The organism is Pseudomonas sp. WT-JTC, assembly GCF_056711565.1.
The window spans coordinates 5,800,725-5,856,853 of sequence record NZ_CM160042.1 but is presented as its reverse complement, the minus strand read 5'-3'; the positions used below and the strand labels follow the sequence as shown (position 1 = coordinate 5,856,853).

Here is a 56,129-nt window from a genome sequence, read left to right as displayed (position 1 = left end):
CAACGGCGTGCCGCCGACGCTCTTGAACGCGCGAACCGGCGAGTTCACGCCACCGGGAATGTGTTTCTGGGCATTGGCAAACAGCGTTTCGGAACGAGACATGATAGGGCTCTCAGACTTTTAGTAATTCATTGAATGCGCGGGCGCGGCGGGTTACTTCAGCCGTGCTCTCGGCGCCAAACAGGCCATGCACCACCGCCAGCAGATCGACGCCGTGGGCCACCAGCGGCGCGGCGTTTTCCAGGGTGATGCCGCCGATCGCGCAGATCGGCAGGTGCAATGTGCGGCGAGCCTGGTCCAGCAGGTCGAGGCTGCAGGTCGGGGCGCCGGGTTTGGTGTTGGAATTGAAGAAGCGGCCGAACGCGACGTAGCTGGCGCCTTCTTTGACGGCCTGTTCGGCGAGGTCGAGTTGCGCATGGCAGGTCGAACCGATGATTGCATCGCGACCCAGCAGGGCGCGGGTCGGAGACAATGGACCATCAGTTTGACCCAAGTGCACGCCGACATTCAGGCGTGCGGCCAGCTCAGCGTCATCATTGATGATCAACCGGGTGTTGTAGCGTTCGCACAAATCACGCAAGGCTTCGGCTTCACGCAGACGTCTGGCCTCGTCGCTGCTCTTGTCGCGGTATTGCAGCAAGGTGACGCCGCCTTCCAGCGCCGCCTCCACGTACTTGAGCAACTTGCCGTCCAGCAAATGGCTGTCGGTAATGGCGTACAGGCCACGTAGTTTCATCGGTCAAGCCTCACCGCATTACAAATGGAAGTTACGAACAGAAATCCAGTGGCAAACGGCGCGGCACGAACTGGCCTTTGCCCAACTGCTCGGCGTCGCGCAGGGTGCGCCACGTGTAGTTAAGCGCGGTCTGCACGGCGCTGGCGAGGTTTTCACCCTGGGCCAGACGACCGGCCAGGGCACTGGCCAGGGTGCAACCGGAACCGTGATAACTGCCGGGCAAGCGCTGGCAGGTGTAGGTTTCGCGCAAGCCATCGCGGCTGTACAGGCGATTGTGGATTTCGGTTTCGTCACCATGGCCGCCGGTGATCAGCAGGTGTTTGACGAACGGCAGGAGTTTTTCGGCGCACTCGTCCGCGGTGCCTTCGGGCAGTTCGGCGAGGATTCGGGCTTCGGGAAGGTTAGGGGTCGCAATGATCGACAAGGGCAGCAGGCGTTCGCGCATGGCGTAGCCGACTTCGTCCTTGCCCAGGCGTCCGCCGCCGCCGGCGCGCAGCACCGGGTCGCAGACCACCGGCAAGTGTGGGTGCGCCGAAAGCAGTTCGACCACGGTGTCGACCATTTCCAGGGAACCGAGCATGCCCAGTTTGACGGCCGCGACTTCGGAGTCGTTGAGCACGGCATTGGCCTGGGCCAGTACCCACTCACGGTCGAGGACGCGGAAATCAGTGACATTGACGGTGTCTTGCACGGTCAGGGCGGTGACGGCCGGAGCCGCATGGCAACCCTGAGCGAGCAGGGCTTCGATATCTGCCTGCAAGCCGGCGCCACCACTTGGGTCGTGGCCGGAGAGACAGAGGACAACGGGGCGAGAGCTGTAGATATTCATGGTGCGCGAGCTTACCACCAAACAACGTTTTTCGGGTGTAGCGACAGCCAGTCCGGCTGTTCCCTCGCCACGGTGACTCATCAGCCACAAAATGTCTTCTGGTAGCTGCTCTGGAACGCCCGTTCTAGAGCCTTTGTAGGAAAAATTTCAATGGTGTTTAGTGGCCATCAACGGCTATGCTAGAGTGGATCCAAACCAATAACAGGTGATACCGGTTTTACGTCTGCTCAAAAGGAATGGGGGGCTTCCTGACAGAACCGGACAGGCCACGCTGGGGCTTCAATGCACTATTTGCTGATGTTGCTGTTGTGTTTGCCCCTCCTGGCAAACGCCGTCGAGTTCGATGAGTTCACTCAAAGCCTCCCCTTGGGCCGAACCCTGCAGGTCTACGAGGACGCAGGTGGTCAGGCGACCATCGCCGATATCCGTGCGCAAGCGGCGGCCGGCAACTTCAAACCGCACCACAAGGACACGCTCAACGCCGGGTATTCGCGTTCGGTGTTCTGGCTGAAAATCGACCTGCATTACCGTCCGGCCAATCCGGCGGCGCAACGGACCTGGCTGCTGGAGCTGGCCTATCCGCCCCTCGATCATCTCGATCTCTATTTGCCTGATGCGGCTGGCAACTATCAGTTGCTCAGGCAGACCGGCGATGCCTTGCCGTTCGCCAGCCGCGAGGTTCGTCAGAACAACTATTTGTTCGATCTGACGTTCAAGCCTGACCAGGCCGAAACCCTGTTCTTGCGACTGCAAAGCGAAGGCTCGATCCAGGCACCGGTAACCTTGTGGTCGAGCACGGCCTACCTCGAAGAGCAGCCCGTGCGCCTCTACGTACTGGGGTTGATCTACGGCGTGCTGTTGGGGATGCTGGTCTACAACCTGTTCATCTACCTCAGCGTGCGCGACACGAGTTACCTCTACTACATCTTCTATATCGCCTCGTTCGGCTTGTATCAGCTGTCGGTAAACGGGGCGGCCGTGCAGTATTTCTGGCCGGACAACCCCTGGTGGGCCAACGCCGCGACGCCGTTTTTCATCGGCTGCGCAGGGCTGTTCGGCAGTCAATTCGCCCGCCGTTTCCTGCAAATGGCGACCCACAGTCGCTGGCTCGACCGTTTGTTGCTGGCGTTGGTTGTCTTTAGTGCGCTGGTCGTAGGCTTGTCGTTGATGACCAGTTACGCCCTGGCCTTGCGCCTGGCCACGGCGCTGGCGCTGACGTTCACCGTGGTGATTTTTGCCGCCGGGATCTTCGCCTGGCTGCGGGGCCTGCGCGTCGCGCGGTATTTCATAATTGCCTGGTCGGCGTTTTTGCTCGGCGGCATCGTCAATACACTGATGGTGCTGGGGTACCTGCCGAACGTGTTCCTGACCATGTATTCCAGCCAGATCGGCTCGGCCATCGAAGTGGCGTTGCTGTCCCTGGCGCTGGCCGACCGCATCAACGACATGCGCGAGCAGCAGGCGCAAACCCTGTTCGACGCCAGCCAGAAGCTTGAGGTTCTCAACCAGCAACTGGCTCGCAGTAACAAGCTCAAGGACGAATTCCTTGCCACCCTGACCCATGAACTGCGCACACCGATGAACGGTGTGATCGGTTCGCTGGAACTGATGCAGACGGTCGAAATGGACCCTGAGCTGGAGCAGTATCAGCAGACGGCTTCGGGCTCGGCGCGGGACATGATGCGCATGGTCAACGGCATCCTCACCCTCACCGAATTGCAGGCCGGCAAACTCAAGGCCTCGGCCGAAACCTTCAGCTTGCGCGGCATGGTCGAGGCACTGCACACCCAGTTCGAAGGCAATGCATCGGGCAAGTCGCTGGACTTCAAGGTCGATGTCGCGCCAGGTGTGCCGGATCGCTTGTACGGCGACAACGTCAAGATCGCCCAGTGCCTGGAATGTCTGCTGGATAACGCCATCAAGTTCACCCGGGTCGGCGGTCTGGCCTTGCGGGTGACCGGCAAGGCCGTTGAGCCCGACCGGCTGGCATTGACCTTTGCGGTGATCGACACGGGCATTGGCTTCACCGATTTGGGGGAGGCCACGATGTATCAGCGGTTCTTCCAGCTTGATGGCTCGATGACCCGTGAATACGGTGGCCTGGGTGTTGGTCTGGCGATTTGCCGACAGTTGGTCGAATTGCTGGGTGGACGCCTGACTCATCGCACCGAGCCTGGGCGCGGCAGCCGGTTTCAGCTTGATGTGGAAGTCGGGCTGCCGGTGGTCGAGCGCCCGGTGACGCCGTTGATGACCCGCGACTTTTCGCGCCTGCGCTTGCCTCAGGATTGTGCCGTGCTGTTGGTGGATGACAACGGCGTCAGCCAGTTGGTGATGCGCGGCATGTTGCTCAAGCTGGGGTTTCGCGTGCGTACGGCCGACAGTGCCGATGTTGCGCTCGATCTCTTGCAGCGCGAAGTGTTTGACGCGGTGCTGCTCGATTGTCAGGTGCCGCTTCAGGACGGTGGGTCGGTGTGCTGCCAGATCCGTGCGTTGCCGGGTTATGCCGAACTGCCGCTGTTCATGATCGCCCTGGGCGGTGACCGTGAGCGCTGCCCGACCGGCGCAGTGATTGATCACTTGAGCAAGCCGGTAAAATTCGAGGACTTGCAGGCCGCGCTCTACCGCCGTGTGCTTTGCCCGCAACAGGGCGAAAGTGCCGACAGTTAGGCGGATATGACACTTTGAACGGTCGAGGGGCGGTGCTTAACTGAAGTCCCTTGGCCGACCAAAGGAGCCCAGTCATGAACCTGCATCAGTTCGCCGAAACCCACGAAGTCACCAATCAGCCACCGTCCCTGGACGGCGCCAACCTGTACCGCATCGACTTGCCGTTGCAGGAATGGTCGCGGCGCTTCGGGGCCGGTTGGGCCGAAGCGCAGATCGACGCCTACGGCGCGCTGGCCGGTGGCCCGTTGATGGAAGCCGGGTTCCTGGCCAATCAGAACAAGCCGGTATTCAACAGCCATGACCGCTTCGGTCATCGCATCGATCTGGTGGAGTTTCATCCGGCCTATCACCAATTGATGCGCACGGCGGTCGAGCACGGCCTGACCTCGCGGCCCTGGGCGCACCCGCAGGACGGAGCCCATGTCGCCCGCGCTTGCATGTCGTATCTGCACAGCCAGGCAGAAGCCGGCAGTGGTTGCCCGTTGACCATGACCTTCGCCAGCGTTCCGGCCATGCGTCTGCAACCGGACCTGGCCGAGAAGTGGCTACCGAAAATCCTCGCCACCGAATACGACCCGCGCAACGTCGGCGTGGCCCACAAGGCCGGGGTCACCATCGGCATGGCCATGACCGAGAAGCAGGGCGGCACCGATGTGCGGGCCAATACCACCAAGGCGTATCCGGTCGGTGCCAGTGGTCCGGGCCAGGCTTATGAGTTGGTGGGGCACAAGTGGTTTTGCTCGGCGCCAATGTGCGACGCCTTCCTGACCCTGGCGCAGACCGACAAGGGCCTGACCTGTTTCCTGTTGCCGCGCCATCGTCCGGACGACACGCGCAATCAGTTCTATATCCAGCGCCTGAAGAACAAGCTCGGCAATTGCTCCAACGCTTCCAGCGAAGTGGAGTTCCGTGGCGCACTGGCGTGGATGATCGGTGAAGAGGGCCGTGGCGTTCCGACGATCATCGAGATGGTCGCCATGACCCGCTTCGATTGCATGGTCGGTTCCAGTGCGCTGATGCGTCAGGCGCTGACTCAGGCCAGCCATCACTGCGCTCACCGTTCGGTTGGCGGCAAACTGCTCAGCGAGCAGCCATTGATGCAGAACGTGCTGGCGGATCTGGCGCTGGAAAGCGAAGCCGCCCTGGCCTTGAGCCTGCGCATGGGGCGGGCGCTGGATCATCTGGACGATTCGCAGGAAGCCAGATTCGCCCGACTGGTGACGGCCGTGGGCAAGTACTGGATCTGCAAGCGGGCGCCGGCCATGATCAACGAAGCGGCCGAATGCATGGGCGGCGCGGGTTATGTCGAAGACAGCATCCTGCCGCGGCTGTACCGCGAGGCGCCGGTGAATTCGACGTGGGAGGGTTCTGGCAACGTGCAGTGCCTTGACGTGCTGCGTGCCCTGTCGAAAGAACCGGGTGTGCTCGACGCGCTGTTCAGCGAGTTGGGCGATGGCCATGGCGACAAGCGCCTGGCGGCGCACATCCATCAGTTGCAGGCGGCGTTCAAGGACACCAGTGACATTCAGTACCGCGCCCGGCAGTTGACCGAGGACATTGCGCTGGGGTTGCAGGCCAAATTGTTGCTGGAAGCCGGGAACGAGGTGGTCAGTGATGCCTTCATTGCCAGTCGTCTGGATGGCGGCGGCAGAGTGTACGGCGCGTTACCACGAGGCCTGGACGTGGAAGCGATTGTCGCCCGTTCGACTCCGCAGGGCTTCTGATCACCATCGGGCCTCATGTGGGAGCGGGCTTGCTCGCGAATGCGGTTTCACATTCAACATTGATGCGGCTGACAGACCGCTTTCGCGAGCAAGCCCGCTCCCACAGATGTTCTCTATGCACATCGCCAACATGCCACTGTTCCCGTGAAGCGACGATGCAGGCAAGATGAAGGTCTGCAAGTCAGAACACAGGATGCTGATCGTGACCGAAGCTTTTATTGTCGTTCAAACCGCCGAGCAAGCCGTGGATCGGCTTGCACTCTTGCACAATCGTGCAACCACCGCGCTGAGTCAGGCGCTCAAGCGTTACCTCAAGGACCGTGTCGAACCGGACGCCGAGCAGCGGGCGCTGTTCCGTTATCCCGAGCTGCGCCTGACCTACCATTGCCAGGGCGAAGTCCCGCAGACCACCCGTGCCTATGCCAAGGTCCAGCTGCCAGGCACCTACAGCGTCACCGTCACCCATCCATCGGCTTTCCGTAAATACCTGCTGGAACAGCTGGTGCCGCTGATGCACGACTTCACCGTGACCGTGGAAGTCGGGGTCAGCGAGCAGAACATCCCGTATCCGTATGTGGTCGAGCAGGGCGATGAGCTGGCGGGTTCCGGCGTCACCGCTGCCGTGCTGGCGCGGGTGTTCCCGAGTACCGACCTGTCGGCCGCGACCGATGGCATTGCCGACGGTTTGTACGACTGGGAAAACACCGATCCGCTGCCACTGGCCCTGTTCGATGCCGCACGGGTGGATTTCTCCCTGCGTCGACTGGTGCATTACACCGGCAGTGACTGGCGGCATGTGCAGCCGTGGATTCTGCTGACCAACTATCACCGCTATGTCGACCAGTTCATCGTCCATGGCCTGGAACAACTGCGTAAAGACCCGCGCTTCGTGCGCATGGTACTGCCGGGTAACGTGATCATCGAAAAGAGCATGGATCACGGCGAAGCCTCGGCGATTGCCGCCGGCGTGGTCTGGCACCGTTATCAGATGCCGGCCTATCACCTGATCGCCAGTGACGGCCACGGTGTGACCCTGGTCAACATTGGCGTCGGCCCATCCAACGCCAAGAACATCACCGACCACCTGGCCGTTCTGCGCCCGCATTGCTGGCTGATGATCGGTCACTGCGGCGGCCTGCGTCAGTCGCAAACCATCGGCGACTACGTGCTGGCTCACGCCTACATGCGCCGCGACGGGATTCTCGACCGGGTGGTGCCGCCGAACATTCCGATTCCGGCCCTGGCCGAAGTGCAGCTGGCGCTTCAGCAAGCGGCAGCGAACATTACCGGCGAGAAGGGCGACGAACTGAAGAAGCGCCTGCGCACCGGAACGGTGCTGACCTACGACGACCGTAACTGGGAGCTGCGCTGGGCGCAGGAACGACCGCTGATCAACCTGTCCCGCGCCGTGGCGGTGGACATGGAAAGCGGCACCATCGCCGCCCAGGGTTATCGTTTGCGGGTGCCGTACGGCACGTTGTTGTGCGTATCGGACAAACCGCTGCACAGCGAAATCAAGTTACCGGGCTCGGCGAACGCCTTCTATGAGCGCGCGGTCAGCCAGCACTTGAAGATCGGTATCGAGGCGGTGGATCTGTTGCGTACCGAACTCAACTCACTGCACTCGCGCAAACTGCGCAGCTTCGACGAGCCGCCGTTCCGCTGATTTGTCGATGGTCATTTAGCGGTCGGGGCACTAGCATTGTCAGCCCTGACCGTTAGATGTTCACATTCACCATGTCCCGTCCGCCACGCCCCGTTTCTCGCCGCCCTGGCGCGAAGCCATCCCCATCGGCCCAGCGCCGTGTCGCCAAGGCGCCACCGGCCGAGCCAAAACTGATCCTGTTCAACAAGCCGTTCGATGTGCTGACGCAATTCAGTGACGGCGAAGGGCGCGCGACCCTCAAGGATTACATCGATGTACCGGGCATCTATCCGGCCGGCCGGCTGGACCGCGACAGCGAAGGCTTGTTGCTGCTGACCAATGACGGCCAGCTTCAGGCGCGGATCGCCGACCCGAAACACAAACTGGCCAAGACCTATTGGGTACAGGTCGAGGGAGAGCCGGACGCCGGGCAATTGCAGCGCTTGCGTGACGGGGTTCAATTGAATGACGGCATGACCTTGCCCGCCGAGGCGCGACAACTGGACGAGCCCGATCTGTGGCCGCGCAATCCGCCGGTGCGTTTTCGTAAAAGCGTGCCGACCAGTTGGCTGGAGTTGGTGATTCGCGAAGGGCGCAACCGGCAGGTTCGGCGCATGACGGCTGCGGTCGGATTGCCGACGTTGCGCCTGGTACGGGTCAGAATCGGTGACTGGACGATCGAAGGGCTCGATCAGGGGCAGTGGAAAGAAGTGCCGGCGCGCTTATAAAGTGCCGGACTCGATCAGGCCGATCACCACACTTTTGATCACGAAGGCAGCAACACCCAGGCCCAGCACGAAGAACAGGATGAACGAGCCAAAGCGCCCGGCCTTGGACTTCTTCGCCAGATCCCAGACGATGAAACCCATGAAAATGATCAGGATCGTGACCAGTCCGGTCATCATCCACTCTTCGAATACTGCAGGATCCATCGAACATCTCCGGCACAGGCGAGGCTAAAAGGGCGCGGCGAGTATACGCCGCACTGGCTTCGCGCAGTATTGACCTGCGTCGGTGTGTCGCAGTCATTCGTCGCCTGTGCCGGCCTCTTCGCGAGCAAGCCCGCTCCCACAGGGGATTGCATTCCAATGTGGGAACGAGCTTGCTCGCGATGGCGTCCTCAGCTACGCAGATGAGTCAAAGGCAGTTCGGTGCTATTCAAAACCTGATTCAGCACAAAACTCGAGCGCACGCTGGTCACCCCTTCAATCCGGGTCAGATGCCCCAGCAGCAGTTTCTGGTAGTGATCCATGTCCGGCACCACGACCTTGAGTTGATAGTCGGCATCCATCCCGGTCACCAGGCTGCATTCGAGCACCTGGGGCAAGGTGCGGATGGCTGCTTCGAAGTTTTCGAAACGCTCCGGCGTGTGACGGTCCATGCCGATCAGTACATAGGCCGTCAGGCTCAGGCCGAGCATTTTGCGGTCGAGCAGGGCGACCTGACGGGAAATGTAGCCGTCGTCTTCCAGTTGCTTGACCCGCCGCGAGCACGGCGAAGGCGACAGGCCGATGCGCTCGGCCAGCTCTTGGTTGGAGATGCGTGCGTCGCGTTGCAATTCCGCCAGAATACTCAGGTCGTATCGGTCGAGCTTGCTCATCAAACGGTCCTTTGTCGTAACTATTGCTGAGGATTATGTATCTTGGGTTAAAAATTGCGCAAGTGATGTTTAATCAAGCAATCTTCGCAATCCTCTGCTGACGCTCCCGGCCTATTCTTATCACCAGAATCACTGCTCGGACAAACAGTCCAGTGCGGCTCGCCCAATCAGGCCCGCCGCGGTCGCCACCCCCACCGGGGATGTGCCGGCCCCCGAGCTGCACACTGTCCAGAAGACGGCGTGAGGTGAGCCGACGCCAAAAGCGTCGAGCCAGGACGAAGTTCTCCAAGGGGAGGCCGACGGGTCTCCCCTTTTTCTTGCGCACAATTTACTGCCGTGAATTGACGCCCGGCCCTCAATAAATAAGTTGCGTGACTGATAACCTCTAGCAGAACCGGCCCGTGCTTTCCCAGTCTTATGTACAGGCCCTAACCCGCAATGAGGAAAAGCATGAAAGCGCGCATCTGGCGTTTGGCCGGTGTTGGTTTGCTGTGTGTCAGTGTCACTGCGCAAACGATGGCCGATGAGCCGCAAAACCATGGCCGTGATGGCGGGCAGCACGGCCAGGAAGGGCATCAGGGTGGTAATCAGGGCCATGGTGGCAACGACCAGCCGCGTCCGCAAAACAGCCAGCCGCAGAACCAGCCCCGTGCGCAGAACAACGACAATCGTCAGTCCGAGCGCAACGGCCAGAATCAACATCAGGACAATGCCCAGTGGCAGAAACATCCGGCACCGGATTTCAACAGCCCGGTTCGCTCGCCGCCGCCACCACCGCAGTTGCCGGCCAATGACTTTCCGATCCAGCCCCGCCCCGACACCGTGCGCCAGACCCAGCAGCCGCAGCGTGGTTACTACCAGGACCAGCCGCACCGCAACGATTACAACCAGCGCTGGGGCGGCTACATGGGTGCACCGACCAATTACAATACCTGGCAGGGTCGCCCTGACGGGCGCAGTAACGGCTGGGGACCCGGGCCAAGGTATCGCCCTGGCCAGGTGATCGACCGCTTCCCCGAGCGTAATTACCGCGTGCCTTACCGTGGCATGGATTATTACTATTCCGGCGGTTACTGGTATCGCCCGCTTGGCCCGCGCTATGAGGTGGTGCAGCCACCGCGCGGGATTCGTGTTCGCTACCTGCCCGATTATGCCCAGCAGGTGTGGATCGCCGGGACGCTGTTTTTCCTTGCGGCCGGTTCATATTACGCCTACCAGGAAAGCACTCAGGATTACGAGGTGGTCGAGCCGCCGATTGGCCAGGCGCAATCGCAACCAACAGCCGCCAGCAATAGTTATGACGTGGAGGCGTATCCGGCCAACGGCCAGTCGCCGGAGCAGGTCAGCCGGGATGGCTACGAGTGTTATCAATACGCGGTACAGCAGAGTGGTTTCGATCCACGAACCGCCACCTACCAGCCAGACCCGTCGGTGGTGCAAGCCTACCGACAGGCCCAGGGCAGTTGCCTGAGCAGTCGCGGTTATCAGGTCAATTACTGAGCCCGGGCGGCTTTCACCACTTCCTTCGGGTCGGCGTGCACCAGCACCTCGGCTCGCGGGTAAGCGCTGTGAATGGCCGCGGCCGCCTGATCGCTGATGCCGTGGGCGACTGACAGCGTCAGCTCCCCCGGCAACTCCAGATGCAACTGTACAAACCACTGGTTGCCGGAGATCCGTGTACGCAGGTCATGCGCACCCAACACGCCGGGTACGCTGCACGCCAGCTCCAGCATGTGCTGGCTGACATCCGGTGGCAGCTCTTCATCCATCAACACCGCAAAGCTCTCCCGGGCGATCTGCACCGCGCTCCACAAGATATAAACGGCGATTCCCAGGCCAAACCAGGCGTCGACCTGATGCCAGCCAAACCCGGCCAGTATCAGCGCCAGCAGAATGCTGCCGTTGAGCAACAGGTCCGAACGGTAATGCAGCGAGTCGGCCCGCACGGCGTTGGAGCCCGTGGCCTTGATCACCCGATGTTGCAGCATCAGCAAGGCCAGGGTCAGGGCGAGCGAGAACACAATTACACCGATACTGATCCAAGGCGCGCCGACCGGTTCGGGATGTATCAGCCGATCGTAGGCCTGTAGCGCAATCAGTATCGCACTGCCGCCAATGAACAGTGCCTGGGCCATGCCCGCCAATGACTCGGCCTTGCCGTGCCCGTAGCGATGATCATCGTCGGCGGGGCGCAGGGCGTAATGCACCGCCAGCAGGTTGAGCAACGACGTGACGCCGTCGAGTGCCGAGTCGGTGAGCCCGGCGAGCATGCTCACCGAGCCGCTCAACCACCAGGCGATGGCTTTGGCGACGATCAATGTGCATGCCACCGCCACCGAGGCACGGGTCGCCAGCCGCAGCAGGTTGGCGTGTTCGGAGCTGGAGGTCATAGGGGCAATCGTTCCTTGAAGAGTCCTTTTGTGCGCAGGGATTACGCGGCCGGTTGCAGGCCGAACATCGCCAGTTGCTGGGCGCTGCCTTTGCTCTGGATCAGGCGTGGATCGTCCAGCGGGAAGCTGCGGCCCAGCTCGCTTTCCAGAATAGTCTGCAACTTGCGGTTATCGACTTTGCCGTCGGGGCCGATGGCGTCCTTGAGTTTTTGCGGGTCGACCTGCGCGGTCTTGCCCGGTTCGAAATAAATCGCGCCGGTGGCGAAGTCCACGGCAAACGCGATCAGGCCGGGGATGATGTAGAACAGCAGGCCAACGGCGTCGAGCGCGGCAATGGCCGGGTCGATCTTGCCTTCGATCTGGCCACGGCGATCGGGATAGAAGATCGAACCGCAGGCTGTCACTTGAGTCAGCAAGGTTGCGACCAGAACACCGCCAATCAGGCGAAAGGGAGCACGCATATGAAATCTCCTGGGTAATCTCGAAACGAAACGTCGTCTGTATGAATTAAGACCCTGACGAACGCCTTGCAGTTCGCCGTTATACTCGCGCTGGCAGGGCGTGCCCACAGTAAATTGCGGCCGCGTCTCACCCCTACAGAGATAGTTGAGGATGGACGTTGTTTTTTTCAGTTCAACAACGCGTAACGGCTGACAGTTGTAATCGGGGTTCGGCCCTCCGGGCTGAAGCTGTGGACGCGCCATGCTGCGTTGCGGAACTTGGTAAGGAAACGACCCTTACCTGCGTCCCGCGCCTTGCCTGGCACGCCCACAGCTTCAACGCGACTCGCAATTTACTGTGGGCACGCCCTGGGGAGCCAGCATGATTTCTTTGCCGATCGATGAAGTTTTACCCGCCCTGCGTGAAGCCCTCGCTACACGTCACGAAGCCGTGCTCGAAGCACCGCCCGGCGCCGGTAAGACCACCCGCGTGCCTTTGGCCTTGCTCAACGAGCCGTGGCTGGCCGGGCAGACCATCCTGATGCTCGAACCCCGCCGGTTGGCCGCGCGGGCAGCGGCGGAGCGACTGGCCAGTGAGCTGGGGGAGAAGGTCGGCGAAACCGTGGGTTATCGCATTCGGCTCGACAGCAAGGTCGGCCCCAATACCCGTATCGAAGTGGTCACCGAGGGTATCCTCACCCGGCGCCTGCAGGACGACCCGGCGCTGGAAGGCGTGGGCCTGCTGATCTTCGATGAGTTTCACGAGCGTAGTCTCGATGCCGATCTGGCTCTGGCCCTGAGCCTCAATGGCCGTGAACTGTTTCGTGATGACCAACCACTGAAAGTCCTGCTGATGTCCGCGACTCTGGAAGGCGAGCGCCTCGCCGGGTTGCTCGACGATGCGCCAATCCTGCGCAGCGAAGGGCGCATGTTCCCGGTGGCAATGCGTTGGGGGCGGCCGTTCCAGGCCGGTGAATTCATCGAGCCGCGTCTGGTGCAGACCATCCTTGAAGCCTTGAACGACGAGACCGGCAGTGTGTTGGTGTTCCTGCCGGGGCAGGCGGAAATCCGGCGCGTGCATCAGCAACTGGCCGATGCGCTGGGCGATAACCCACAGGTTCTGTTGTGTCCGTTGCACGGTGAACTGGACCTGACGGCGCAACGGGCGGCAATCGATCCGGCACCGGCGGGCAAACGCAAAGTGGTACTGGCCACCAACATCGCCGAGACCAGCCTGACCATCAATGGCGTACGAGTGGTGATCGATGCCGGGCTGGCGCGGGTGCCGCGTTTCGACCCCGGCAGCGGCATGACCCGCCTCGACACCCAGCGCATTTCCAAGGCCAGTGCCACCCAGCGCGCGGGCCGGGCCGGGCGCCTGGAGCCCGGCGTGTGTTATCGCTTGTGGTCCCAGGATCAGCACGAGCAACTGGCGGCCTATGGCACCGCGGAAATCCTTTCGGCGGACCTCGCCGGGCTGGCCTTGCAACTGGGGCGCTGGGGCGTGACGCCCGGGCAACTGGTGTGGCTCGACGTACCGCCGGCCGCCGCTTATGCACAGGCCCAGGATCTGCTCGAACGCCTGGGCGCACTGGAGGGCGAAGCGCTGACCCGTCACGGTCAAGCCATGGCTGAACTGCCGGCGCATCCGCGCATCGCGCATTTGCTGTTGCGCGGCCAGGCGCTGGGGCTGGCGGACATGGCCTGCGACGTCGCGGCGCTGCTCGGTGAGCGCGATATCCTGCGCGGCGCCGGGGCGGACCTGCACAGCCGACTGGTGCTGCTGTCTGGCGAAGAACGTGCTGCACGCGGTGCCCAGGGCGGCGTGCAGCGCGCACGGCAACTGGCGCGGCAGTACCGTGGTTATCTGCGGGGTAAAGCATCGGAACCGGTCAGCGATCCCGAGCATCCGCGCTGGTTGGGTGCGCTACTGGCGCTGGCCTATCCCGACCGGGTCGCCCAACAACGCCGTGCCGGTGGTGCAGAGTATCGCCTGGCCAACGGTCGCGCAGCCTTGTTCGCCGAGGCGGACAGCCTGATGAAGCAAGCGTGGCTGGTGATCGCCGATCTGGGCAGTCGTCAGGGCCAGCGCGAAGAGCGGATTTATCTGGCGACGGACTTCGATCCGGCGTTGTTCGATTCGGTACTGGCCGAGCAGGTGCGCTGCGTCGATCAACTGGATTGGGATGAGCGTGAAGGCGTGCTGCGGGCCGAGCGTCAGCGTAAGGTTGGCGAGTTGATCCTCAGTCGTGAACCGCTCACCGGCCTCGACGAAAGCGCGCGCAGCCAGGCGCTGGTGAATCTGGTGCGGCGCAAGGGGCTGGAGCTGTTGCCGTGGACGCCGGAGCTGCGTCAGTGGCAGGCGCGGGTCGCGTTGTTGCGGCAACTGGACCTTGCCGGCAAGGGCGAGAGCGAGTGGCCGGATGTCAGCGACGGCGCGTTGCTCAAAAGCCTGGAGCACTGGCTGATGCCATATCTGGGCAAGGTTTCCCGGCTCAGTCACTTCGCCAATCTGGACCTGTCGAGCATCGTCCACAACTTGCTGCCATGGCCGCTGCCGCAGCGGCTGGACGAGCTGGCGCCGCATCATTTGAGCGTGCCGTCGGGGTCGTCGATTCGTCTGGACTACAGCGAACAGCCGCCGATTCTCGCGGTGCGTTTGCAGGAGCTGTTCGGCCTGGCCGAGACCCCGCGCATTGCCGGGGGCCGGCAAGTGGTCAAGCTGCATCTGTTGTCCCCGGCGCGGCGGCCAGTGCAGGTGACCCAGGATCTGGCCAACTTCTGGCGCAGCACCTACGCCGAGGTGAAGAAGGATCTGAAGGGGCGGTATCCGAAGCATTACTGGCCGGATGATCCGCTGGTGGCCGAAGCGACTGCGCGGATCAAACCGCGTAAATAATCGCTAAGGCAATTAATGCGGTTTTTCGGATTTGGCGGTCAGTTGTTCGCGGCAGTAATCCGCAAACAACTGCGCCGGCTTGGTCAGTTGCCCGCGTTTGAGCCACGCCGCCACCAGTCCCGAACCGGTGACGTCTTCGGCGATGTCCACGCACACCACTTTCTGTCCGTCGTAGGTGCATTCCGAATGCGGTTTGGTCACCAGGATCGAGAAACCGAAGCCTTGTCCGACCATGCCGCGCACCATCTCGATCGATGGAGAGCTGAAGGCGATGCGTGGGGTCAGTCCCAGCTCTTCGAACAGGCTGACGAAGTAGGTCCGGCTCGGCTGCACGTCCAGAAGAATCATCGGCTCCAGGCACAGGTCCCGCAGCGACACTTGCGCCTGCTGGGCGAAGCGGTGATCTGCCGGCAGCAATGCGTAAGGCCGTTGCGCGGGCATCAGCGGTTCGGTCTCGATGGTGCCGTCGAGGTCGTGCTCGTAGAGGATCGCCAGATCGAAGGCGCCGGAGGTCAGGCCCTGCACCAGCTCTTGCTGCTCGCCGTCGCGGATGCGGATTTCCACCCCCGGGTACAACGCCGAAAACCCGGCGATCAATTGCGGCAGGTACAGCGGTGCGACGGTTTCGAAACAGCCGATATCGATCTGTCCGGACACCACATCGTTGTCGGCCAAGGCGTTCTGTTCGAACTCCCTGGCCATGCGCAGCAGTTCCTGGGCCTTGCGGTAAAAACGTGCACCGCTGGGGGTCAACGACACGCCCTGGGCGTGATGGCGGATCAGCAGTTGCACGCCGAAACTGTCTTCCAGCCCTTTGATGGCCGTGGAGATCGACGGCTGGGCGATGTACAGCTTGCGCGAGGCCTCGGCGACGCTGCCACACTCGACGGTGGTGATGAAGTATTTCAGTTGACGCAGATTGTAGGCAGCCACAGCAAACCTCGGGGGAGAACGGATCAGGCATCCTGGCAATTTGCGCGCCACCCCTATCCGCTCGGGCAGCGATTTGTTGTGATTGAACAATAACCACATGCTGCGCCAGAAGGGAGATTGGCTACGTAGTTTTTTCTTGGCCTGCGAACACATTTTTACTGGTTTTCCACCGCTTGGGCCTGAGCGACTATCCAATACACAAGAATGTCCTCTGGAGCATCCGAACGTGTTCGAGCTTGAGTATTGGCAACGCAAAGCCGCTTCCCTGCGGTTTCCCGACCAGGCCGTGATCGATGGCCAGCGCCGTGCGGCGCAGTCGGGGCAGACTTTCGCCGCGATCAACCCCGCCACCGGCCAGTGCCTGGCCAATGTTGCCGCCTGTGGCGAAGACGACGTAAACGCGGCGGTGCGCAATGCACGACAGGTCTTCGAGGCGGGCACCTGGGCTGCGCGCTCACCGACCGAACGCAAGCAAGTGCTGTTGCGCCTGGCTGATTTGATCCTCGATCACCGTGAAGAACTGGCGCTGCTTGACTCGCTGAACATGGGCAAGCCCGTTACGGACGCCTACAACATCGATGTGCCGGGCGCCGCGGGCGTGTTCCGCTGGTACGCCGAGAGCCTCGACAAACTCTACGATCAGGTCGCGCCGAGTGCGCAGAACGTGCTGGCGACCATCACCCGCGAAGCCCTCGGTGTGGTGGCGGCCGTGGTGCCGTGGAATTTCCCCCTGGACATGGCCGCGTGGAAACTCGCCCCGGCTCTGGCTTCGGGCAATTCGGTGATTCTCAAGCCGGCCGAGCAGTCGCCGTTTTCGGCCTTGCGTCTGGCTGAGCTGGCGCTGGAAGCGGGTATTCCTCCTGGTGTACTCAACGTGCTGCCGGGCCTCGGAGAGCAGACTGGCAAGGCCCTGGGCCTGCACCCGGACGTTGATTGCCTGGTGTTCACCGGCTCCACCGAAGTCGGCAAATATTTCATGCAGTACTCGGCCCGGTCGAACCTCAAGCAGGTGTGGCTGGAGTGCGGCGGCAAGAGCGCCAACCTGGTGTTCGCCGATTGTCAGGATCTGGATCTGGCGGCCGAGAAAGCCGCATTCGGCATCTTCTTCAATCAGGGCGAAGTCTGCTCGGCCAACTCGCGGTTACTGGTGCAGCGTTCGATTCATGACGAGTTCGTCGAGCGCCTCAAGGCCCAGGCCGAACGCTGGCAGCCAGGCGATCCGCTGGACCCGTCGAGCGCCGCCGGGGCTATCGTTGACAGCCGGCAGACCGCACGCATCATGAAGTTCATCCAGCAGGCCGAACTGCAAGGTGCGACAAAAGTCTGTGGTGGTCGGCAGTCGATCTTCAATGGCAGCGACAACTTCATTCAGCCGACGATTTTTACCGGCGTGACGCCGGACATGCCGCTGTTTCGCGATGAAGTGTTCGGCCCGGTGCTGGCCGTCACGGCGTTCGATGACGAGGCCCACGCCTTGAAGTTGGCCAACGACAGCGTCTACGGTCTGGCGGCCTCGCTGTGGACCGACGACCTCAACCGCGCTCACCGTGTGGCGCGACAGTTGCGGGCCGGTACGGTGTCGGTCAACAGCGTCGATGCACTGGACGTGACCGTGCCTTTTGGCGGCGGCAAGCAGTCGGGTTTCGGCCGCGACCTGTCCCTGCATTCATTCGATAAATACACCCAGTTGAAGACCACCTGGTTTCAATTGCGCTGATAACAAAACGGAGAACTGGCGATGACCACACCACGTGAAACCCGCGACTACCAGGCCGCCGACGCTGCGCACCACATCCATGCGTTCGTCGATCAGAAAGCCCTCAATGACGAGGGGCCACGGGTGATGGTCCGTGGCGAGCGCCTGCACCTGTGGGACAACGATGGTCGGCGTTACCTCGACGGCATGTCCGGGTTGTGGTGCACCAACCTCGGTTACGGGCGCAAGGACCTGGCGGCCGCGGCGAGCCGGCAGCTGGAACAGCTGCCGTACTACAACATGTTTTTCCACACCACCCACCCGCAGGTGATCGAGCTGTCCGAACTGTTGTTCAGTCTGCTGCCGGGTCACTACAGCCACGCGATCTACACCAACTCCGGCTCTGAAGCCAACGAGGTGTTGATCCGCACGGTGCGTCGTTACTGGCAGGTGCTCGGCAAGCCACAGAAGAAAATCATGATCGGCCGCTGGAACGGTTACCACGGTTCGACCCTGGCCGCGACGGCGCTCGGCGGCATGAAATTCATGCACGAAATGGGCGGCATGATTCCGGACATCGAGCACATCGACGAGCCGTACTTCTTCGCTCACGAGGGCAACCTGACGCCAGCTGAGTTCGGTCTGCGCGCGGCACAGCAACTGGAAGCGAAGATTCTCGAACTGGGCGCGGACAAGGTCGCAGGCTTCATCGCCGAACCGTTCCAGGGTGCCGGCGGCATGATCTTCCCGCCAGAAAGCTACTGGCCGGAAATCCAGCGCATCTGCCGCAAGTACGATGTGCTGCTGTGCGCCGATGAAGTGATCGGTGGCTTCGGTCGTACCGGCGAATGGTTCGCCCACGAGTACTTCGGTTTCGAGCCGGACACCCTGTCCATCGCCAAGGGCCTGACCTCGGGCTACATCCCCATGGGTGGCTTGATCCTGTCGAAAAAAATGGCCTCGGTGCTGGTGGAGCAGGGCGGCGTGTTTGCCCACGGCCTGACCTATTCCGGGCACCCGGTGGCGGCGGCGGTGGCGATTGCCAACCTCAAGGCCCTGCGCGATGAAGGCGTGGTGACGCGGGTCAAGGATGACATCGGCCCGTACCTGCAACAGTGCCTGCGCGAAGTGTTCGGCAAGCACCCGCTGGTGGGCGACATCCAGGGCACGGGCATGGTTGCGGCGCTGCAACTGGCCGAAGACAAAACCAGCCGCAAGCGTTTTGCCAACGAGAACGACATTGCCTGGCGCTGCCGTACGATTGGTTTTGAAGAGGGCGTGATCATTCGCTCGACCCTTGGCCGGATGATCATGGCACCGGCGTTGATTGCCAGCCGTGAAGAGATTGACGAACTGATCGCCAAGACCTTGAAAGCGGTGGATCGTACGGCGCAGGAATACGGCCGGATTTGATCTTGTAGCGTTCTCTTGGGCCTCTTCGCGAGCAAGCCCGCTCCCACACTGGATCTGTGTCGATCACAAATCCCCTGTGGGAGCGGGCTTGCTCGCGAATGCGATGCCCCATTCAATACATTCCTAACCTCTTGCACCCACCTCGGGCATCCCCGCCCGCAGCGCCCGTTGGCAATGCGCGCTAACGAGTTTTTTCATCGTTCGCATCCACATATTTCCTCATTTTCCTAATCCCGCCCTTGGGCCAACATCGATCTCGCCAGCCAGCCCAGTGCTGCATGCCGAAAGGTCCACCAGAGACCACAGGCCGGGCCGCTGGCCGTACTGCCCATGACAAAACTAAATCAACAGCTTTGGGAGTGCTCCATGATCAAGTCCTTGCTTACGCGCGTTGCCCATCCACTGGCGGTCACCGCCATCGCCGCGACGGTCGCCACCAGCGCCCAGGCCGGCACCCTGTCCATCGGTCATACCACCTGGGTCGGCTACGGCACCCTGTACCTGGCCCAGGACCTTGGCTACTTCAAGGAAAACGGTTTGACCGTCGAGTTGCCGGTGGTCGAAGAAGCGGCGATGTACATGGCCGCACAAGCTTCCGGCGAGTTGTCCGGCTCGGCGTCGACCATCGACGAGGTGCTCAAGTACCGTCCGCAATTCTGCTTCAAGGCCGTGGCCGCACTGGACGACAGCCATGGTGGCGACGGCGTGCTGGTGGGCAAGGACGTCAAGAGCCTGCAGGAGCTCAAAGGCCAGGCCGTGGCGGTGAACGAAGGCTCGACCTCGCAGTTCTGGTTGTCGTATCTGCTGAAAAAGAACGGCATGAAAATGAGCGACATCACCGTGCAGAACATGACCGCCGACGATGCCGCCACCGCGTTCATCGCCGGTCGCGTACCCGCCGCCGTGACCTGGGAGCCGCACCTGTCGATGGTTCGCGACAAGCAGCAGGGCAGGGTGCTGATCGACAGCAGCAGCACACCGGGAGTGATCGTCGACGTGGTCGCACTGAACTGCACCGTCATCGAAAAACAGCCGGAAGACGTCAAGGCACTGGTGGCCGGTTTGTACAAAGCCGTGCAGTACACCAAGGATCATCCGAAGGAAGCCTACAAGATCATGGCCAAGGGCGTTGGTGGTTACCTGGCCGATCCGAAGGAGCTCGAAGCGGCTGCCCAGGGCGTGCGTTTCTATGACCAGGCCATGAGCGAAAAACTGCTGGGGGCGCCGGGCAAACCGGGTGACAGCGCACCGCTGATCAAACTGGCCAACGAGACCGCCAGTGAGCTGCAAGGCAAACCCTACAACGTCAGCAATGACGACCTGATCGACAACCGTTTCGTTACCCCGCTCTAGGAGGCTGCATGTTCAAGCGCAATTCATGGCTGAGCCGCTGCATCACGCCCAAGACCGGTTTGCCGGTCTCGGTGATCTGGAGCGCGAGCGGGTTGGCCTGGGTGCTGTTGGTCGGCCTGTGGGCCGGGTTGTCCTACGGCGGCGTGGTGCCGGGCATGTTCCTGCCGACGCCGGGCGCGGTGGTCGAGGCCGCCGTGCGCCTGAGCCGCGACGGCACCCTCGGTCAGCACGTGTGGGCCAGCGTCGAAGTGGTGATGGTCGGGTTCATTGTGTCGTCCCTGGTGGCGGTGCCGCTGGGTTTGCTGATGGGCAGCTTTCGCATCGTCCAGGCCTTCCTTGAGCCGTTGGTGAATTTCATTCGTTACCTGCCGGTAACTTCGTTCGTGCCGCTGTTCATCCTGTGGATCGGTATCGGTCTGGAGCAGCGGGTGTCGGTGATCATTTTCGGCGTGTTCTTCCAGCAACTGGTGATGATCGCGGACGTGTCCAAAGGTATCTCCAAGGACCTGGTCAATGCCTCCTACACCCTCGGTTCGAACCGGCGTGACGCGGTGCTGCATGTGATCGCTCCTGCGTCGCTGCCGGGCGTGCTCGACACCTTGCGGGTGACGATGGGCTGGGCCTGGACTTACCTGGTGGTGGCTGAACTGGTCGCCGCGTCCAGTGGCCTGGGTTACCTGAGCCTCAAGGCCATGCGTGGCTTTCAGGTGGATGTGATTTTCCTGGCCATCGCGATCATCGGCCTGCTGGGCCTGGTCACCGATCAACTGTTCCGTTTCCTACGTCTGAGGATCACCGCATGGGCTCAGTAACCGCCGCCACTCATCGTTTTGTCGCCCCTCAAACCGCCCCGGTGAACGCGCCACGGCTGCAAGTGGACAAGGTCAGCCTGAGTTACAGGAAACCTGATGGCGGAACCTTTACCGCGTTACAGGAGGTGTCGTTCGAGGTGCCGGACCAGCAATTCGCTGTGCTGGTCGGGCCTTCGGGCTGCGGCAAGTCGAGCCTGCTGTACCTCACCGCCGGCCTGGCCGAACCGACCTCGGGCGAGATTTACGTCGGCGGCCAACAGGTGGAAGGCCCCGGTGCGGATCGCGGCATGGTGTTCCAGAGCTACACGCTGTTCCCGTGGCTGACAGTGCGCCAGAACGTCGAGTTCGGCCTCAAGCGGCGCGGCATGCCGGCGGCGCAACGCAAGGACATCGTCGACTACTACGTCAATGAAGTGGGCCTGAGCGGCTTTGCCGACAACTACGCCAAGCAGTTGTCTGGAGGGATGATGCAGCGTGTCGCCATTGCCCGGGCGCTGGCCAATGACCCGCAGATCCTGCTGATGGACGAACCCTTCGGCGCCCTCGACAGCCAGACGCGCCTGCAAATGCAGCAGCTGTTGCTGCGGGTCTGGGGCAACAGCAAGAAGACCGTATTGTTCGTGACCCACGACATCGACGAAGCGATCCTGCTGGGCGACCGGGTGTACGTCATGGGCGCCAGGCCAGGGCGGATCAAGCAGATTCTGGATGTGCCAATTGAACGTCCACGGAACCTGGACATGGTCATGGAGCGTTCATTCATCGAGATGAAGCGCGAGATCTTCGGGTTGCTGCATGATGATCTGGAGGAAGTGCATTAGGGCTGATTGCGGGTCTGACACCCTCCCTGTGGGAGCGGGCTTGCTCGCGAAAGCGGTATAGCAAACAACATTGATGTTGGGTGTACTGGCCTCTTCGCGAGCAAGCCCGCTCCCACAGATATTGCGTTTATCTGGAGCCGGCGCTACGGCGCAACCGGCAACAGAAACCGGGCAATCACCGGCAGGTGATCGGAGATGCGCAACGTATCGTCCTGCCGCACCATCGCCTCCATCCGTTTGATCCGCGGGCTGTAGAACAGGTAGTCAACGGTCCGGTCCGGGCCGCTCAGCCCGGTGTCGTTCGGGTAATGCGTCAGCCAGCGTTCGCGATCGATACCACTGGCTTCGTTGTTGGTCGGGATCATCGGGTACTTGTCCCACAGGATGTGCAACGGGCTGTCGGCGGAGAAGGGCGTGCGTTGCGCATCGGGCAGGCGTCGATATTGGCCGATTGGCAACAGGTTGAAATCTCCGCCGATAAGCCACGGCGTGCCACGGCTTTCGAATTTATCGAGGGCCCTGGTCACGGCGTTGACCTGGTTTTGCAAGGTATTGTCGGCCTGGGTCGCACGGTCCAGATGGGTATTGAGCACCACCATCTGTCCACCGTCACTCAAGGGCAAGTAGCTCACCAGCAAGGCGTTCCTGGGTTTGAATTGGCGGCTGACCGTGTTGCCCGAGGCGACGGGCAGTTGCAGACGTTCGGCATGTTCGATCTGGTAACGGCTCAGGGTCGCCAGTTGCCGACCGACACTGCCGAAGATATGCGGGTTAGGTACGAAGTCTGCCTTCCAGTCGAAGGCGCTGGCGCTGCATGGGTACAGATCGGCGAGCCGTTCTTGCAGCAGTTTGAACTGGTGCTGGTAACTGCTGGCCTTGGCGCCGTCGTCCAGCTCCTGCAACAGCACGATGTCCGGTTGCTCGTCGCGAATCACCCGCGCCACTTCGTCGAGGCTGAAGGCCATGTCTTCCGGTGTGGGGCGTTCGTCGGTACCGGAGGCCAGGTCATTCCAGAACACGTAACGCTTGCCGGCCAGGTACTGGACGTTCCAGGTCATCACCTTCAGCACCTGCCCGGGGACCAGGGTGGGCGCCTGTGCACTGCAACTGACGGGCAACACTTCTTTGGCATCGGGGCGCCAGGTCAGGCTATAGATCATCACGCCGATCAGGCCGATCGCGATCAGCAGGCCCAGCAGGGTGTAGCGCAGTAGACGGGTCATGGCTCGGCTTAATAGCGTTACAAAATTGCTCCCGAGCATACCCGAGAGCGATGGTCGCGCCCAAGGTCAGAGCGAGTTGTCATTGCTCTCGGGCAGCGGGCTGATCAGCATGAACAGACGGAACAGCACCACGCTGGTAAACAGCTGCAGGAAACTGTGGGCGCTGTCGATCAGCAGCGAGATCACCGGGTTCTGCGGTTCGGGGTACGCCGCCAGGGTGACCCCCTTGAGCAGCCACAGCGGCCCCATCACACTCAGAATGCACAGCAGGATGCGCATGAAATGACCGCGGGTCTGGCGCAGGCTTTCCTTCATGGCCGCCAGCGGCGCCAGGCCGCGCAACACCAGCAGGTATTCGCCAAAGGCCAGGGTCACCATCAGGTAGATACCCGGCAGGAAATACAGTGACAGGCCCAGCAGGATCAGCACGGTATTGAGCGCCGTCAGCAGGGCGAAGCGTGGCCACAGGCTCGCCGCCGTTGCCAGCAGGTCGCGGTTGCGCGGCGACTCGCCGCGGCTGCGGGCGTCGAGAAACAGAATCAGCGCGGCGGTGTAGAGCGGATACACCAGCAAGCCGACAATCACGCTGATACCGGGGAAACTGTCCGGCTCCGTGGAGTGGTCGACCACTTGTTGCAGCAGCGCCTCGAGAATCACCAGCGGCAGGCACAACTGCACGATCTGGCCCAGATTGCGCTTGAAGAAATACAGCGAGTCACGCAGGACGTCTAACGGATTCATCGGTTGGTATCGCAGGTTGGAAGCAGTGGCTCACTTTAACCGATGAAACGCTCGAGGACGCAAACGTAAACGATTGGTAAAGGTCATTGAAACATCTTGTTTCAGCCTCCATTAAGGTCGAGCACCTTATCCTCAGTGGAAAAGGACAACGATTTCCCCCGGCAATCTACGAGGTCGCCATGAATAGCGAAGAACAAACCCTGATCGATGGACTGTTTTCCCGGCTGCAACAGGCCGAAACGGACTCAGCCCCGCGCGACGCCCAGGCCGAGGCGCGGATCAAGGAACACCTGACGCGCCAGCCCGCGGCAGGTTATTTCATGACCCAGGCGATTCTGGTGCAAGAGGCGGCGATCAAGAGCCTCGATGAACAGAACAGGCAGCTGACTCAGCAAGTCCAGCAGTTGCAGGCCGAGCTGCAACAGGCCAAGGCTCAGTCGACCCCTGCTCCGGCTCCGGCACCGAGCAGTGGTGGCTTTTTGTCGAGTATTTTTGGTGGCGCTTCCCGTGAACCACAACCGGCACCCACCCAGAGCGCGCCGCCATCGAGCGGTGGCTGGCGTGAGCCGGGGCGCTCGTCGTTCGGCTCGCAAGCCCCGCAGCAGAACTTCGGTGCCCCGCCGCAAAACTTTCCACAACAGGGCTATGCCCCGCAACCGCAGGCTCCGGCAGCGGCTGGCAGCAGTTTCCTCGGTGGTGCGCTGAAAACCGCCGCCGGCGTGGCGGGTGGAGTGATGCTGGCACAAGGCATCAGCAGCCTGTTCCATCACAACCAGCAACCTGAAGTCGTCGAAGTCATCAAGGAAGAGCCGGCCCAGGTCAACGACCAGGGCAACAATGGCTGGGGCGATGACCAGCGCATGGCCGGTAACGACTCCTGGAGCAACGGTCAGGGCGGGTTCAGCGACGCTGACTACAGCGATGACTCGCTCTTCGGTGGCGACGACGATTCCTTCGTCTGACCTGCCATTCGTCCGGAGCGCAACGGCGCTCCGGGGTGATTATTCGCGGAACAATCCTCCGGGCTGGCATACTGGGCGACTTTTCGGGCCTGGTGCCTGATTCAGCCTTTGAGGAATACCGGTGAAAAAAATCGCAGTGTTCGCCGATGTCCAGAACCTCTACTACACCGTGCGTCAGGCTTATGGTTGCCACTTCAACTATGCCGCGCTGTGGGCTGACGTCAGCAAACAGGGCGAGATCGTCGAAGCCTACGCCTACGCCATCGACCGTGGCGACAGCAAACAGCAGCAGTTCCAGCAGATCCTGCGTAACCTCGGTTTCACCGTGAAGCTCAAGCCGTACATCCAGCGCAGCGATGGTTCGGCCAAGGGTGACTGGGACGTGGGCATCACCCTCGACATCATGGATGCCGCCGACCATGTCGATGAAATCGTCCTGGCTTCCGGCGATGGTGATTTCGACATGCTGCTGGAACGCATCATCAGCAAACACGGGGTACAAGCGGTGGCCTACGGCGTGCCGGGCCTGACCGCCAACTCGCTGATCCGCGCCGCCAGCCGCTATGTGCCGATCGAAGGCACGTTGCTGCTCAAGAATTGATTTTTACGGAGTTGAACCAGGTTTGGAACGCATCGCAGTCATCGACTTTGAAACCACCGGGATCTCCCCGAGCAGCAGCTGCCGGGCCACGGAAATTGCCGTGGTGATCCTTGAACGGGGGCGCATCGTCGAGCGTTACCAAAGCCTGATGAACGCCGGCGTGCGCGTCCCGGCCTTCATCGAGCAACTCACCGGCATCAGCAACGCCATGCTGCGCACCGCGCCGTCGGCGGAGCAGGTGATGAACGAGGTCAATGAATTCGTCGGCACCACGCCACTGCTGGCGCACAACGCCGCGTTCGACCAGAAGTTCTGGGACTTTGAACTCGGGCGAATCAAACGCACCCGCTTACAGAACTTTGCCTGCTCGCTGCTCCTGGCCCGCCGCCTGATGCCCGCCGCGCCGAACCACAAACTCGGCACCCTCACCACCTTCGCCAACCTGCCCAACACCGGCAAGGCCCACCGGGCCATGGCCGATGCCGAGATGGCGGCCAACCTGACCACACATCTGGCCGAAGAGCTGCGGCACAAGCACGGCTTGCGCGAGCTGTCCCATGACTTGCTGTGCAAGTTGCAGAAGGTCCCTGCGGCGAAAGTGGGCGAACACCTCAAGCGCTATCGCGGGTTCTAGGAACATCGCAAATCTCCTGTAGGAGCGAGCCTGCTCGCGATGAACCCGAGAACAACACGGGGTGTCAGGTTTCCCGCGTTATCGTTGGCGACCATCGCGAGCAAGCTCGCTCCTACAGGGGGTTACTTGCCATTCCCTTCGATGTGCCCCAACGGCACCCGCTTCTCTATCGCACTCGACAACACAATCGACGTCTTGCTGAACCCGAACGTGGCGATCCGGTTGATCAGCTCTTCCAGCTCCGGCATCGAGCCCACGGCTGCCTGCATGATCACGCAGGGATCGCCGGTCACCCGATGGCATTCGGTCAATTGCGGGATTTTGATAAGGTCGTCATAGGCTTTCTGGTTGCCGTGCTGGTTCAGGCGCAGTTCGATCACACACTGGATCGGCAGGCCGAGTTTGGCCATGTCGACCTTCGCCTGATAGCCGGTGATCACGCCGCTGGCTTCGAGCTTGGCCACGCGCTCGGCCACGGCCGGGGCCGACAGGTTGACCTTGCGCGCGAGATCCGCGTAGGACGCGCGACCGTTTTCCAGCAGGGCGCTGAGCAGCATGCGGTCGTACTTATCCATCGTGGCACTCCTGAAAAATGACGGACTTTCGAAAACACGGTTTATAGCCATGAACTCCGTGTTTTGAAAAGTGTACTGGCGGTTTAAAAAGGTTTTGTAACTTATTTTCCGGCTCCAGCCTTTCTAGAATAGCCGTTCACCTGTTCTGCCTGTGAGTTGCCCCCATGTCCGGCCTACGTCGCTTCCCCTTACCGTTGATCGCTGCCTTTTTCGCCTTGTACGTGATTTGGGGCTCGACTTACCTGGTGATCCGCATCGGCGTGGAATATTGGCCGCCCTTGTTGCTCGCCGGGGTCCGCTTCGTCATTGCCGGGACCTTGATGTACGCCTTCCTGCGCTGGCGCGGGGCGCCGGCGCCGACCTGGGCGCAGTGGAAAGCCGCCGGGATCATCGGCGTATTGTTGCTGGCGTGTGGTAACGGGGCGGTCAGCGTAGCCGAACACACGGGCGTGGCTTCGGGTGTGGCCGCGTTGGCGGTGGCGACGGTGCCGCTGTTTACCTTGCTCTGTGGCTATTTCTGGGGCGCGCGCAATACCCGTCTCGAATGGGCTGGCGTTGCGCTCGGAATGATCGGCATTGTCATGCTCAACCTCGGCTCCAACCTGCAATCGAGCCCGCTGGGCGCAGCCCTGTTGATTTTTGCGGCGGCCACCTGGGCCTTCGGTTCGGTGTGGAGCAAACACTTGCCGTTGCCTCAGGGCGCCATGGCCAGTGCCGTGGAAATGATGGTGGGTGGCGTGGTGTTGCTGATCGGCAGTGCGGTCAGCGGTGAACATATGGACAAGGTTCCGCCAATTGAAGGCTGGGCCGCGCTGGCGTACCTGACCGTGTTCGGTTCGATCATCGCCTTCAACGCCTACATGTACCTGTTGAAACACGTGCGTCCGGCGGCGGCTACCAGTTATGCCTACGTCAACCCGGCGGTGGCGGTGTTGCTGGGGATCGTGTTTGTCGGCGAGACCATTGGCATCGAGGAAGCACTGGCCATGCTGGTGATCATCAGCGCCGTGGTGCTGATTGGCCTGCCGCAGTGGCGTCGTGTACCGGAGCAGCCGGTGACAAAGGTAGTGCCGACGGTAGTGCCGACAGAATCCCGTGTGAATTAGGGTAAACTGCGCGCCATTGCACTCTTGTTTCGCACAACCGCGCTGAATTTTCCTACGGTACTCCCATGACTTTCGCCACCCTTGGCCTGATCGAACCCTTGCTGCGCTCTCTCGAGAAGCTCGGCTACCAGACTCCGACGCCGGTTCAGGCGCAAGCCATTCCGGCGGTGCTGGCCGGTCGCGACCTGATGGCCGCCGCCCAGACCGGCACCGGCAAGACTGCCGGTTTCGCCCTGCCGCTGTTGCAACTGCTGGCCATGGAAGGGCCGAAAGTCACCGCCAATTCGGTCCGCGCGCTGATCCTGGTGCCGACCCGCGAGCTGGCCGAACAGGTTCACGAAGCCGTGCGCCAGTACGCTGAAAACCTGCCGCTGCGTACTTACGCAGTGTACGGCGGTGTCAGCATCAACCCGCAAATGATGAAGCTGCGCAGCGGTGTCGATCTGCTGGTGGCGACCCCGGGCCGCTTGCTCGACCTGTTCCGCCAGAACGCGCTGAAGTTCAACCAGTTGCAAACCCTGGTGCTGGACGAGGCCGACCGCATGCTCGACCTGGGCTTTTCCGAGGAACTGGCGAACATTTACAAGGCGCTGCCGAAGAAACGTCAGACGTTGCTGTTCTCCGCAACCTTCTCCGATGACATCCGCCTGCTGGCCGGTCAGATGCTCAACGATCCGCTGAGCATCGAAGTCAGCCCGCGCAACGTGGCGGCCAACACCGTCAAGCAATGGATCGTGACGGTAGACAAGAAGCGCAAGCCGGAACTGTTCGTGCACCTGATGCGCAAGGGCAAGTGGAAGCAGGTGCTGGTGTTCGCCAAGACCCGCAATGGCGTAGACGCGCTGGTGGAAAAACTCCAGGGGCTGGGCATCAACGCCGACGGCATCCATGGCGACAAACCCCAGGCGACCCGTCAGCGCGCACTCGACCGTTTCAAGGCCAGCGAAGTACAGATTCTGGTCGCCACCGACGTGGCGGCCCGTGGTCTGGACATCGAAGATTTGCCGTTGGTGGTCAACTTCGACTTGCCAATCGTTGCTGAAGACTACATCCACCGCATCGGTCGTACTGGCCGCGCCGGGTCGACGGGCGAGGCGATTTCCCTGGTCTGCGCCGATGAAGTGAATCTGCTGTCGGCCATCGAGATGCTGACCCGTCAGACGCTGAAGCGGCAGAACGAACCGGATTTCGAGCCGGAGCACCGCGTGCCGGACACCGATGCCAGCGGCCAGGTGATCAAGAAGCCGAAAAAACCGAAGAAGCCCAAGGCTTCCGGTGGTGGCGGCGGTAAACGCAATCTCGGTAAGTGGGTGGATAGCGGGGAAGTTGCGCCGGCTGAGCCTTCGATCAAGCCAGTGCGCAAGGTGCCGGTGTTCAATACAGGGCCGCGTAAACGCAAGCCTTGATTAGTTGCGGCGACTGTTAAGCCGCCTTCGCGAGCAAGCCCGCTCCCACACTGGATCTGTGTCGTTCACAAATCCCCTGTGGGAGCGGGCTTGCTCGCGAAGGGCGTGCCTCGGTCGTCAGCCCTTGCGCCGCAACCACTCCACCATCCCCAAGCCCGCCGATCGCCCACTGGCGAAACACGCGGTCAGCAGATAGCCTCCGGTCGGCGCTTCCCAATCGAGCATTTCCCCGGCGCAGAACACGCCAGGCATTTGCTTGAGCATCAATCGCTCATCCATTGCCTCGAACACCACGCCACCCGCGCTGCTGATCGCCTCGTCCAGTGGACGGGTTTTCACCAGTGTCAGTGGCAAAGCCTTGATCGCGTTGGCCAGCAAGGCCATATCGGCAAAGCAGTCGGCGCTGGTCAGTTCACGCAATAGCGCCGCTTTCACCCCGTCGATGCCCAACTGACTGTGCAGATGCTTGGCCATCGAGCGCGATCCCCGGGGCTTGCTCAACGCCGCCTGAACTTTATCCACAGGCCGGCCCGGCAGCAGGTCCAGATGAATCGTTGCCGAACCGTGCTGGTTGATTGCTTCGCGGATGGGGGCCGACAGGGCGTAGATCAAACTGCCTTCGATCCCGGTGGCGGTAATCACACATTCACCGAGTCGCGGAACGTCGTCGTTAAGGCCGATGGCGATGTTTTTCAGCGGCGCGCCAGCGAATTTGCTGACCATCAATTCGCTCCAGGCATGCACCTCGAAGCCGCAATTGCTCGGTTGCAACGGCGCCAGTCCTACGCCGTGTTGCTCCAGTGGCAGCATCCATGCGCCATCCGAACCCAGGCGCGCCCAACTGCCGCCGCCGAGGGCGAGCAGGGTGGCATCGGCTTGAACGGTTTTTTCGCCTTCCGGGCTGTCGATGCGCAATCCGCCATGCTCGTCCCAGCCGAGCCAGCGGTGGCGGGTGTGGATAACTACGCCACTGTCGCGCAGGCGTTTGAGCCAGGCGCGCAGCAGCGGCGCGGCTTTCATGTCGGTGGGGAATACCCGGCCGGAACTGCCGACGAAGGTATCGATGCCCAGTTCGTGAATCCACTGGCACAGCGCTTCGGCACCGAAGCCGCGCAGCAGCGGGGCGATTTGCGGGGCACGTTCGGCGTAGCGCGAGAGAAACGCAGGGTAGGCTTCGGAGTGAGTGATGTTCATGCCGCCGACACCGGCCAAGAGGAATTTTCGTCCGACCGAAGGCATGCCGTCGTACAGGTCGACCTTGATCCCGGCCTGGCTCAACACTTCGGCTGCCATCAGACCAGCAGGGCCGCCGCCGATGATGGCGACGCGGGAAGGGGAGGAGGTCGAAGATCGGGTCATGGAGTGCGCTGCGGTTTTGGCGAATGAAGCCGGGCATTCTACCAGCCCAGACCTCTGTAGGAGCGAGCCTGCTCGCGATGGTCTTGAACGATTACGCGGGAAACCAGATGCCCAGCGGCGACGTTTCGTTTTTCGCGAGCAGGCTCGCTCCTGCAGGGATCGTTGGTGAATTCGACGGTTGGTTAAAAAATAATCACCGCTCTGTAGCCCAAGCCCCGCATGGCCTGTAGTCCCTTTCACTCAGGTTATCCACAGGCAGCTCCACAGGCATTGTGGGTAAAGCATCCACAGCTCAGTGACAACCTGATGACTGCCAGACGCGTTGCGCGCTGTGATGGAGGATGCCGTGACGGCGGGCCAGGGCCTGGCGGTCCTTGCTGTAGCCGCCTCCGATTACCCCGACCACCGGAATGTCGCGGCCCAGGCAATGGCGCATCACGCTTTCATCGCGGGCGGCGACGCCTTCGTCTGTCAGCTTCAGATAACCCAGGGCGTCGTCCTTGTGCACATCGACCCCGGCGTCATACAGCACCAGATCCGGCTGGTAGAGCGGCAGCAGGTAGTTGAGTGCATCGTCCACCACCTTCAGGTAATCGGCATCGCCCATGCCGTTGGGTAGCGGGATGTCCCAATCACTTTCGGCCTTGCGTGCGGGAAAGTTCTTCTCGCAGTGCAGGGAAACGGTCACCGCCTCTGGGGTGTTGTGCAGTATTCGGGCAGTCCCGTCGCCCTGATGCACGTCGCAATCGAAGATCAGCACCCGATTTACCCGACCACTTTCCAGCAGGTAATGGCTGATTACCGCCAGGTCGTTGAAGATGCAGAACCCGGCGGGGTAGTCGTAGTGCGCATGGTGGGTGCCGCCGGCCAAGTGACAGGCCAGGCCATGTTCCAGCGCCTGCTCGGCCGCGAGCAACGAGCCACCGACCGCCCGCACCGTACGCCGGGCCAGGGCCTCGCTCCAGGGCAGGCCGAGGCGACGCTGGTCTTCGCGGGACAATTCGCCACTCATGTAGCGTTCGATATACGAAGGGTCATGGGCGAGGGCGAGAATGTCCGCGGGACACAGCTCCGGGCGCAGCAGGTCGGCGTCGCGGGTCAGGCCGCTGTCCACCAGGTGATCGCGCAACAGGCGGAACTTGTCCATGGGGAAGCGGTGATCCGCCGGAAACTCGGGGCTGTAGTCTTCGTGGTAGATCAGGGGCAGGGGCATGACTGATTTATCTGGAAAGCGTACGGGAATGAGAGAAGGATCCTACCAGCGTTGTAGACTTGCGACATTGAAATGGAGGGGCGGGGCACGATGGAGCCAATACTGGAGCTTGAAAGCGCTCGGCTGCTGTTACGCCAGTGGCGCGATGAAGATTTGGCGGACTTTGCGGCGATGTGTGCCGATCCGCAGGTGATGCGCTATTTCCCGGAAACCTTGAGCCGGTTGGAAAGCGCGTCATTGATCGGGCGAATCCGTGGTCATTTCGCTGAGCATGGTTATGGTCTCTGGGCCTTGCAGCGAAAGGACTCTGGCCAGTTCATCGGGTTTACCGGGCTCAACGTGGTCGGGTTCGACGCACCTTTCACCCCCGCCACGGAGATCGGTTGGCGGCTGGCCCGCGAGCACTGGGGTCTCGGTTACGCCAGTGAAGCAGCATGGACCGCTCTGCGCTGCGGGTTCGACCGCTTGCCGCTGAAAGAGGTCGTGGCTTTCACGACGCAAGCCAATCTGCAGTCAGAGAAAGTCATGCAGGCCATTGGCATGCAGCATGATCCGGCGGATGACTTCGATCACCCGCGACTTGCAGCCGATCATCCGTTGCGTCGCCATGTGCTGTATCGCATCAGCCGCGAACAATGGCTGCAAACCTTGCATGGATAACCTGGCACGGACGTTTACAATGGCCCCATGTTGGCATTGGCCAGAATCTGAATCGACCGGCGCAGCCAAGACTGCGCGGCAATGTTTTGCGTGAGGAGAGTCTGAATGAGCCAAGTGTTGGAAGATCTGGTCGACCTGCTGACCCTGGAACCGATCGAAGAAAACCTGTTCCGTGGCCGCAGCCAGGACCTGGGTTTTCGTCAGCTGTTCGGCGGTCAGGTGCTCGGTCAGTCGTTGTCGGCAGCCAGTCAGACCGTTGAAGAGACGCGCCATGTGCATTCGATGCACGGCTATTTCCTGCGTCCGGGCGATGCCGGATTGCCAGTGGTGTATCAGGTTGACCGGGTGCGCGACGGTGGCAGTTTCAGCACGCGCCGGGTGACGGCGATCCAGAAGGGACACCCGATTTTCACGTGCAGTGCGTCGTTCCAGTACGACGAAGAAGGCTTCCGGCACCAGAGCGAAATGCCGCAAGTGGTCGGTCCGGAAAACCTGCCGTCGGAGCTGGAAATCACCCAGCAGCGTGCGCACCTGATCCCCGAGAAAATGCGCGAAAAGCTGTTGTGCCCAAAGCCGATCGAATTCCGCCCGGTAACCGAAAAAGATCCCTACAACCCGCTGCCGTCCGACCCGGTCAAGTACGTCTGGTTCCGTGCCGACGGCGCCTTGGCCGATTCGCCGGCGCTGCATAAATACCTGCTGGCCTATGCATCGGACTTCGGTCTGCTGGTCACCTCGATGCAGCCCCACGGCAAATCGGTCTGGCACAAGGACATGCAAGTCGCCAGCCTCGATCACGCCTTGTGGTTCCACCAGAATCTGCGTGCCGATGACTGGCTGCTCTATGCGATGGACAGTCCGTGGGCCGGCAACTCGCGCGGGTTTTCCCGTGGCAGCGTGTTCAATCGCGCCGGGCAACTGGTGGCCTCGGTCACCCAGGAAGGCTTGATCCGTCACCGCAAGGATTGGGCGTGAGCCTGGCCGACGTGCGTCACTGGGTGTTCGACATGGACGGCACCCTGACCGTTGCCGTGCACGATTTCGCGGCGATTCGCGTCGCATTGGCGATTCCTGCCGAAGCCGACATCCTGACCCACCTCGCCGCCCTGCCGGCCGATGAAGCCGCGGCCAAGCATGCATGGCTGCTGGAGCACGAACGGGACCTGGCCCTCGGTTCGCAACCGGCGCCGGGCGCGGTGGAGTTGGTGCGCGAGCTGGCCGGGCGCGGTTATCGCCTGGGCATTCTCACGCGCAATGCCCGGGAGCTGGCGCATGTCACGCTGGAGGCCATTGGCCTGGCCGACTGCTTTGCGCTGGAGGATGTGCTGGGCCGCGATGATGCACCGCCCAAACCGCATCCGGGCGGACTGCTCAAACTGGCCGAAGCGTGGAAGGTGCCGGCGAGCGAGTTGGTGATGGTCGGTGATTACCGCTTCGACCTCGATTGTGGTCGAGCCGCCGGAGCGCGGACGGTGCTGGTGAATCTGCCGGATAATCCGTGGCCGGAATTGACCGATTGGCATGCGGCGGATTGTGTCGAGTTGCGGCAGATGCTTTCGGCTTGAGGGCCCCATCGCTGGCAAGCCAGCTCCTACAGTAATCTTCAGTGAGCACAAACATTGTGTTCTGCCGAGAACCCTGTGGGAGCGGGCTTGCCCGCGATGGCGTCAGATCAGGCAGTGCAAATTTACTGCCCAAACAAAGCCCTTTGTCCCTCTGGCGAGGTAAACATTTCATCCCCTTTATGCCCGACCCCGGGCACTTCGATCAGTTGCTGGTTCAACCCTTTGGGTGCCAGCCGCTTCAGGTAGTCAAAGTAAAAATGCCCGCGCGCCAATCGATAGGGTCCCTGCGCCCGCGCCTCACAGCTCTTGTCCAGTGCCGGATGATTCGGGTCGATGTCCTGCTGTCCCAGCAGGTAAACGACTTCACGCTTGAGGTAATTTTCCTGCAACTGCGCGGCGGTTTGTCCTGCGGCGTAAGCCGGTAAATCCGCCAACCCGTACTTCCAGCGATTGAAATCCGGGCAACCGGCGTGGCTGAACGCTACGGGCCGGCGCTCATCGAAGTAAGCGTAGGACGACGGGTTGGCGATCACGTAGCGCACCTGCACGCCAGCCGCATCAAGGCCGGACTGCGCATGACCGAGCAATGCGTAACGCTGAACCACCTGCGCGCCGCCGGAGTGCCCGGCGATGACGATTTGCTTCACATCCGGAAACTGCTGGCGGTCACCCAGGCGAGTGATGATTTCGTCGAGCGCCGCGTAGGAACTCAGCCGAAACGGTGCCGTGGATTCGCCGCCGGCCATCCATTCATTGCCTTGCCAGCGCAAAACCGTGTCGGCCACCGGGTGAATTGCAACGTCGGTTTCATTGAGAAACTGCGGGGCGATCACCAGGGTCGTTGCGCTTTGCCCAGCCAGTTCGGCCGCGTGCTCACCGCTCTGCAGATAGGTTTGCGCGTTGCGCAAGCGACCGTGGAGGATGATCAGCACCCGTTCGATTTTAGCCGGGGCGGGGCTGATGCTCACCGCGATTTCACCTGATTTCAACAGCAGGCGCCCTGAGCTGAGTTCCTTGACCCCATGCTCGGCGGCCTGGGACGTTGCGCAAGTAAACAGAACAACCAACAACCACTTCTTCATTTACAGATTTTTCGTCGCAAAGGTATCGCACTGGCTTACCTGGCCTTGGGCGAAACCGGTTTTGAACCAGCGCACCCGTTGCGCCGACGTACCGTGGGTGAACGAGTCCGGGACCACGCGGCCCTGACCCTGCTGCTGCAAACGATCGTCACCGATGGCGTTCGCAGCGTTCAGTGCTTCTTCGATGTCGCCCGGCTCCAGCCAGTTCAGGCGCTTCTGCGCATTGTTGGCCCAGACGCCGGCCAGGCAATCGGCTTGCAGTTCCTGACGAACCAGCAAACCGCCGTCGCCTTCCATTTGCCGGCCTTGTTGGCGTGCTGCCTGAATTTTTGCGGACACCCCAAGCAGGGTCTGCACATGGTGTCCGACTTCATGAGCGATCACATAGGCCTGGGCGAAGTCGCCCGCGGCGGAAAAGCGTTGGGACATTTCCTGGAAGAATGCCATGTCCAGGTAGACTTTCTGGTCCGCCGGGCAATAGAACGGGCCGGTCGCCGAGGTGGCCAGACCGCAGGCCGAATTCACGCGGTTGCTGAACAGCACCAGGGTCGGGTCTTTGTATTGGCGGCCGGCCTGCTGGAATATCGCACCCCAGGTGTCTTCGGTGTCGCCGAGGATCGAACGCACGAATTCCGCGCCTTCATCATTGGCCGGCGGTGCCTTGCGGCTCTGGTTGGTGGCGGGTGCCGATTGCTGGCCCATTTGCCCGGTCAGTTGTCCGAGGATTTGCAGCGGATCCTGGCCGGTGATCCAGCCGATGCCGACGATCAGGAGGATCGCCGTCAGGCTCAGGCCCTTGCCACCGCCGAAGCGCATCCCGCCACCGCCGCCGCCATCATCGCCACGGGCATCGACCACGTTGTCGCTGCGTCGGCCTTTTTTCCATAGCATGTGGGAATCCTCAGGTTGTCGGTGCGATGAGTGTTGCTGCTGTGTGGGAGCGGCGCCAGTCCGGTCGTCAGACAGCCTTGAGCGGCAACGGTTCGATCCACGTTCACATTGGCGGCTTCACAGGCGGGTGCGCTCACAGGTTCGCGGCGGCGAAGGTGTCGCATGCTTGCGGCAGGCCTGTGGCGAAGCCGGTCTTGAACCAGCTTGCGCGCTGCTGCGACGTGCCGTGGCTGAACGTCTCTGGCCGAACGGGAGCGTTTCGGGAGCGCTGCAAGTAGTCGTCACCAAACACGGTTGCGGCATGCAGGGCGGCTTCAATATCACCAGGTTCCAGCCAGTCCAGACGCTGTTGTGCATGGTGGGCCCAGACACCGGCCAGGCAATCTGCCTGCAATTCCGCACGGACTTCCAGGCCACCATCGCCAGTGACGGGTTGCTGGTCCAGCAAGGCCTGTTCGAAGGGGCTGGAAAGACCCAGTTCCAGTTGCACGTGATGGCCTATTTCGTGACCGATGATGTAGGCCCGTGCGAAGTCGCCGACCACCGAAAACTGTTGTTCCAGCTTCGCGAAGAATTGCAGATCGAGATACACCTGCTGGTCGTCCGGGCAATAGAAAGGGCCGCTGGCGGAACTGGCGAAGCCACACGCTGAGGTCACGTCGTTGTCGAACAGCGTCAGCGTGGGAGGCGGATAGTGCCGTCCCGTTTGCGCAAAGAGTTGTTTCCAGGTGTCTTCGGTATCGCCCAACACTGACTGGACGAACATGAGTTGCCGATCTTCGTCGGGCTCTATCGCGAGGGCGGCGGGTGGGTCAAGCATGTCGAAGGGTGTCAGTGAGAGCTCATCCGGTGTCGTACCGAGCGTCGAGTAAAGCCCTGCACTTGCCAGTGCTACGGTTGCCAGTGCGGCGGCAAGGTTTTTCCCTGTGAGTGTGCGGGCATCCTTGCCCTCCCGGGTGTCGTTCACGTTTTCGCTGCGTCTTGCCTTGTTCCATAACATGTTTGCGGTCTCTCATGGATTGATGGGGCGGGTATCGCCGTATCCATGAATAACCGCAGAGGGAAAAGTGGTGTGGGACAAATGTGTAAGTCTTGGTAAGGCCGCGGTCGTTGCCGGTCGACCGTGGCCATCTACGGTTATTCGTCGAATGCATCCCACACCGGCGCAAACTCAGGGCTGACCAGACGCTCGCGTTTGGACAGGCTGGCGATCAAGGCACGGTCTTCGTCATCCAGTTGCACATCCAGCGCCGAAAGATTGGCCAGTTGATTGGCCTCGCTGCTGGCCTTGGGGATCGCGGCCACATTGGGTTGATCGAGCAGCCATTTGAGCGCGACCTGGGTCGGCAGTACGTCGTGTTTCGCGGCGATCTGCTGGATGGCGGGAATCTGCGACACCTTGTTGCGTGCCAGTGGCGTGTAGGCCGTCAGTGCAAGATCGTGTTGACGGGCGTAGTTGAGCAGAGCGTTTTGTCCGAGCAGCACGTGGTACTCGACCTGTAACGCCGACAGGGGCGCTCCCAGTTCTTCGACGACTTTGCGCAACAAGGGCAGCGGAAAGTTCGCCACGCCAATGTTGCGCGCCAGGCCTTGTTCCTTGAACGACACCAGGGTGTCGATGGTGCGCGGCAAATCCCAGTCGGTGGCTGGCCAATGGAGCATGAACAGGTCGACGTATTCGCTGCGCAGGGCTTTGAGGCTACGGTCCATGGAGTGGCGCATGGCGTCGGGTTGCAGCTGGTCCCACCAGACTTTGGTCGTGACATGGATTTGCTCGCGGGGTGTCGGACTGTTCGCCAGCGCCTGACCGACTGCGTCTTCGTTATTGTAGGCCGCTGCCGTGTCGATGTGCCGGTAACCCAAGGCCAGAGCCTGCTCCACGGCACGGGTGCATTCCTCGCCGAGCATTGGCCAGGTGCCGAGGCCGAGTTTCGGCATGTTCAAACCCTGTGTGTTAACGATGTGCTGCATGGTCGATCTCCTTTTCATAAGCAGTGACGCCTGCGATATGGCGCGCGGCGATGTAGCCGAAGGTCAGCGCCGGGCCAAGATTGATGCCGCCAGCGGGGTAATGACCGCCCATGATGCTCGCCATGTCGCCGCCCGCCGCATACAGCCCGGCGATGGGCTGCGCCGCGTCGTCCAGGACCTGGGCATGTGGGTTGACCTTGAGCCCGGCGAAGGTGCCGAAGCAGCCCGGCTGGACCTTCACGGCATAGAACGGGCCTTGTTCGATTGGCGCGACACATGGGTTGGGTTGTTGTAATGCGTCACCCTGCTTGCGGTTGTAGGGCGTGGAGCCACGACCAAACTGCGGGTCCTCGCCGTTGCGCGCATGGCGGTTGTAGTCCGACACGGTGGTGCGCAAGCCGTTCGGGTCGATACCGCAGGCTGTGGCCAATTGCTCGAGCGTGTTGCCGGTTTTCAGATAGCCGCTGCGGATGAAGGGCGACAGCGGCACCGGAAATGGCCGAGAGATGCCCAGACCATAACGACGCTGAAAGCCATGGGTGCAGATCAGCCACGAGGCCACTTCCTCACCCTGTGGGGCAGCGGCGACCATGGCCGTTACGTAGTCGTAGTAGCCGTTGGCTTCATTGACGAAGCGCTGGCCGTTGCTCAGCACACCGATGATGCCTGGTTTGCCGCGCTCGATGATATGCGGGAAGTGTCCCGTGCTGCCGTCGCTGTGCGGCACTTGAGAAACCGGCGCCCAGGCGACGGCAGATGCCATGTCGGTATTCACCCGCGCACCGGCGCTTTCGCCCAGGCGCAGGCCATCGCCGCAAACACCGAGGGGCGGCAAGGCCAGATGCTCATGTCCGGTCGGTGTGCGGGGGAACAGTGCCTTGCGGCGCTCGATGTCATTGGCGAAACCACCCGCTGCGAGCACTACGGCCTTGCGTGCATGGATGCGTACCGAGCCTTTGGCGGTGCTGACCACAGCACCTCGTACCTGATTGTTCTCGCGCAGCAATCGGGTCACGGGCGCGGACTCCCAGAGCAGCACGCCGAGGTCGTCCGCGGATTTTGCCAGGCGCGCCACCAGTGCCACGCCGTTGACCAGTTGCATCGCCCGGCCATGGACGACGAGGTCGAACAGGTGTCGGCTGAAGCGCCGCGTAACGTGCCAGGCCGCCGACAGTGAACGAGTCAGGTTGAGGAATGCCGTGAGATCCGCCCCCGCCATGATCGGCATGCCCATGAACGAAGTTTCCCGCATGGTTTTGCGAAGACGCCTGAGCAGCTTGCCGACTTTTCGTGCGTCGTAAGGGGCAGCGATTACCGAGCGTCCACCGGTGCCTGCTCCGGGTGTGTCGCCATGAATGTCGGCAATGGCGTTGCCGTCGGCGAATTGCAGCGTGGTGTGCTGCTCGAAGAACGACACCATTCGCGGGCCGGCCTCCAGGAAAGCGTCGATCATCGCCGGATCAAAGCGCTCGCCCAGTTCGTGCTTCAGATAAGTGCGAGGCCGTTCAACGTCTTCGACGATGCCCGCGCGCCGGGCCAACGGGTTGCAAGGCACCCAGGCCCAGCCGCCGGACCAGGCCGTGGCACCGCCGAACACGGGGTCCTTTTCTGCCACTATGACTTTCAGCCCATGCCACGCGGCGGTCACTGCCGCCGACAGTCCCGCCGCACCGGAACCAACGATCAGCACATCGCAGTCGATGTCGGGAAGGAAGTGCGCTTGGGCAGGCATTGTTTGAACTCCGGTGTTTATTTTTTTGGAATCGGATTCCATAAAATATAAGAATCAGAGGAGGCTGGAAAAGTCTTGAGGGCATAAAACGGGCGGTTATCGAACAGTCAGTTCCAGATTTCGCATTCGATCGGATGTCTTCTAGAATCGAGCAAATTTTGTGTGGAAGTGACCATGGCCGGCAGTCAGATCGAACGTGTTTTCAGTGTGCTCGAAAGCCTCACCAGCGATCCCCGTGGCCTGCCGATGCAGACGCTGGCGGAGCAGCTGGATATCCCCAAGAGCGCGACCCATCGCCTGTTGGCCGAGCTGATCCGCCTCGGTTATGTGCGACAGAACCCGGAGAGTTTGCGCTATCACCTCTCCACCAAACTGGTGGCGATGGGCTTCCGTTACCTGTCGAGCAGCGGTGCCGATATCGTGCAGCCGGTGCTTGACCGACTGGCTCAGGAAACCGGCGAGCTGGTACGCCTCGGTGTGATCGACGGCGAGCGTCAGACCTGGATCGCCAAATCCCAGGGCGCTCGCTCGGGTCTGCGTTACGACCCGGACATGGGCCGTGATGCGCCATTGTTTTACACCGCCTCGGGACATGCGTGGCTGGCGTGCATGAGCGATGCCGAAGCCTTGTCGCTGGTGGAGCGGCAGGACGCGCAGGTGCCGGACCATGTGGGGCCGAACGCGCCGCGCTCCAACATCGAATTGCTCGAACGCCTGCGTCTGGCGCGGGAGCAGGGCTACGCCTGCGTCGAGGAAAGCTCGGCGGTGGGGACTTCGGCCATTGCGGCGGTGGTGCGCCATCCCGCGGATGGGCGGGTGATCGGCGTGCTCAGCGTTGCCGGGCCGAGCGCGCGGATGCCGGGGGCGCGGCTGCATGAGCTGGCGCCGTTGTTGCTGGCGTACACCGAGGAGTTGTCGGCGGCGAGCCTGGCGTCGGAGTTGTTCAACTAAGGCCGCCGAAATCCCTTGTGGGAGCGGGCTTGCTCGCGAAAGCGGTGTGTCAGCTGAAATCAATGGTGCCTGACACAGTGCATTCGCGAGCAAGCCCGCTCCCACATGTTGAGCAGCGTTCAAGTTGAGAAGCTGTGCGCTGTTCGAACACTTTCAGGGTTGGTCTGTGTAAGAATCTGGAACTCGGTTCTAAATTATTGGAATTCATCGCTCCAATAACACTGACAAGAGGACCGCATCTTGAATTCACCCCTTCGCATCGCCTTGATCGGTGCAGGCAACATGGGCCAGCAGCATTACCAGCATCTGCAATCCATGACCGAAGCGACCTTGTGCGCCGTAGCCGATCCCGGAACGCAGGCGGCAAGTCTTGCGGCTGAATGGGACGTGGCTTATTTCGCCGATTATCGTCAGATGCTGGAGCAGGCGAAGCCGGACGCCGTCATCGTCGCCAACCCGAACACGCTGCACGTCAGCACGGCCCTCGATTGCCTCGCGGCCGGTGTGCCGGTACTGCTGGAAAAGCCGGTGGGTGTGCACCTGGATGAAGCCCGGGAGTTGGTGGCTGCCTCGAAGGCGAGTGGGGTTCCGGTGTTGGTCGGCCATCACCGTCGCCACAATCCGCTGATCGTCCGCGCCCACGAACTTATCCACAGCGGCGCATTGGGCCGGTTGACCACGGTCACGGCGCTCTGGCAGCTACGCAAGCCCGACAGCTATTTCGAAACACCCTGGCGTCGCGAGGCCGGTGCGGGGATGTTGTTGACCAACCTGATCCACGACCTCGATCTGCTGCGGCACTTGTGCGGCGAGGTGCGTCAGGTTCAAGCCATTACCAGCAACGCCATACGCGGGTTTGCCAACGAAGACTGCGCGGCGGTGTTGCTGCAATTCGACAACGGTGCGCTGGGCAGCCTGACCGGCTCGGATGCGGTGGCCGCACCCTGGAGTTGGGAACTGGATTCAGGAGAGAACCCGGTTTATCCGCGTCACGCCGATCAACCCTGTTACTTGTTGGCCGGAACGGGCGGGGCGCTGAGCATTCCGCAACTCAAGCACTGGCACTACACGCAAGCCGATGGCGGATGGCATCAACCGTTGCTGGCGACCCAGGAAAGCTTCAGTGCCGAAGAGGCCTTGCGTCTGCAGTTGCAGCATTTTGTGCGTGTTGCGCGTGGGGAAGTCGAGCCGTTGGTGAGTGCCGCCGATGCCGCACGTACTTTGGCGCTGATCGAAGCCATCCGCGAAGCCGCCGAAACCGGTCGTGCCTGCACGCCATCCCTGGTCGAGGGCTGACCATGAGCGAACGAGTCTTCTCCCTGGCCAGCCTGACTGTGCTGGAGCTGTCACCGCCCGACATGGTCGAGGTCGCCGCGCGGGCCGGCTACAGCCATGTCGGTTTGCGCCTGGTACCGGCGACCCCTGAGGAACACCATTTTGCCTTGGTGGCCGACAGCGAATTGCGGCGCCAAACCCTGGCGCGTCTGCGCGATACCGGTATCGGGGTGCTGGACGTCGAAATCCTGCGTCTAAAGCCGGAGACCGTTGTTGCCGACTTTGAGAAAATCCTGGAGGTGGGTGCCCAAATGGGGGCCAGTGAATTGCTGGTGGCCGGCAACGATCCTGATGAACAACGGCTGACGGAGCATTTTTCCGAACTCTGTGATCTGGCGGCACTCTATGGGCTGCACCCGCATCTGGAGTTCATGCCCTGGACCGATGCGCGCAATCTTCAACAAGCCGTGCGAATTGTAGAAAACGCCGGGCGGGAAAACGGCGGCGTGTTGGTGGACGCCTTCCACTTCGATCGTTCGGGATCGCGGCTGGAAGATCTGGCCAAAGTTGCTCCCTCACGGTTACGGTATGCACAGTTGTGTGACGTCGCAGGACTGCGGCCGAACGATATGGCGGAGATCTTGCGCCAGGCGCGTAACGAACGGCGTTTTCCCGGCGATGGCGATTGTGATCTGCAGGGGTTGTTGGGGATTTTGCCGACTAACATTCCATTGAGCCTGGAGATTCCCACCGTGCAGTTGCTGGAGCGGGGCGTGAGTGGTTTGGAGCGGGCGCAGATGGCGCTGGATAAAACCCGGGAATTGTTGGCGCGGCTGTAATCGGTGCTGCACACCTATCGCCTGTAGGAGCGAGCACGCTCGCGATGGTCGTCAACGATGATGATGGCTGCCTGGATAAACACGGCGCCCTCACGTCCATCGCGAGCAAGCTCGCTCCTACAAATTAAGGATGTAAAAAAGGAAACCCAATGACCGTCAGCACCCCGCTTTCCGGCGTCAATCAGCCCTTCAAAGGGATCTTGCTGATCGTTGTCGCAACCTTCCTGTTTTCCACCCACGACGCCTTTTCCAAATACCTCTCCGGTTTCTATCCCATTGTCATGGTGGTCTGGGCGCGCTACGTGGTTCACACCTTGTTGATGGCCGGGATTTTCCTGCCGCAATCCGGGCTGCGGGTCCTGCGTACCAAACGGCCATTGCTTCAGGTGATCCGGGCGCTGTGCCTGCTGGGCACCAGTCTGTTTTTCACCACGGGGTTGATGTACATCCCGCTGGCCGAGGCCACGTCGGTCAACTTCCTGGCACCGGTACTGGTCACCGCTTTGTCGGTGCCGCTGCTGAAGGAGCGAGTGACGCGTGGGCAATGGCTGGCGGTGATTTGCGGTTTTATCGGGGTGCTGATCATCGTTCACCCGGGGGGAGATCTGTTCACCCCGGCGGTGCTGCTGCCGTTCTGCTCGGCGCTGTTTTTCTGTTTCTATCAACTGTTGACGCGCAAGCTCAGCGAGATCGACAGCCCGACCACCAGCAATTTTTTCGCGGGCTTGTGCAACACGCTGGTGATGAGTGCGCTGGTGCCATTCTTCTGGCAGACGCCGAACCTGATGCATGGCGCGATGATGGTGGCGCTGGGGACCTGCGGGATGACGGCACACCTGTTTTTGACCCAGGCGTTCCGTCTTGCTGCACCGGCACTGCTGGCGCCGTTCAGCTATTGCCAGATCATCTTTGCCGGCCTGCTGGGCTGGCTGCTGTTTTCCCATACGCCGACACTGACCACCGTGATCGGTATTGCCGTGATCTGCTGCAGCGGGCTGGCGGCGGCCTGGCAGCAAAGCCGTCGCTAAGCTCCGGCAAATCGCAGACAAAAAAAGCGCAGGCCCGAGATCGGGCCTGCGCCGAGGGAACGTCAGCCTTCTACTTGCGGAATCTTGCGCGGTGCCATGAAGTACATCCAGGTCAGCGCGATGAAGTACATCGCCGGGATCAGGGTGAACAGCACGGTGTAATTGTTGTTGGTGACGGTCAGGATATGGCCGACCAACTGGGTCATGAACATCCCGCCAATCGCCGCACACATGCCGCCGAAGCCGAATACCGTGCTCATCATGTGCTTGGGCGTGTAGTCCATCACCAGGCTCCAGATGTTTGCGGTCCAGGCCTGGTGTGCGCCGATGGCCAGGGAGATGGCGAATACGGCGACCCACAGATTGCTGGAGCCGGCGGCCATGATCACGCCAATGATGCAGCAGGCGAACAGCAGCATCGACATCAGCCGCGCCTTGATCGGGTTGACCCCGCGACCGATCAGGAACGAGGAGAGGATGCCGCCGCCAACGCTGCCGAAGTCGGCAGTGAGGTAGATGATGATCAGCGGAATGCCCATCTGGGTCACGTTGATGCCCAGGTTGTATTGCTGATTGAGGAACGGCGGCAGCCAGTACAGGTAGAACCAGAACACTGGCGCGGTGATCGAGTAGGCGAGGGCGAAGGCCCAGGTGCCGCGCATGCGCAGGATTTTCGAGAACGGCACGCGGGCTTGTTCCGGCTCGACTTCTTTCTGGATGTAGTCCAGCTCCGATTGTTTGACGCTCGGATGCTCTTCCGGGTTGAAGTACTTCAAGCCCCAGAACAGCAGCCAGATCCCGCCCAGTGCCGACATGCACAGGAACGCGGCCTGCCAGCCCCAGGCGTGGAGGATCAGCGGCAGCAGCATCGGAGTGAACATCGCACCGACGTTGGTCCCGGCGTTGAAAATCCCGGTGGCCACGGCGCGCTCGCCGGCCGGGAACCACAGGCGGGTGGTTTTCACGCAGGCCGGGTAGTTGGCGGCTTCGGTCAGGCCGAGGATGAAGCGGCAGACCATAAAGCCGGCCGCCGAAGTGGCCAGGCCATGAGCCCCGGTCGCCAGGCTCCAGAGCAGCACGGCGCAGAAGAACACGCGTTTCACACCGACCCGGTCGATCAACCGGCCCTGTAGCACGAAGCCGATGGCGTAACCCACCTGGAACCAGAAGTTGATGTTGGCGTAATCCATCGCCGTCCAGCTCATTTCCTTGGCCAGGATGGGCTGCATCACGCCCAGTGCGGCGCGGTCGATGTAGTTCAGGGTGGTGGCGAAAAACACCAGCGCCAGCATGCCCCAGCGGGTTTTGCCGACCGCCATGGCGCCGCGGATTTTGTCGCCGATGCCACCGGCAGTGACGTTCATGGCCGGAGCCATGCGTGAGCTTTGGGAAGGAATCATGTGTACCACCCGTTTTTTGAATTTGTTATTTGGTGTTCTGGACATCGCGGCCGGTGCTGCGTGTCCGGACTTAATGTGAGGACGATGTTGGGCATTGGACAAAAAATCGTCAATTCGCCAACTACCATTTTGTTCGATAATCGAACACAAAACTAACCGGATAGTACACTTTGCATTGCTCAATACATGGGCCAGCTCAATAATTCCCTCACTCTTTTAAAAGCGGCGCAAATTCCCTGTAGCCGAAGCCTCCACCGGGAGCCGAAATATGCAGCGTTCCATTGCCACCGTATCCTTGAGCGGTACCCTGCCGGAAAAACTCGAAGCCATTGCCGCCGCCGGGTTCGACGGTGTCGAGATTTTCGAGAACGACCTTCTCTACTACGACGGCAGTCCACGGGAAATTAAACAGATGTGTGCCGATCTCGGGATCGCCATCACCCTGTTTCAACCGTTCCGTGATTTCGAAGGCTGTCGGCGTGATCGGTTGTCGCGCAACCTGGAACGCGCCGAGCGCAAGTTCGACCTGATGCAGGAGCTGGGCACCGACCTGGTACTTGTGTGCAGTAACGCCTCGGCCGAGTCCATCGGTGATGAACAGATTCTGGTCGACGATTTGCGGCTGCTGGCCGAGCGTGCCGGGGCACGCGGCCTGCGCATCGGTTATGAAGCGCTGGCCTGGGGTCGACATGTGAACACGTATCAACAGGTGTGGAATATCGTGCGTCAGGCCGATCACCCAAGCCTCGGCGTGTTGCTGGACAGCTTTCACACGTTATCGCTCAAGGGCGATCCCAGTGCTATCGCCGAGATTCCCGGCGACAAGATCTTCTTCGTGCAAATGGCCGACGCGCCGATCCTGGCCATGGACGTACTGGAGTGGAGCCGGCATTTTCGCTGCTTCCCGGGCCAGGGTGAGTTCGACTTGCCGGGGTTCCTCGCGCCAATCATCAAGAGCGGGTACACCGGGCCATTGTCGCTGGAAATCTTCAACGATGGCTTCCGCGCCGCACCGCCACGAGCCAACGCCGCCGACGGTTTGCGCTCGTTGTTGTACCTGGAAGAGAAAACCCGCGAGCGTCTGGCGCAGCAAGCCACGCCTGCGGCCAACCCCGGGATTCTGTTCGAAACCCCCAAGGCCAGCGAGTACAACGGCATCGAGTTTCTCGAATTCGCCGTGGACGAAAGCCTCGGCGCCAAGCTCTCCCATTGGCTGGAGCGACTGGGGTTCGTCAAGGCCGGGCAGCATCGTTCCAAGAGCGTCAGCCTGTTGCGCCAGGGTGATATCAACCTGATCCTGAACTCGGAGCCTTACTCCTTCGGCCACAGCTTTTTCGAAGCCCACGGCCCTTCGTTGTGCGCGACCGCGGTGCGGGTCAAGGACAGCGCGAGCGCATTGGCCCGTGCCGTGGCCTACAAGGGCCAGCCCTATCGCGGGCTGGTCGGCCCCAACGAATTGGAGCTGGCGGCGGTGCGTGCGCCGGATGGCAGCCTGATCTATCTGGTGGATCAGCACGCCGATGTCTATGGCACTGACTTCAATCTTTATCCGCAAGCGCCGGTCAACGGCGGTCTGAAACGCATCGACCACATGGCGATGGCGCTGCCGGCCGACAGCCTCGACAGCTGGGTGCTGTTCTACAAGAGCCTGCTGGATTTCGAGGCGGACGATGAAGTCGTGCTGCCGGATCCTTATGGTCTGGTGAAGAGCCGTGCCTTGCGCAGCCGCGACAGCTCGATCCGCCTGCCGCTGAACATTTCCGAAAACCGCAACACCGCGATCTCACACGCGCTGTCGAGTTATCGCGGCTCCGGTGTGCATCACATCGCGTTTGATTGTGATGACATCTTTGCCCAGGTCAGCCGTGCAAAAGAGGCGGGCGTGCCGCTGCTGGATATCCCGCTCAACTACTACGATGACCTGGCGGCGCGGTTCGACTTCGACGACGAGTTCCTCAGCGAACTGGCCTACTACAACGTGTTGTACGACCGCGACGCCCAGGGCGGTGAACTGTTTCATGTGTACACCGAGCCGTTCGAGGGACGATTCTTCTTCGAAATCATCCAGCGTAAAAACGGTTATGCCGGCTACGGCGCGGCCAACGTCGCGGTGCGGCTGGCGGCCATGGCCAAATCCCGTAGCGGCGCATTACGTCAGGCGAAGTTGTAGGAATTTCGTAAACGCGGGATTAAACGTGGGCTGTGCGGCTTCCTTCACCGTGTCGCGCGGCCCATAATCGCCAGCCTGTGCAGTGATGGCCGTGAGCCCGCAATGACAATGAATTCAGAACTCCCCGCAGCCTCCGTAGAACCAGGTGCCGAGCCGCGCAAGAGTCGCAAGAACAACCCGGAAAAGACCCGCGAAAACATCCTGCAGGAGGCGATAGTCGAATTCGTCCAGCAGGGGCTTTCCGGTGCTCGCGTCGATGCCATCGCCGAGCGCATCCACACCTCCAAGCGCATGATCTATTACTACTTCGGCAGTAAGGAACAGCTCTACGTCGAGGTGCTGGAGAAACTCTACGGCGATATCCGCAGCACCGAAAATCGCCTGCATCTGGCGGAGCTGGCGCCGGTCGAGGCGATTCGGCGGCTGGTGGAGTTCACCTTCGATCACCATGACCGCAACGTCGATTTCGTGCGCATCGTCAGCATCGAGAACATTCACAACGCCGAGTATGTGAAGCGCTCCGATGCGATCAAGGCGATGAACAACACTATCCTCGATTCACTGGGGGAGATTCTGCGTCGCGGCGCCGAGCAAGGGCTGTTCCGTGCCGGTCTTGACCCACTGGATGTGCACCTGCTGATCAGTTCGTTCTGCTTCTATCGCGTCTCGAACCGCCACACCTTTGGTGAGATTTTTCAGATCGACCTGCCGGACGAACGCATCAAGCAGCGTCATCGGGAGATGATTTGCGAGTCGGTTCTGCGCTACCTGCAGGCGTGATTGAGCTGTGTGAATCGGCTTTGCAGGAGCCGGCAAGCTGACTCCTGCAAGTCGCGTCAAACATTCATACTTTGAAAATGCGTCAGCATTCGCTGGGCATCCGGCACCACGCCGCTGAACAACTCGAACGCCTTCACCGCCTGAAACACTGCCATGTTGCCGCCATCCAGCGTTCGGCAACCGAGGGCGCGGGCGTTGCGCAGCAGTTCGGTTTCCAGCGGGAAGTAAACGATTTCCGCCACCCATAATTCGGCTCGAAGCAACTCGACCGGCACCGGCATGCCCGGCAGTTTTTTCATGCCCATCGGCGTGGTGTTGACCAGGCCGTCAGCCTCGGCCAAGGCGCTCGGCAGGTCATACCCGGCTATCGCCCGGCCGACGCCGAAATGCTGATTGAGGTTGTCGGCCAGATCCTGGGCGCGGCGGATGTCCACGTCAAAAATGCTCAGCTGTTGTACACCTTCGCTCAACAAGGCGTGGGCCACCGCTGCCCCTGCGCCGCCGGCGCCCATCTGGACGACACGTTCAACGGCAACGTCCTTCAAGCCTCGGCGAAACCCTTCGGCGAACCCCAGGCAATCGGTGTTGTGGCCGATGCGTTTGCCGCCCTTCAGCACCACGGTGTTCACCGCACCGATGCTGCGGGCTTCCGGCGACAATTCATCGAGCAGCGGGATGATTGCCTGCTTGCACGGAAACGTGATGTTCAGACCGGTGAAGTTCATGCGCTCGGCAGCCATCAGCAAGTCGGGCAGGGCATTGCTGTCGAGTTTCAATGAGTCGAGGTCAATCAAGCGATAGAGGTAACGCATTCCCTGGGCATCGCCTTCGTGCTCGTGCAAGGCCGGTGTGCGGGAAGCCTGGATGCCGGCGCCGATCAGCCCGGCCAGTACCACGTTGTTCTGAGTCACGGCGATCACCCCTTCAAACGATGACTGAAGTGTTCCAGCGCCAGGCGATAGCCGTGACTGCCAAAACCGGCCATCACCGCAGTCGCAATGGCGGATACGAACGAGTGGTGGCGAAAGGCCTCGCGGGCGTGCACGTTCGACAGATGGACTTCGATGACGGGCAGTTCGCTGGCGACCAGGGCATCGCGGATGGCGACTGAGGTGTGGGTCCACGCGGCAGGATTGATGACGATCCCGGCGCAGCGACCGCGGGCAGCGTGAATCCAGTCGAGCAGTTCGCCTTCATGGTTGGTCTGGCGGAACTCCACTGCCAGGCCGAACTCCTCGGCGGCGCGCCCGCACAGGGCCGAAATGTCTGCCAGGGTTTCGTGGCCGTAAGTCGCCGGTTCACGGGTGCCGAGCAGGTTCAGGTTCGGGCCGTTGAGCACCAGAACGATAGGGGACATCGGAATCTCTCCACTTATTATTTTTGGAATCGACCGAGGTTTTCGGCCTGTGGAGATAAATTGTACTAACTAGTTAATTCGGTCAATTGCAGAGAAGGCACGCTGACGGTTTGTGGGCGATGATCGGACACTTTCGCTGTTCAGCGTGGCAGATGCTCCACCAGAAAATCAATGAACGCCCTCAAGCGCAGCGGTACATGACGACTTTGCGGGTAAAGCAAAGTGAATGGCCGCGAGCGTCCGCCATACGGCTTGAGCACTTCCACCAGCGAGCCGTCGGCCAGTTCCTTTTCAACGATAAAACGATAGGTCTGAAACAACCCCGCCCCGTGTTTGGCCAGGGTCACACCGCCCAGCACATCGTCGGAGCAACTGAGGTTGCCCTCGGCCAGAATCTCCCGGGGCACGCCTTCATCGTTGAACAGCCAGGCAATGCGTCGGCCGCTGCTGGGCAGTTCGTACTGGATGCATTCGTGGTTTTCGAGGTCGTCGAGGGTTTGTGGAGTGCCGGCCCGTTTCAGGTAATCAGGGCTGGCGATCATCACCAGGGCGGCATCTTCCAACTGTCGGGCGATCAGGCCAGAATCCGGGATGGCTCGCACACGAATCGCCATGTCGTAGCCTTCGCCGACGAAATCGATGTTGCGATTGCTGATGTGCGACTCGACCTTCACCGCCGGATAACGCGCGCGAAACTCGGGCAGCAGCGGCAGGATTCGATGATGCGCGTAGGTGGTCGGAATACTGATGCGCAAAGTACCGGACGGCACTTGCTGCTGACCCATCACCTCACGCTGGGCCTCGACCAGTTGTGCCAGGGCCTGACGGCACTCCTCGTAATAGCGGCGACCGCTGTCGCTCAGCTTCACGCTACGTGTGGTGCGCGCGAACAGGCGCACGCCCAGGCGTTCTTCCATGCGCGACACCGAACGGCTCACGGCAGCGGGCGTGACACCTGCCACCAGCGCCGCGGCAGTAAAACTGCCGGCCTCGGCGGCCAGGCAGAACAGTTCAATGCTGCCCAACTGAAGATCGTCGAATTGTCGCTGCATGATTGATTACACCGGGGATCAGATGAAGAAGCTGGATCAGTATTTATCAGGTGCCAGCGCTGTAAAGAAAGGATTTCTTACCAATTCGCGTGGTGTTCCGCAGGTCCGGGAATCGCCAGGACGCTAGCCTGAGGACGGAAGAAACGATTCGACTGCCAATGCCTGTGGTCGGATTTTCCAGGGAATGTCGGATCCACGGATTCATTAACCTAACGGATGGGTTAGCATGAAGGTATGCAGTTTCAAAGGACTGTCGGTAGTGATCATGTTGCGAGACGAGCATTGTCCGCCTCATGCGCATGTGGAAGCGGGTACGTGGAGTGCGAGATTCAGGTTCAGCTTTTGGCACAACGGTGTCGAACATCTGGGATGTTGTTCCGCTTTCGCGTCGGCCACCGTTGGCGGTGCTTGAGGGTTTGCGTCAGTCGCTCAAGCAACCTGCCCATTTGCGGCGCGCCCGGGGTATCTGGTGGCGAAAACTGCAAACGGCCTGCCTTGATAATCAATTGTGGGACTGGCAAAGCAACGAAGTCGTTGTGGTGAAAAGGGTTGTCAGCACCACCAATATGATTGGATCGGCTTGCTACGTACCTGAAGCGAACAAGACAGTGCTGTCTCTGGTCGGCACACAGGAAGGTGTGGAGATTGAGTTATGAAAACGATAAAAGCCAAGGTTCAGACCGATAATCCCGTAACGGAAAGTGGCCTGGACAAAGCCATTGAGCGTGGCGAATTACGCAGAAAAAACAGCCTGCAAGCGACGGCGGTCACTTACCTGCCCCCCTGTCTTGCCGTCAGCTTCGAAGACGGCAGCGGCGTATTGTTGCCCGTGGCCAACTATCCGGAGTTCGATGATTTCGAGGTCGAGGATTTCGCCAGTCTGACTTTCGGCTACGCGGGTACTGCGCTGTGCCATGAAGGCAAGGACCTGCATGTATCTATCGCCGGGATGATTTCTGCGAGCAAGCCGCTGATGGCCATGGCGGCCTCGGTCGTCGCTTCGCGCAATGGTCGCCAGAGCAGCGCCGCAAAGTCTGAAGCCGCGCGGGCCAACGGCAGGAAAGGCGGGCGCCCGCGCAAGGTCGATGTTGTCTTGCAAGTGCCCACAAAAAAGCCGTCGTGAAGACGGCTTTTTTGTGGCTGGCAGGAACCATCAACGCCGGGTCAGCATCACCCCGGACTCCATGTGATGGGTCCACGGGAACTGGTCGAACATTGCGCATCGGGTGATGCGGTGGGTGTCGTGCAGTTGGGCGATGTTGGCTGCCAGGGTCTGCGGGTTGCAGGAGATGTACAGAATGTTGTCGAAACGCCGGGTCAGCTCGCAGGTGTCCGGGTCCATGCCGGCGCGGGGCGGGTCGACGAACACGCTGCCGAACTCGTAGCTCTTGAGGTCGATGCCGTGCAGGCGGCGAAACGGGCGCACTTCGTTCAGGGCTTCGGTCAGTTCTTCGGCGGACAAACGCACCAGGGTGACGTTATCCACCGAGTTTTCGCTGAGATTGCTCAGTGCCGCGTTGACCGAGGTCTTGCTGATTTCGGTGGCCAGCACTTTGCGCACGCGGGTGGCGAGCGGCAGGGTGAAGTTGCCGTTGCCGCAATACAGCTCCAGCAAATCATCGGAGCGATCGCCAAGCGCATCGTATGCCCAGTTGAGCATCTTCTGGTTCACCGTACCGTTGGGCTGGGTGAAAGCGCCCTCTGGCTGGCGGAAACTGAAGGTGCGGCCGCCGACGTCCAGTTGCTCGACCACGTAATCGTGGCCGATCACTTCGCGCTTGCCCTTGGAGCGGCCGATGATGCTGACGTTCAGGTCCGCGGCCAGTTTCGAAGCCGCCGTGTGCCAGTGCTCGTCCAGCGGGCGGTGATAGCACAGGGTGATCATCGCGTCGCCGGCCAGTGTGGTCAGGAACTCCACCTGGAACAGCTTGTGGCTCAGGGCCGCGCTGGCTTGCCATGCGGCCTTGAGTTGCGGCATCAACTGGTTGATGCGCAGGCTGGCGATCGGGAACTCTTCGATCAGGATTGGCGTGCGTTTGTCTTCCTGGGAAAACATCGCGTAATGACGCTCGCCGGCCTCGCGCCACAGGCGGAACTCGGCGCGCAGGCGGAAGTTTTTCAGCGGCGAGTCGAAAACGGCTGGCTCGGGTGCATCGAACGGGGCCAGCAGGCCACGCAAGCGCGTGACCTTTTCTTCGAGCTGAACGGCATAGGCCTGGGAATCAAAAGTCATGCGTTGAACCAACCCAGCTTGATCACGAACAGAATCGACAGGATCACCAGCGCCGGGTTCAGCTCACGGCCACGACCGGACATCAGCTTGATGGCGGTCCAGGAAATGAAACCGAAGGCGATGCCATTGGCGATGGAGTAAGTGAACGGCATCGCCAGCGCGGTGATTACGACCGGCGCAGCAACGGTGATGTCGTCCCAGTCTATTTCGGCCAGGCCGGATGTCATCAGCACGGCGACGAACAGCAGCGCCGGTGCGGTGGCGAAGGCTGGAACGCTGGCGGCCAGTGGCGAGAAGAACAGCGCCAGCAGGAACAGGATCGCCACCACGATGGCGGTCAGGCCAGTGCGGCCACCGGCACTCACACCGGCGGCGGATTCGATGTAGCTGGTGGTGGTCGAGGTACCCAGCAGCGATCCGGCCATGGCCGCGGTGCTGTCGGCGATCAGGGCGCGGCCCATTTTTGGCATGTGACCGTCTTTGCGCATCAAACCGGCACGCTTGGCCACACCGATCAAAGTACCGGAGTTATCGAACAGGTCGACGAACAGGAACGCAAAAATCACGCTGACCAGACCGATGTCCAGTGCGCCCTTGATGTCCAGTTGCAGGAAGGTCGGGGCCAGCGACGGTGGCATCGACATCACGCCGCCGAACGGGGTGAAGCCCATCACGATCGAAACGATGGTCACCACCAGAATGCCGATCAGCACCGCACCGCGCACGGCAAGGGCTTCAAGCGCGACGATCAGGGCAAAACCGAGGGTGGCGAGGATCGGCGCCGGTTGTTTCAGGTCACCGAGGCCGACCATGGTCGCCGGGTTGCTGACCACGATACCGGCGTTGTGCAGGGCGATCAGCGCCAGGAACAGGCCGATGCCGGCAGCAATCGCCGAGCGCAACGGTAGCGGGATGCTGTTGATGATCCATTCACGGATGCGGAAGATCGACAGCAGGAAGAAACACACCGCCGAGATGAACACCGCGCCCAGTGCCACTTGCCAGGTATGGCCCATGTGCAGGACCACGGTGTAGGTAAAGAAGGCGTTCAGGCCCATGCCCGGTGCGAGGGCGATCGGGTAGTTGGCGATCAGGCCCATGGTCGTCGAGCCGATGGCAGCTGCCAGGCAGGTGGCGACAAACACCGCGCCCTTGTCCATGCCGGTCTCGCCGAGGATGCTCGGGTTGACGAACAGAATGTAGGCCATGGCCAAAAAGGTCGTGACGCCCGCCAGAATCTCGGTCCGCACGTTGGTGTTGTGTGCCTTGAGTTGAAACAGCCTTTCCAGCATGTCTGCTCCCCGTGGCGCGCCGGGCGCCGTGAATGTATCGACCTCAACAGCAAAGCACAGGCAGCAGAACGCGCCTGGAAATTACTGTGGGCCGGAAAAAGCCGCGCATCATACCAGTAGCTTGGGAATATGGCTGCTTATGGCGGTGATCGTCGTCGATGTTTTGCGACAAAGCCAAGTGCGCCATACTGCGCGCTGGTTTTTTGGGGTGGATGGGTCCTGCATGAAAAAGCGTCTGGTTGCCGCCTTCGGAGTATGGATGGCGTTGTTTCTCGGGGCGCAAACGGCCGTGGCGGCCTCAGCTCCGCCGCTGACGCAATTGAAAGTACTCAAAGTCGCGTCGCCTTCCTGTGGAGTCGAGAACATCGACGAAGGGCAAACCCGGACCCGCTGCGATCACAATGGCCCGAACATCACGGTGTACGTGCTGGAAGTGGGTTATGGACGCGAGGCCCATGTCGCCCTGGACGGTTTCGAAGTGAATGGCACCCGCACACCGGTCTGCGCGTTCAAGAACGGCAACCTGACCAGTTGCACCCCCGGGGAAAAAACCGTTGGCTATCTGTATGCCCTCGATCTGGCGGGCAAGCAGGAAGGCACGCTGACCTTCAGCAATACTTCGATCAACGCCCCCGGCAACACGATGTCGACGCAGCTTTATATCCAGTAACCAACTCACGTATCGAACAAGGGTCAGGAAAGCTGACTACGCTTACAAGATCATTCCGTGGACAGTGCCCGATGACCTTTAGAGCCTTGATTGCCCTTGCCGAGGGCACCGACGACCTGCAAACCGTGACCCTGATCGACGTACTGCGCCGCGCCAAAGTAGAAGTGGTGGTGGCCAGTATCGAAGGGCGGCGCATGCTCACCTGCGCCCGCGGTACACGCCTGACGTCCGATGCGATGCTGGTGGACTTGCTGGCGCAGCCCTTCGACCTGATCGCCTTGCCGGGTGGTGCGGTGGGTTCGCAGCACCTGGCAGCACACCACCCCCTGCAACAATTGATCAAGGATCAGGCGGCAGCCGGTCGCCTGTTCGCCGGCATCGCCGAAGCGCCTGCCGTGGCGCTGCAGGCCTATGGCGTATTGCGTCAGCGACGCATGACTTGCCTGCCCTCGGCCAGCCATCAACTGTCGGGCTGCACCTTCGTCGATCAGCCAGTGGTGGTCGACGGCAATTGCATCACCGCCCAAGGCTCGGCTGCCGCATTGGCATTTGCCCTGGCGCTGGTGGAACAACTCTGCGGAAACGCCACACGCACGGCGGTGGCGGGGGAGTTGTTGGTTTAGATAACTTCAGGCTTTCGCTTCTTCCTTCTCTTCATCTTTAGCCACGTGCATGCGATCGCGGCTGGCCAGTGTCGGGAACAGTTTGACCCACACCCCGGTCACCACAAGTGTGCCGATCCCGCCCATGACCACGGCTGGCACGGTACCGAACCAGTGGGCGGTCAGGCCTGATTCGAATTCTCCCAGCTGGTTCGAAGCACCGATGAACAGACCGTTCACGGCGCTGACCCGGCCGCGCATTTCGTCCGGGGTTTCCAGTTGAACGAACGAGGCGCGGATCACCATGCTGATCATGTCTGCCGCGCCCAACACCACCAACACCGCCAGGGAAAACCAGAACGAGGTCGACAGGCCGAAGGCGATGGTTGCCACGCCGAAGATGCCCACGGCGGTAAACATCACCCGTCCGACATTGCGTTCCACGGCAAACCGCGCAAGCAACAGCGACATCAGCAGCGCACCCACTGCCGGTGCCGAGCGCAACAAGCCCAGGCCCCACGGGCCGGTTAGCAGGATGTCCTTGGCGAACACCGGCAGCAGCGCCGTCGCGCCGCCCAATAGCACCGCGAACAGATCGAGGGAGATCGCCCCGAGAATGTCCGGACGACTGCGGATAAAGCGAATGCCCGCCAGCAGTGAATCCAGAGTGGCCTTGCCCTTGTTCAGCGGGGTTTGCCGGGCTGGCAGGTTGAGCATCAGCGAACAGGCGATGACATACAGCAGCACCGTCGGACCATACACCCAGACGCTGCCGAAGGCATAGAGCAAGCCGCCGAGGGC

The 56,129-nt window shown here is 61.3% G+C and carries 53 protein-coding genes and 1 pseudogene (2 of these 54 cut by a window edge); 29 read left to right on the top strand and 25 right to left on the bottom strand.

The window, feature by feature from the left end; all coding sequences use genetic code 11:
* The 3 genes in view from hemL to AC06G5_RS26610 are tightly spaced (at most 31 nt apart) and all read right to left on the bottom strand, a layout consistent with a single transcriptional unit that may run on beyond the window.
* Nucleotides 1-102 carry the 5' end (the start) of a glutamate-1-semialdehyde 2,1-aminomutase gene (gene hemL / locus AC06G5_RS26620; RefSeq protein WP_111288076.1) on the bottom strand. 1,182 nt of this gene lie to the left of the window's left edge, so the window shows 102 of its 1,284 coding nt (coding positions 1-102); it begins with the start codon at nt 100-102; the stop codon falls past the left edge of the window.
* Nucleotides 103-112: 10 nt separating this feature from the next.
* Complete coding sequence (gene thiE, locus AC06G5_RS26615; RefSeq protein WP_413424557.1) at nt 113-736, bottom strand: thiamine phosphate synthase; 624 nt, start codon at nt 734-736, stop codon at nt 113-115.
* A 31-nt stretch (nt 737-767) separates the two neighbouring features.
* Nucleotides 768-1,565 (bottom strand): hydroxymethylpyrimidine/phosphomethylpyrimidine kinase, encoded by a 798-nt coding sequence (locus AC06G5_RS26610; protein WP_008052407.1) that lies wholly within the window; start codon nt 1,563-1,565, stop codon nt 768-770.
* Between the two features lie 282 nt (nt 1,566-1,847).
* On the opposite strand from AC06G5_RS26610, the gene AC06G5_RS26605 reads away from it, so the two are divergent.
* From AC06G5_RS26605 to AC06G5_RS26590, 4 genes are all read left to right on the top strand, one after another.
* Nucleotides 1,848-4,232, top strand: a complete 2,385-nt coding sequence (locus AC06G5_RS26605; protein ID WP_480458571.1) for a 7TM diverse intracellular signaling domain-containing protein — start codon at nt 1,848-1,850, stop codon at nt 4,230-4,232.
* Between the two features lie 74 nt (nt 4,233-4,306).
* Nucleotides 4,307-5,956 (top strand): acyl-CoA dehydrogenase family protein, encoded by a 1,650-nt coding sequence (locus AC06G5_RS26600; RefSeq protein ID WP_413424561.1) that lies wholly within the window; start codon nt 4,307-4,309, stop codon nt 5,954-5,956.
* A gap of 166 nt (nt 5,957-6,122) precedes the next feature.
* Nucleotides 6,123-7,622 (top strand): AMP nucleosidase, encoded by a 1,500-nt coding sequence (gene amn / locus AC06G5_RS26595; protein WP_413424563.1) that lies wholly within the window; start codon nt 6,123-6,125, stop codon nt 7,620-7,622.
* A 71-nt stretch (nt 7,623-7,693) separates the two neighbouring features.
* Nucleotides 7,694-8,329, top strand: a complete 636-nt coding sequence (locus tag AC06G5_RS26590) for a pseudouridine synthase (protein WP_413424658.1) — start codon at nt 7,694-7,696, stop codon at nt 8,327-8,329.
* On the opposite strand, the gene AC06G5_RS26585 is transcribed toward AC06G5_RS26590, so the two are convergent.
* Nucleotides 8,324-8,533: a DUF2788 domain-containing protein gene (locus AC06G5_RS26585; protein WP_008022976.1), complete on the bottom strand. Its 210-nt coding sequence runs from the start codon at nt 8,531-8,533 to the stop codon at nt 8,324-8,326. The genes AC06G5_RS26590 and AC06G5_RS26585 overlap by 6 nt on opposite strands.
* A gap of 188 nt (nt 8,534-8,721) precedes the next feature.
* Nucleotides 8,722-9,201 (bottom strand): Lrp/AsnC family transcriptional regulator, encoded by a 480-nt coding sequence (locus AC06G5_RS26580; protein WP_007937367.1) that lies wholly within the window; start codon nt 9,199-9,201, stop codon nt 8,722-8,724.
* 450 nt (nt 9,202-9,651) lie between these two features.
* Here AC06G5_RS26580 and AC06G5_RS26575 point away from each other — a divergent pair, with 450 nt between their 5' ends.
* A complete protein-coding gene (locus AC06G5_RS26575; protein WP_413424565.1) occupies nt 9,652-10,701 on the top strand; it encodes a DUF6515 family protein in 1,050 nt (349 codons plus the stop codon).
* Here AC06G5_RS26575 and AC06G5_RS26570 read toward each other — a convergent pair.
* On the bottom strand, nt 10,695-11,591 hold the full coding sequence (locus AC06G5_RS26570) for a cation diffusion facilitator family transporter (protein WP_480458570.1): 897 nt from the start codon (nt 11,589-11,591) through the stop codon (nt 10,695-10,697). The two genes, AC06G5_RS26575 and AC06G5_RS26570, sit on opposite strands and share 7 nt — an antisense overlap.
* Nucleotides 11,592-11,632: 41 nt before the next feature.
* Nucleotides 11,633-12,052 (bottom strand): hypothetical protein, encoded by a 420-nt coding sequence (locus AC06G5_RS26565; protein ID WP_008022979.1) that lies wholly within the window; start codon nt 12,050-12,052, stop codon nt 11,633-11,635.
* A gap of 361 nt (nt 12,053-12,413) precedes the next feature.
* On the opposite strand from AC06G5_RS26565, the gene hrpB reads away from it, so the two are divergent.
* Nucleotides 12,414-14,930: an ATP-dependent helicase HrpB gene (gene hrpB / locus AC06G5_RS26560; RefSeq protein ID WP_413424569.1), complete on the top strand. Its 2,517-nt coding sequence runs from the start codon at nt 12,414-12,416 to the stop codon at nt 14,928-14,930.
* Nucleotides 14,931-14,942: 12 nt separating this feature from the next.
* Here the strand turns inward: hrpB and AC06G5_RS26555 are convergent, their stop codons facing one another.
* Nucleotides 14,943-15,863: a LysR family transcriptional regulator gene (locus tag AC06G5_RS26555; RefSeq protein WP_413424571.1), complete on the bottom strand. Its 921-nt coding sequence runs from the start codon at nt 15,861-15,863 to the stop codon at nt 14,943-14,945.
* A gap of 226 nt (nt 15,864-16,089) precedes the next feature.
* Here AC06G5_RS26555 and AC06G5_RS26550 point away from each other — a divergent pair, with 226 nt between their 5' ends.
* From AC06G5_RS26550 to AC06G5_RS26530, 5 genes are all read left to right on the top strand, one after another.
* Nucleotides 16,090-17,580, top strand: a complete 1,491-nt coding sequence (locus AC06G5_RS26550) for an aldehyde dehydrogenase (RefSeq protein WP_413424573.1) — start codon at nt 16,090-16,092, stop codon at nt 17,578-17,580.
* A gap of 21 nt (nt 17,581-17,601) precedes the next feature.
* The gene (locus AC06G5_RS26545; protein WP_413424575.1) at nt 17,602-18,972 is read left to right on the top strand and encodes an aspartate aminotransferase family protein; all 1,371 of its coding nucleotides are present in this window, start codon (nt 17,602-17,604) and stop codon (nt 18,970-18,972) included.
* Between the two features lie 366 nt (nt 18,973-19,338).
* Entirely contained in the window at nt 19,339-20,325 is a 987-nt protein-coding gene (locus AC06G5_RS26540) for an ABC transporter substrate-binding protein (RefSeq protein WP_413424577.1), read from the top strand.
* 8 nt (nt 20,326-20,333) lie between these two features.
* Nucleotides 20,334-21,137, top strand: coding sequence for an ABC transporter permease (locus AC06G5_RS26535; RefSeq protein WP_413424579.1), 804 nt, complete (start codon nt 20,334-20,336; stop codon nt 21,135-21,137).
* Entirely contained in the window at nt 21,125-21,958 is an 834-nt protein-coding gene (locus AC06G5_RS26530; RefSeq protein WP_111288249.1) for an ABC transporter ATP-binding protein, read from the top strand. Before AC06G5_RS26535 ends, AC06G5_RS26530 begins: the two co-directional genes overlap by 13 nt.
* A gap of 143 nt (nt 21,959-22,101) precedes the next feature.
* Here the strand turns inward: AC06G5_RS26530 and AC06G5_RS26525 are convergent, their stop codons facing one another.
* Together AC06G5_RS26525 and AC06G5_RS26520 are read right to left on the bottom strand one after the other, a co-directional pair.
* Nucleotides 22,102-23,181 carry an endonuclease/exonuclease/phosphatase family protein gene (locus tag AC06G5_RS26525; protein WP_413424582.1) on the bottom strand — a complete coding sequence of 360 codons (1,080 nt, stop codon included), beginning with the start codon at nt 23,179-23,181 and terminating at the stop codon, nt 22,102-22,104.
* 66 nt (nt 23,182-23,247) lie between these two features.
* The gene (locus tag AC06G5_RS26520) at nt 23,248-23,922 is read right to left on the bottom strand and encodes a YciC family protein (RefSeq protein WP_413424584.1); all 675 of its coding nucleotides are present in this window, start codon (nt 23,920-23,922) and stop codon (nt 23,248-23,250) included.
* Between the two features lie 179 nt (nt 23,923-24,101).
* Between AC06G5_RS26520 and AC06G5_RS26515 the strand changes: the two genes are divergently transcribed.
* The 3 genes from AC06G5_RS26515 (at nt 24,102) to AC06G5_RS26505 (ending at nt 26,119) form a co-directional block, all read left to right on the top strand.
* Nucleotides 24,102-24,884 carry a DUF2076 domain-containing protein gene (locus AC06G5_RS26515; protein WP_413424586.1) on the top strand — a complete coding sequence of 261 codons (783 nt, stop codon included), beginning with the start codon at nt 24,102-24,104 and terminating at the stop codon, nt 24,882-24,884.
* Between the two features lie 121 nt (nt 24,885-25,005).
* Nucleotides 25,006-25,485: an NYN domain-containing protein gene (locus tag AC06G5_RS26510; RefSeq protein ID WP_085718130.1), complete on the top strand. Its 480-nt coding sequence runs from the start codon at nt 25,006-25,008 to the stop codon at nt 25,483-25,485.
* A 22-nt stretch (nt 25,486-25,507) separates the two neighbouring features.
* Nucleotides 25,508-26,119, top strand: a complete 612-nt coding sequence (locus AC06G5_RS26505; RefSeq protein WP_413424589.1) for a 3'-5' exonuclease — start codon at nt 25,508-25,510, stop codon at nt 26,117-26,119.
* 122 nt (nt 26,120-26,241) lie between these two features.
* On the opposite strand, the gene AC06G5_RS26500 is transcribed toward AC06G5_RS26505, so the two are convergent.
* Nucleotides 26,242-26,694, bottom strand: coding sequence for an Lrp/AsnC family transcriptional regulator (locus AC06G5_RS26500; RefSeq protein ID WP_007990688.1), 453 nt, complete (start codon nt 26,692-26,694; stop codon nt 26,242-26,244).
* Nucleotides 26,695-26,858: 164 nt separating this feature from the next.
* On the opposite strand from AC06G5_RS26500, the gene yedA reads away from it, so the two are divergent.
* Both yedA and rhlE1 read left to right on the top strand, forming a co-directional pair.
* Nucleotides 26,859-27,800 carry a drug/metabolite exporter YedA gene (gene yedA / locus AC06G5_RS26495; protein ID WP_413424591.1) on the top strand — a complete coding sequence of 314 codons (942 nt, stop codon included), beginning with the start codon at nt 26,859-26,861 and terminating at the stop codon, nt 27,798-27,800.
* A gap of 65 nt (nt 27,801-27,865) precedes the next feature.
* The gene (gene rhlE1, locus AC06G5_RS26490) at nt 27,866-29,206 is read left to right on the top strand and encodes an RNA helicase RhlE1 (protein ID WP_057400535.1); all 1,341 of its coding nucleotides are present in this window, start codon (nt 27,866-27,868) and stop codon (nt 29,204-29,206) included.
* Between the two features lie 117 nt (nt 29,207-29,323).
* On the opposite strand, the gene AC06G5_RS26485 is transcribed toward rhlE1, so the two are convergent.
* Nucleotides 29,324-30,565 (bottom strand): TIGR03862 family flavoprotein, encoded by a 1,242-nt coding sequence (locus tag AC06G5_RS26485; protein ID WP_480458569.1) that lies wholly within the window; start codon nt 30,563-30,565, stop codon nt 29,324-29,326.
* A 292-nt stretch (nt 30,566-30,857) separates the two neighbouring features.
* Nucleotides 30,858-31,778, bottom strand: a complete 921-nt coding sequence (locus AC06G5_RS26480; RefSeq protein WP_413424595.1) for a histone deacetylase family protein — start codon at nt 31,776-31,778, stop codon at nt 30,858-30,860.
* 90 nt (nt 31,779-31,868) lie between these two features.
* On the opposite strand from AC06G5_RS26480, the gene AC06G5_RS26475 reads away from it, so the two are divergent.
* The 3 genes from AC06G5_RS26475 (at nt 31,869) to AC06G5_RS26465 (ending at nt 34,003) form a co-directional block, all read left to right on the top strand.
* Entirely contained in the window at nt 31,869-32,438 is a 570-nt protein-coding gene (locus AC06G5_RS26475) for a GNAT family N-acetyltransferase (protein WP_413424597.1), read from the top strand.
* A 105-nt stretch (nt 32,439-32,543) separates the two neighbouring features.
* Nucleotides 32,544-33,413, top strand: a complete 870-nt coding sequence (gene tesB, locus AC06G5_RS26470) for an acyl-CoA thioesterase II (protein WP_413424599.1) — start codon at nt 32,544-32,546, stop codon at nt 33,411-33,413.
* A complete protein-coding gene (locus tag AC06G5_RS26465; RefSeq protein WP_322614942.1) occupies nt 33,410-34,003 on the top strand; it encodes an HAD family hydrolase in 594 nt (197 codons plus the stop codon). The genes tesB and AC06G5_RS26465 overlap by 4 nt, the downstream gene beginning before the upstream one ends.
* A 122-nt stretch (nt 34,004-34,125) precedes the next feature.
* Here the strand turns inward: AC06G5_RS26465 and AC06G5_RS26460 are convergent, their stop codons facing one another.
* The 5 genes from AC06G5_RS26460 to AC06G5_RS26440 form a co-directional block, all read right to left on the bottom strand.
* A complete protein-coding gene (locus tag AC06G5_RS26460) occupies nt 34,126-35,085 on the bottom strand; it encodes an alpha/beta fold hydrolase (RefSeq protein ID WP_413424601.1) in 960 nt (319 codons plus the stop codon).
* Entirely contained in the window at nt 35,086-35,976 is an 891-nt protein-coding gene (ypfJ, locus tag AC06G5_RS26455) for a KPN_02809 family neutral zinc metallopeptidase (RefSeq protein ID WP_413424603.1), read from the bottom strand.
* A gap of 133 nt (nt 35,977-36,109) precedes the next feature.
* Nucleotides 36,110-36,976, bottom strand: a complete 867-nt coding sequence (gene ypfJ, locus AC06G5_RS26450) for a KPN_02809 family neutral zinc metallopeptidase (protein WP_413424605.1) — start codon at nt 36,974-36,976, stop codon at nt 36,110-36,112.
* A 137-nt stretch (nt 36,977-37,113) separates the two neighbouring features.
* A complete protein-coding gene (locus AC06G5_RS26445) occupies nt 37,114-37,947 on the bottom strand; it encodes an aldo/keto reductase (RefSeq protein WP_413424607.1) in 834 nt (277 codons plus the stop codon).
* Complete coding sequence (locus AC06G5_RS26440; RefSeq protein ID WP_413424609.1) at nt 37,931-39,679, bottom strand: FAD-dependent oxidoreductase; 1,749 nt, start codon at nt 39,677-39,679, stop codon at nt 37,931-37,933. Before AC06G5_RS26440 ends, AC06G5_RS26445 begins: the two co-directional genes overlap by 17 nt.
* 174 nt (nt 39,680-39,853) lie before the next feature.
* On the opposite strand from AC06G5_RS26440, the gene AC06G5_RS26435 reads away from it, so the two are divergent.
* The 4 genes from AC06G5_RS26435 (at nt 39,854) to AC06G5_RS26420 (ending at nt 43,772) form a co-directional block, all read left to right on the top strand.
* On the top strand, nt 39,854-40,630 hold the full coding sequence (locus tag AC06G5_RS26435) for an IclR family transcriptional regulator (RefSeq protein WP_413424611.1): 777 nt from the start codon (nt 39,854-39,856) through the stop codon (nt 40,628-40,630).
* Between the two features lie 240 nt (nt 40,631-40,870).
* Nucleotides 40,871-41,926 carry a Gfo/Idh/MocA family protein gene (locus AC06G5_RS26430; protein ID WP_480458568.1) on the top strand — a complete coding sequence of 352 codons (1,056 nt, stop codon included), beginning with the start codon at nt 40,871-40,873 and terminating at the stop codon, nt 41,924-41,926.
* A gap of 2 nt (nt 41,927-41,928) precedes the next feature.
* The gene (locus tag AC06G5_RS26425) at nt 41,929-42,744 is read left to right on the top strand and encodes a sugar phosphate isomerase/epimerase family protein (protein WP_413703982.1); all 816 of its coding nucleotides are present in this window, start codon (nt 41,929-41,931) and stop codon (nt 42,742-42,744) included.
* 149 nt (nt 42,745-42,893) lie between these two features.
* Entirely contained in the window at nt 42,894-43,772 is an 879-nt protein-coding gene (locus tag AC06G5_RS26420) for a DMT family transporter (protein WP_413703983.1), read from the top strand.
* Nucleotides 43,773-43,834: 62 nt separating this feature from the next.
* Here AC06G5_RS26420 and AC06G5_RS26415 read toward each other — a convergent pair whose 3' ends face one another.
* A complete protein-coding gene (locus AC06G5_RS26415) occupies nt 43,835-45,172 on the bottom strand; it encodes an MFS transporter (RefSeq protein WP_413424619.1) in 1,338 nt (445 codons plus the stop codon).
* A 268-nt stretch (nt 45,173-45,440) separates the two neighbouring features.
* On the opposite strand from AC06G5_RS26415, the gene quiC reads away from it, so the two are divergent.
* Together quiC and AC06G5_RS26405 are read left to right on the top strand one after the other, a co-directional pair.
* On the top strand, nt 45,441-47,342 hold the full coding sequence (gene quiC, locus AC06G5_RS26410; RefSeq protein WP_413703984.1) for a 3-dehydroshikimate dehydratase QuiC: 1,902 nt from the start codon (nt 45,441-45,443) through the stop codon (nt 47,340-47,342).
* A 102-nt stretch (nt 47,343-47,444) separates the two neighbouring features.
* Nucleotides 47,445-48,122, top strand: a complete 678-nt coding sequence (locus tag AC06G5_RS26405) for a TetR/AcrR family transcriptional regulator (protein ID WP_413424623.1) — start codon at nt 47,445-47,447, stop codon at nt 48,120-48,122.
* Between the two features lie 56 nt (nt 48,123-48,178).
* Here the strand turns inward: AC06G5_RS26405 and AC06G5_RS26400 are convergent, their stop codons facing one another.
* The 3 genes from AC06G5_RS26400 to AC06G5_RS26390 all read right to left on the bottom strand — a co-directional run bounded on the left by AC06G5_RS26400 (nt 48,179) and on the right by AC06G5_RS26390 (nt 50,531).
* Nucleotides 48,179-49,033, bottom strand: coding sequence for a shikimate dehydrogenase (locus AC06G5_RS26400; RefSeq protein WP_480458567.1), 855 nt, complete (start codon nt 49,031-49,033; stop codon nt 48,179-48,181).
* Nucleotides 49,034-49,038: 5 nt separating this feature from the next.
* The gene (aroQ, locus tag AC06G5_RS26395) at nt 49,039-49,479 is read right to left on the bottom strand and encodes a type II 3-dehydroquinate dehydratase (protein WP_480458566.1); all 441 of its coding nucleotides are present in this window, start codon (nt 49,477-49,479) and stop codon (nt 49,039-49,041) included.
* A 140-nt stretch (nt 49,480-49,619) separates the two neighbouring features.
* Complete coding sequence (locus tag AC06G5_RS26390; protein ID WP_413424627.1) at nt 49,620-50,531, bottom strand: LysR family transcriptional regulator; 912 nt, start codon at nt 50,529-50,531, stop codon at nt 49,620-49,622.
* 226 nt (nt 50,532-50,757) lie between these two features.
* Between AC06G5_RS26390 and AC06G5_RS26385 the strand changes: the two are divergent.
* Together AC06G5_RS26385 and AC06G5_RS26380 are read left to right on the top strand one after the other, a co-directional pair.
* A pseudogene (locus tag AC06G5_RS26385) lies at nt 50,758-51,187 on the top strand (DUF4160 domain-containing protein).
* Nucleotides 51,184-51,654 carry a DUF2442 domain-containing protein gene (locus AC06G5_RS26380; protein ID WP_480458565.1) on the top strand — a complete coding sequence of 157 codons (471 nt, stop codon included), beginning with the start codon at nt 51,184-51,186 and terminating at the stop codon, nt 51,652-51,654. Before AC06G5_RS26385 ends, AC06G5_RS26380 begins: the two are co-directional and overlap by 4 nt.
* A 30-nt stretch (nt 51,655-51,684) precedes the next feature.
* Here the strand turns inward: AC06G5_RS26380 and trmA are convergent, their stop codons facing one another.
* Complete coding sequence (trmA, locus tag AC06G5_RS26375) at nt 51,685-52,764, bottom strand: tRNA (uridine(54)-C5)-methyltransferase TrmA (protein ID WP_480458564.1); 1,080 nt, start codon at nt 52,762-52,764, stop codon at nt 51,685-51,687.
* Nucleotides 52,761-54,056 (bottom strand): NCS2 family permease, encoded by a 1,296-nt coding sequence (locus AC06G5_RS26370; protein WP_008004270.1) that lies wholly within the window; start codon nt 54,054-54,056, stop codon nt 52,761-52,763. Before AC06G5_RS26370 ends, trmA begins: the two co-directional genes overlap by 4 nt.
* Nucleotides 54,057-54,279: 223 nt before the next feature.
* Here AC06G5_RS26370 and AC06G5_RS26365 point away from each other — a divergent pair, with 223 nt between their 5' ends.
* Entirely contained in the window at nt 54,280-54,726 is a 447-nt protein-coding gene (locus AC06G5_RS26365; protein ID WP_413424635.1) for a DUF4879 domain-containing protein, read from the top strand.
* 71 nt (nt 54,727-54,797) lie between these two features.
* Nucleotides 54,798-55,349, top strand: a complete 552-nt coding sequence (locus AC06G5_RS26360) for a DJ-1 family glyoxalase III (RefSeq protein ID WP_413424637.1) — start codon at nt 54,798-54,800, stop codon at nt 55,347-55,349.
* Between the two features lie 6 nt (nt 55,350-55,355).
* On the opposite strand, the gene AC06G5_RS26355 is transcribed toward AC06G5_RS26360, so the two are convergent.
* Nucleotides 55,356-56,129: the 3' portion of an MFS transporter gene (locus AC06G5_RS26355; protein ID WP_413424639.1), read on the bottom strand. It continues 477 nt past the right edge of the window; the window shows 774 of its 1,251 coding nt (coding positions 478-1,251); the start codon falls outside the window, past its right edge; the stop codon is at nt 55,356-55,358.

Coding starts and splice junctions, on each gene's coding strand:
- AC06G5_RS26425 (WP_413703982.1), top strand. CDS start 41,929: ATGAGCGAACGAGTCTTCTCCCTGGCCAGCCTGACTGTGCTGGAGCTG.
- ypfJ (WP_413424605.1), bottom strand. CDS start 36,976: ATGTTATGGAACAAGGCAAGACGCAGCGAAAACGTGAACGACACCCGG.
- tesB (WP_413424599.1), top strand. CDS start 32,544: ATGAGCCAAGTGTTGGAAGATCTGGTCGACCTGCTGACCCTGGAACCG.
- AC06G5_RS26590 (WP_413424658.1), top strand. CDS start 7,694: ATGTCCCGTCCGCCACGCCCCGTTTCTCGCCGCCCTGGCGCGAAGCCA.
- AC06G5_RS26515 (WP_413424586.1), top strand. CDS start 24,102: ATGAATAGCGAAGAACAAACCCTGATCGATGGACTGTTTTCCCGGCTG.
- AC06G5_RS26360 (WP_413424637.1), top strand. CDS start 54,798: ATGACCTTTAGAGCCTTGATTGCCCTTGCCGAGGGCACCGACGACCTG.
- AC06G5_RS26370 (WP_008004270.1), bottom strand. CDS start 54,056: ATGCTGGAAAGGCTGTTTCAACTCAAGGCACACAACACCAACGTGCGG.
- AC06G5_RS26405 (WP_413424623.1), top strand. CDS start 47,445: ATGACAATGAATTCAGAACTCCCCGCAGCCTCCGTAGAACCAGGTGCC.
- AC06G5_RS26540 (WP_413424577.1), top strand. CDS start 19,339: ATGATCAAGTCCTTGCTTACGCGCGTTGCCCATCCACTGGCGGTCACC.
- AC06G5_RS26570 (WP_480458570.1), bottom strand. CDS start 11,591: ATGACCTCCAGCTCCGAACACGCCAACCTGCTGCGGCTGGCGACCCGT.
- AC06G5_RS26420 (WP_413703983.1), top strand. CDS start 42,894: ATGACCGTCAGCACCCCGCTTTCCGGCGTCAATCAGCCCTTCAAAGGG.
- AC06G5_RS26415 (WP_413424619.1), bottom strand. CDS start 45,172: ATGATTCCTTCCCAAAGCTCACGCATGGCTCCGGCCATGAACGTCACT.
- AC06G5_RS26585 (WP_008022976.1), bottom strand. CDS start 8,533: ATGGATCCTGCAGTATTCGAAGAGTGGATGATGACCGGACTGGTCACG.
- AC06G5_RS26475 (WP_413424597.1), top strand. CDS start 31,869: ATGGAGCCAATACTGGAGCTTGAAAGCGCTCGGCTGCTGTTACGCCAG.
- AC06G5_RS26600 (WP_413424561.1), top strand. CDS start 4,307: ATGAACCTGCATCAGTTCGCCGAAACCCACGAAGTCACCAATCAGCCA.
- AC06G5_RS26485 (WP_480458569.1), bottom strand. CDS start 30,565: ATGACCCGATCTTCGACCTCCTCCCCTTCCCGCGTCGCCATCATCGGC.
- ypfJ (WP_413424603.1), bottom strand. CDS start 35,976: ATGCTATGGAAAAAAGGCCGACGCAGCGACAACGTGGTCGATGCCCGT.
- yedA (WP_413424591.1), top strand. CDS start 26,859: ATGTCCGGCCTACGTCGCTTCCCCTTACCGTTGATCGCTGCCTTTTTC.
- AC06G5_RS26610 (WP_008052407.1), bottom strand. CDS start 1,565: ATGAATATCTACAGCTCTCGCCCCGTTGTCCTCTGTCTCTCCGGCCAC.
- trmA (WP_480458564.1), bottom strand. CDS start 52,764: ATGACTTTTGATTCCCAGGCCTATGCCGTTCAGCTCGAAGAAAAGGTC.
- AC06G5_RS26525 (WP_413424582.1), bottom strand. CDS start 23,181: ATGACCCGTCTACTGCGCTACACCCTGCTGGGCCTGCTGATCGCGATC.
- thiE (WP_413424557.1), bottom strand. CDS start 736: ATGAAACTACGTGGCCTGTACGCCATTACCGACAGCCATTTGCTGGAC.
- AC06G5_RS26380 (WP_480458565.1), top strand. CDS start 51,184: ATGAAAACGATAAAAGCCAAGGTTCAGACCGATAATCCCGTAACGGAA.
- AC06G5_RS26575 (WP_413424565.1), top strand. CDS start 9,652: ATGAAAGCGCGCATCTGGCGTTTGGCCGGTGTTGGTTTGCTGTGTGTC.
- quiC (WP_413703984.1), top strand. CDS start 45,441: ATGCAGCGTTCCATTGCCACCGTATCCTTGAGCGGTACCCTGCCGGAA.
- aroQ (WP_480458566.1), bottom strand. CDS start 49,479: ATGTCCCCTATCGTTCTGGTGCTCAACGGCCCGAACCTGAACCTGCTC.
- AC06G5_RS26545 (WP_413424575.1), top strand. CDS start 17,602: ATGACCACACCACGTGAAACCCGCGACTACCAGGCCGCCGACGCTGCG.
- AC06G5_RS26390 (WP_413424627.1), bottom strand. CDS start 50,531: ATGCAGCGACAATTCGACGATCTTCAGTTGGGCAGCATTGAACTGTTC.
- AC06G5_RS26500 (WP_007990688.1), bottom strand. CDS start 26,694: ATGGATAAGTACGACCGCATGCTGCTCAGCGCCCTGCTGGAAAACGGT.
- AC06G5_RS26435 (WP_413424611.1), top strand. CDS start 39,854: ATGGCCGGCAGTCAGATCGAACGTGTTTTCAGTGTGCTCGAAAGCCTC.
- AC06G5_RS26520 (WP_413424584.1), bottom strand. CDS start 23,922: ATGAATCCGTTAGACGTCCTGCGTGACTCGCTGTATTTCTTCAAGCGC.
- amn (WP_413424563.1), top strand. CDS start 6,123: ATGAAGGTCTGCAAGTCAGAACACAGGATGCTGATCGTGACCGAAGCT.
- rhlE1 (WP_057400535.1), top strand. CDS start 27,866: ATGACTTTCGCCACCCTTGGCCTGATCGAACCCTTGCTGCGCTCTCTC.
- hrpB (WP_413424569.1), top strand. CDS start 12,414: ATGATTTCTTTGCCGATCGATGAAGTTTTACCCGCCCTGCGTGAAGCC.
- AC06G5_RS26460 (WP_413424601.1), bottom strand. CDS start 35,085: ATGAAGAAGTGGTTGTTGGTTGTTCTGTTTACTTGCGCAACGTCCCAG.
- AC06G5_RS26480 (WP_413424595.1), bottom strand. CDS start 31,778: ATGCCCCTGCCCCTGATCTACCACGAAGACTACAGCCCCGAGTTTCCG.
- AC06G5_RS26365 (WP_413424635.1), top strand. CDS start 54,280: ATGAAAAAGCGTCTGGTTGCCGCCTTCGGAGTATGGATGGCGTTGTTT.
- AC06G5_RS26580 (WP_007937367.1), bottom strand. CDS start 9,201: ATGAGCAAGCTCGACCGATACGACCTGAGTATTCTGGCGGAATTGCAA.
- AC06G5_RS26440 (WP_413424609.1), bottom strand. CDS start 39,679: ATGCCTGCCCAAGCGCACTTCCTTCCCGACATCGACTGCGATGTGCTG.
- AC06G5_RS26535 (WP_413424579.1), top strand. CDS start 20,334: ATGTTCAAGCGCAATTCATGGCTGAGCCGCTGCATCACGCCCAAGACC.
- AC06G5_RS26605 (WP_480458571.1), top strand. CDS start 1,848: ATGCACTATTTGCTGATGTTGCTGTTGTGTTTGCCCCTCCTGGCAAAC.
- AC06G5_RS26565 (WP_008022979.1), bottom strand. CDS start 12,052: ATGCGTGCTCCCTTTCGCCTGATTGGCGGTGTTCTGGTCGCAACCTTG.
- AC06G5_RS26530 (WP_111288249.1), top strand. CDS start 21,125: ATGGGCTCAGTAACCGCCGCCACTCATCGTTTTGTCGCCCCTCAAACC.
- AC06G5_RS26445 (WP_413424607.1), bottom strand. CDS start 37,947: ATGCAGCACATCGTTAACACACAGGGTTTGAACATGCCGAAACTCGGC.